The organism is Pseudomonas sp. NY15181, assembly GCF_048068055.1.
GTDB lineage: Bacteria > Pseudomonadota > Gammaproteobacteria > Pseudomonadales > Pseudomonadaceae > Pseudomonas.
In genome coordinates, this window is the sequence record NZ_JBLUPT010000005.1 from 53,945 (window position 1) to 108,341 (window position 54,397).

At 66.8% G+C, this 54,397-nt stretch carries 58 protein-coding genes and 3 riboswitches (2 of these 61 cut by a window edge); of the genes, 40 read left to right on the forward strand and 18 right to left on the reverse strand.

The genetic code is table 11. The features are described from left to right. Positions 1-557, forward strand: partial view of a 3-deoxy-7-phosphoheptulonate synthase gene (locus ACNFBT_RS13935; RefSeq protein WP_416750181.1) — the 3' portion only. 541 nt of this gene lie to the left of the window's left edge; the window shows 557 of its 1,098 coding nt (coding positions 542-1,098); the start codon falls outside the window, past its left edge; it ends in the stop codon at positions 555-557. 202 nt (positions 558-759) lie between these two features. On the opposite strand, the gene cobN is transcribed toward ACNFBT_RS13935, so the two are convergent. Next, the gene (gene cobN / locus ACNFBT_RS13940) at positions 760-4,491 is read right to left on the reverse strand and encodes a cobaltochelatase subunit CobN (RefSeq protein WP_416750184.1); all 3,732 of its coding nucleotides are present in this window, start codon (positions 4,489-4,491) and stop codon (positions 760-762) included. A 97-nt stretch (positions 4,492-4,588) separates the two neighbouring features. Next, positions 4,589-5,641 (reverse strand): cobalamin biosynthesis protein CobW, encoded by a 1,053-nt coding sequence (cobW, locus tag ACNFBT_RS13945; RefSeq protein WP_416750186.1) that lies wholly within the window; start codon positions 5,639-5,641, stop codon positions 4,589-4,591. Positions 5,642-5,750: 109 nt separating this feature from the next. Continuing rightward, a riboswitch (cobalamin riboswitch) is annotated at positions 5,751-5,946 on the reverse strand. Between the two features lie 71 nt (positions 5,947-6,017). After that, a riboswitch (cobalamin riboswitch) is annotated at positions 6,018-6,241 on the forward strand. Positions 6,242-6,345: 104 nt separating this feature from the next. Between cobW and ACNFBT_RS13950 the strand changes: the two genes are divergently transcribed. The 4 genes from ACNFBT_RS13950 (at position 6,346) to cobM (ending at position 8,683) form a co-directional block, all read left to right on the forward strand. After that, positions 6,346-6,534 (forward strand): CbtB domain-containing protein, encoded by a 189-nt coding sequence (locus tag ACNFBT_RS13950; RefSeq protein WP_275610010.1) that lies wholly within the window; start codon positions 6,346-6,348, stop codon positions 6,532-6,534. Positions 6,535-6,752: 218 nt separating this feature from the next. After that, positions 6,753-7,457: a CbtA family protein gene (locus ACNFBT_RS13955; protein WP_416750189.1), complete on the forward strand. Its 705-nt coding sequence runs from the start codon at positions 6,753-6,755 to the stop codon at positions 7,455-7,457. Positions 7,458-7,523: 66 nt separating this feature from the next. Further along, positions 7,524-7,940: a cobalamin biosynthesis protein gene (locus tag ACNFBT_RS13960; RefSeq protein ID WP_416750191.1), complete on the forward strand. Its 417-nt coding sequence runs from the start codon at positions 7,524-7,526 to the stop codon at positions 7,938-7,940. Further along, entirely contained in the window at positions 7,937-8,683 is a 747-nt protein-coding gene (gene cobM / locus ACNFBT_RS13965; protein WP_416750192.1) for a precorrin-4 C(11)-methyltransferase, read from the forward strand. The genes ACNFBT_RS13960 and cobM overlap by 4 nt, the downstream gene beginning before the upstream one ends. A gap of 344 nt (positions 8,684-9,027) precedes the next feature. Here cobM and mapR read toward each other — a convergent pair whose 3' ends face one another. Further along, positions 9,028-10,443 carry a GntR family transcriptional regulator MpaR gene (mapR, locus tag ACNFBT_RS13970; RefSeq protein WP_416750652.1) on the reverse strand — a complete coding sequence of 472 codons (1,416 nt, stop codon included), beginning with the start codon at positions 10,441-10,443 and terminating at the stop codon, positions 9,028-9,030. Between the two features lie 86 nt (positions 10,444-10,529). Further along, on the reverse strand, positions 10,530-11,939 hold the full coding sequence (ccoG, locus tag ACNFBT_RS13975) for a cytochrome c oxidase accessory protein CcoG (protein ID WP_416750194.1): 1,410 nt from the start codon (positions 11,937-11,939) through the stop codon (positions 10,530-10,532). A gap of 345 nt (positions 11,940-12,284) precedes the next feature. On the opposite strand from ccoG, the gene ACNFBT_RS13980 reads away from it, so the two are divergent. From ACNFBT_RS13980 to ACNFBT_RS13995, 4 genes are all read left to right on the forward strand, one after another. Next, positions 12,285-13,949, forward strand: a complete 1,665-nt coding sequence (locus tag ACNFBT_RS13980; RefSeq protein ID WP_416750196.1) for a nitrite/sulfite reductase — start codon at positions 12,285-12,287, stop codon at positions 13,947-13,949. Further along, positions 13,946-14,434 (forward strand): DUF934 domain-containing protein, encoded by a 489-nt coding sequence (locus ACNFBT_RS13985; RefSeq protein WP_416750198.1) that lies wholly within the window; start codon positions 13,946-13,948, stop codon positions 14,432-14,434. The genes ACNFBT_RS13980 and ACNFBT_RS13985 overlap by 4 nt, the downstream gene beginning before the upstream one ends. 142 nt (positions 14,435-14,576) lie before the next feature. Further along, positions 14,577-15,461, forward strand: a complete 885-nt coding sequence (locus ACNFBT_RS13990; protein ID WP_207884703.1) for a sugar nucleotide-binding protein — start codon at positions 14,577-14,579, stop codon at positions 15,459-15,461. Further along, positions 15,454-16,401: an NAD-dependent epimerase/dehydratase family protein gene (locus ACNFBT_RS13995; protein WP_416750200.1), complete on the forward strand. Its 948-nt coding sequence runs from the start codon at positions 15,454-15,456 to the stop codon at positions 16,399-16,401. Before ACNFBT_RS13990 ends, ACNFBT_RS13995 begins: the two co-directional genes overlap by 8 nt. On the opposite strand, the gene ACNFBT_RS14000 is transcribed toward ACNFBT_RS13995, so the two are convergent. The 6 genes from ACNFBT_RS14000 to ACNFBT_RS14025 form a co-directional block, all read right to left on the reverse strand. Next, positions 16,382-16,738: a SirB2 family protein gene (locus tag ACNFBT_RS14000; protein WP_416750201.1), complete on the reverse strand. Its 357-nt coding sequence runs from the start codon at positions 16,736-16,738 to the stop codon at positions 16,382-16,384. The two genes, ACNFBT_RS13995 and ACNFBT_RS14000, sit on opposite strands and share 20 nt — an antisense overlap. A 57-nt stretch (positions 16,739-16,795) precedes the next feature. After that, positions 16,796-17,515, reverse strand: coding sequence for an OmpW/AlkL family protein (locus tag ACNFBT_RS14005; protein WP_416750203.1), 720 nt, complete (start codon positions 17,513-17,515; stop codon positions 16,796-16,798). 133 nt (positions 17,516-17,648) lie between these two features. Next, complete coding sequence (locus ACNFBT_RS14010; protein WP_416750204.1) at positions 17,649-18,167, reverse strand: DUF3299 domain-containing protein; 519 nt, start codon at positions 18,165-18,167, stop codon at positions 17,649-17,651. Positions 18,168-18,206: 39 nt separating this feature from the next. Then, entirely contained in the window at positions 18,207-19,472 is a 1,266-nt protein-coding gene (locus ACNFBT_RS14015) for an ABC transporter permease (protein ID WP_416750206.1), read from the reverse strand. Positions 19,473-19,474: 2 nt separating this feature from the next. Then, on the reverse strand, positions 19,475-20,182 hold the full coding sequence (locus ACNFBT_RS14020; RefSeq protein WP_416750208.1) for an ABC transporter ATP-binding protein: 708 nt from the start codon (positions 20,180-20,182) through the stop codon (positions 19,475-19,477). A 10-nt stretch (positions 20,183-20,192) separates the two neighbouring features. Further along, positions 20,193-20,786, reverse strand: coding sequence for a DUF2796 domain-containing protein (locus ACNFBT_RS14025; protein WP_416750210.1), 594 nt, complete (start codon positions 20,784-20,786; stop codon positions 20,193-20,195). A 129-nt stretch (positions 20,787-20,915) separates the two neighbouring features. On the opposite strand from ACNFBT_RS14025, the gene ACNFBT_RS14030 reads away from it, so the two are divergent. After that, positions 20,916-21,269 carry a hypothetical protein gene (locus ACNFBT_RS14030; protein WP_416750212.1) on the forward strand — a complete coding sequence of 118 codons (354 nt, stop codon included), beginning with the start codon at positions 20,916-20,918 and terminating at the stop codon, positions 21,267-21,269. 123 nt (positions 21,270-21,392) lie between these two features. On the opposite strand, the gene trxA is transcribed toward ACNFBT_RS14030, so the two are convergent. The 3 genes from trxA to ACNFBT_RS14045 all read right to left on the reverse strand — a co-directional run bounded on the left by trxA (position 21,393) and on the right by ACNFBT_RS14045 (position 23,568). After that, positions 21,393-22,262, reverse strand: coding sequence for a thioredoxin (gene trxA, locus ACNFBT_RS14035; RefSeq protein ID WP_416750214.1), 870 nt, complete (start codon positions 22,260-22,262; stop codon positions 21,393-21,395). A 206-nt stretch (positions 22,263-22,468) separates the two neighbouring features. Further along, on the reverse strand, positions 22,469-23,125 hold the full coding sequence (locus ACNFBT_RS14040; protein ID WP_416750216.1) for a class I SAM-dependent methyltransferase: 657 nt from the start codon (positions 23,123-23,125) through the stop codon (positions 22,469-22,471). Next, positions 23,122-23,568, reverse strand: a complete 447-nt coding sequence (locus ACNFBT_RS14045) for a YbaY family lipoprotein (RefSeq protein ID WP_416750218.1) — start codon at positions 23,566-23,568, stop codon at positions 23,122-23,124. Before ACNFBT_RS14045 ends, ACNFBT_RS14040 begins: the two co-directional genes overlap by 4 nt. Positions 23,569-23,707: 139 nt before the next feature. Here ACNFBT_RS14045 and nrdR point away from each other — a divergent pair, with 139 nt between their 5' ends. The 13 genes from nrdR (at position 23,708) to ACNFBT_RS14110 (ending at position 33,656) form a co-directional block, all read left to right on the forward strand. Next, positions 23,708-24,172, forward strand: coding sequence for a transcriptional regulator NrdR (gene nrdR, locus ACNFBT_RS14050; protein WP_207884752.1), 465 nt, complete (start codon positions 23,708-23,710; stop codon positions 24,170-24,172). 14 nt (positions 24,173-24,186) lie between these two features. Beyond that, complete coding sequence (gene ribD / locus ACNFBT_RS14055) at positions 24,187-25,287, forward strand: bifunctional diaminohydroxyphosphoribosylaminopyrimidine deaminase/5-amino-6-(5-phosphoribosylamino)uracil reductase RibD (RefSeq protein ID WP_416750654.1); 1,101 nt, start codon at positions 24,187-24,189, stop codon at positions 25,285-25,287. A gap of 111 nt (positions 25,288-25,398) precedes the next feature. Further along, a riboswitch (FMN riboswitch) is annotated at positions 25,399-25,561 on the forward strand. A 157-nt stretch (positions 25,562-25,718) separates the two neighbouring features. After that, positions 25,719-26,387, forward strand: a complete 669-nt coding sequence (locus tag ACNFBT_RS14060) for a riboflavin synthase (protein WP_416750220.1) — start codon at positions 25,719-25,721, stop codon at positions 26,385-26,387. 16 nt (positions 26,388-26,403) lie between these two features. After that, on the forward strand, positions 26,404-27,501 hold the full coding sequence (ribBA, locus tag ACNFBT_RS14065) for a bifunctional 3,4-dihydroxy-2-butanone-4-phosphate synthase/GTP cyclohydrolase II (protein WP_416750222.1): 1,098 nt from the start codon (positions 26,404-26,406) through the stop codon (positions 27,499-27,501). A gap of 97 nt (positions 27,502-27,598) precedes the next feature. Next, positions 27,599-28,075 carry a 6,7-dimethyl-8-ribityllumazine synthase gene (ribE, locus tag ACNFBT_RS14070; RefSeq protein ID WP_081517125.1) on the forward strand — a complete coding sequence of 159 codons (477 nt, stop codon included), beginning with the start codon at positions 27,599-27,601 and terminating at the stop codon, positions 28,073-28,075. Positions 28,076-28,125: 50 nt separating this feature from the next. Continuing rightward, positions 28,126-28,548 (forward strand): transcription antitermination factor NusB, encoded by a 423-nt coding sequence (gene nusB, locus ACNFBT_RS14075; protein WP_416750656.1) that lies wholly within the window; start codon positions 28,126-28,128, stop codon positions 28,546-28,548. A 3-nt stretch (positions 28,549-28,551) separates the two neighbouring features. Then, the gene (gene thiL / locus ACNFBT_RS14080) at positions 28,552-29,511 is read left to right on the forward strand and encodes a thiamine-phosphate kinase (protein WP_416750224.1); all 960 of its coding nucleotides are present in this window, start codon (positions 28,552-28,554) and stop codon (positions 29,509-29,511) included. Between the two features lie 2 nt (positions 29,512-29,513). Further along, on the forward strand, positions 29,514-30,029 hold the full coding sequence (locus tag ACNFBT_RS14085; RefSeq protein ID WP_416750226.1) for a phosphatidylglycerophosphatase A: 516 nt from the start codon (positions 29,514-29,516) through the stop codon (positions 30,027-30,029). 9 nt (positions 30,030-30,038) lie between these two features. Then, on the forward strand, positions 30,039-30,782 hold the full coding sequence (locus ACNFBT_RS14090) for a substrate-binding periplasmic protein (RefSeq protein ID WP_416750227.1): 744 nt from the start codon (positions 30,039-30,041) through the stop codon (positions 30,780-30,782). A 5-nt stretch (positions 30,783-30,787) separates the two neighbouring features. Then, positions 30,788-31,435, forward strand: a complete 648-nt coding sequence (locus tag ACNFBT_RS14095) for a retropepsin-like aspartic protease family protein (protein WP_416750229.1) — start codon at positions 30,788-30,790, stop codon at positions 31,433-31,435. 377 nt (positions 31,436-31,812) lie between these two features. Further along, a complete protein-coding gene (gene ribA / locus ACNFBT_RS14100; RefSeq protein WP_416750231.1) occupies positions 31,813-32,442 on the forward strand; it encodes a GTP cyclohydrolase II in 630 nt (209 codons plus the stop codon). Then, positions 32,439-32,855: an MFS transporter gene (locus ACNFBT_RS14105; RefSeq protein WP_416750233.1), complete on the forward strand. Its 417-nt coding sequence runs from the start codon at positions 32,439-32,441 to the stop codon at positions 32,853-32,855. Before ribA ends, ACNFBT_RS14105 begins: the two co-directional genes overlap by 4 nt. Beyond that, entirely contained in the window at positions 32,856-33,656 is an 801-nt protein-coding gene (locus ACNFBT_RS14110; protein ID WP_416750235.1) for a cobalamin-binding protein, read from the forward strand. A gap of 180 nt (positions 33,657-33,836) precedes the next feature. Here the strand turns inward: ACNFBT_RS14110 and ACNFBT_RS14115 are convergent, their stop codons facing one another. Then, positions 33,837-34,850, reverse strand: coding sequence for a zinc-binding alcohol dehydrogenase family protein (locus ACNFBT_RS14115; protein ID WP_416750237.1), 1,014 nt, complete (start codon positions 34,848-34,850; stop codon positions 33,837-33,839). A gap of 11 nt (positions 34,851-34,861) precedes the next feature. Further along, positions 34,862-35,149 (reverse strand): putative quinol monooxygenase, encoded by a 288-nt coding sequence (locus ACNFBT_RS14120; RefSeq protein ID WP_416750239.1) that lies wholly within the window; start codon positions 35,147-35,149, stop codon positions 34,862-34,864. 102 nt (positions 35,150-35,251) lie between these two features. Here ACNFBT_RS14120 and ACNFBT_RS14125 point away from each other — a divergent pair, with 102 nt between their 5' ends. Further along, the gene (locus tag ACNFBT_RS14125; RefSeq protein WP_416750241.1) at positions 35,252-36,166 is read left to right on the forward strand and encodes a LysR family transcriptional regulator; all 915 of its coding nucleotides are present in this window, start codon (positions 35,252-35,254) and stop codon (positions 36,164-36,166) included. 3 nt (positions 36,167-36,169) lie between these two features. Here ACNFBT_RS14125 and ACNFBT_RS14130 read toward each other — a convergent pair whose 3' ends face one another. Together ACNFBT_RS14130 and ACNFBT_RS14135 are read right to left on the reverse strand one after the other, a co-directional pair. Beyond that, a complete protein-coding gene (locus tag ACNFBT_RS14130; protein WP_416750243.1) occupies positions 36,170-37,486 on the reverse strand; it encodes a bifunctional DedA family/phosphatase PAP2 family protein in 1,317 nt (438 codons plus the stop codon). Then, positions 37,483-38,202, reverse strand: coding sequence for a DNA-3-methyladenine glycosylase (locus tag ACNFBT_RS14135; protein WP_416750245.1), 720 nt, complete (start codon positions 38,200-38,202; stop codon positions 37,483-37,485). Before ACNFBT_RS14135 ends, ACNFBT_RS14130 begins: the two co-directional genes overlap by 4 nt. A 63-nt stretch (positions 38,203-38,265) precedes the next feature. Between ACNFBT_RS14135 and ACNFBT_RS14140 the strand changes: the two genes are divergently transcribed. Continuing rightward, positions 38,266-39,120 carry a class I SAM-dependent methyltransferase gene (locus tag ACNFBT_RS14140; protein ID WP_416750247.1) on the forward strand — a complete coding sequence of 285 codons (855 nt, stop codon included), beginning with the start codon at positions 38,266-38,268 and terminating at the stop codon, positions 39,118-39,120. A 227-nt stretch (positions 39,121-39,347) separates the two neighbouring features. Here the strand turns inward: ACNFBT_RS14140 and ACNFBT_RS14145 are convergent, their stop codons facing one another. Further along, positions 39,348-40,574 (reverse strand): alpha/beta fold hydrolase, encoded by a 1,227-nt coding sequence (locus ACNFBT_RS14145; protein WP_416750249.1) that lies wholly within the window; start codon positions 40,572-40,574, stop codon positions 39,348-39,350. 312 nt (positions 40,575-40,886) lie between these two features. On the opposite strand from ACNFBT_RS14145, the gene ACNFBT_RS14150 reads away from it, so the two are divergent. The 15 genes from ACNFBT_RS14150 to ACNFBT_RS14220 all read left to right on the forward strand — a co-directional run. Continuing rightward, the gene (locus tag ACNFBT_RS14150) at positions 40,887-42,152 is read left to right on the forward strand and encodes a glutamate-5-semialdehyde dehydrogenase (RefSeq protein WP_416750251.1); all 1,266 of its coding nucleotides are present in this window, start codon (positions 40,887-40,889) and stop codon (positions 42,150-42,152) included. Further along, positions 42,152-42,808, forward strand: coding sequence for a nicotinate-nucleotide adenylyltransferase (gene nadD, locus ACNFBT_RS14155; protein WP_416750253.1), 657 nt, complete (start codon positions 42,152-42,154; stop codon positions 42,806-42,808). Before ACNFBT_RS14150 ends, nadD begins: the two co-directional genes overlap by 1 nt. Before the next feature lie 20 nt (positions 42,809-42,828). After that, positions 42,829-43,182, forward strand: a complete 354-nt coding sequence (gene rsfS, locus ACNFBT_RS14160) for a ribosome silencing factor (protein ID WP_275610048.1) — start codon at positions 42,829-42,831, stop codon at positions 43,180-43,182. A gap of 7 nt (positions 43,183-43,189) precedes the next feature. After that, complete coding sequence (gene rlmH, locus ACNFBT_RS14165) at positions 43,190-43,657, forward strand: 23S rRNA (pseudouridine(1915)-N(3))-methyltransferase RlmH (RefSeq protein ID WP_371232996.1); 468 nt, start codon at positions 43,190-43,192, stop codon at positions 43,655-43,657. A gap of 15 nt (positions 43,658-43,672) precedes the next feature. Next, complete coding sequence (gene mrdA / locus ACNFBT_RS14170; RefSeq protein WP_416750255.1) at positions 43,673-45,562, forward strand: penicillin-binding protein 2; 1,890 nt, start codon at positions 43,673-43,675, stop codon at positions 45,560-45,562. 44 nt (positions 45,563-45,606) lie between these two features. Beyond that, positions 45,607-46,710, forward strand: a complete 1,104-nt coding sequence (gene rodA, locus ACNFBT_RS14175) for a rod shape-determining protein RodA (protein ID WP_416750658.1) — start codon at positions 45,607-45,609, stop codon at positions 46,708-46,710. An 8-nt stretch (positions 46,711-46,718) separates the two neighbouring features. After that, positions 46,719-47,741: a lytic murein transglycosylase B gene (gene mltB / locus ACNFBT_RS14180; RefSeq protein WP_416750660.1), complete on the forward strand. Its 1,023-nt coding sequence runs from the start codon at positions 46,719-46,721 to the stop codon at positions 47,739-47,741. Beyond that, the gene (locus ACNFBT_RS14185; RefSeq protein ID WP_416750257.1) at positions 47,738-48,763 is read left to right on the forward strand and encodes a septal ring lytic transglycosylase RlpA family protein; all 1,026 of its coding nucleotides are present in this window, start codon (positions 47,738-47,740) and stop codon (positions 48,761-48,763) included. Before mltB ends, ACNFBT_RS14185 begins: the two co-directional genes overlap by 4 nt. 96 nt (positions 48,764-48,859) lie before the next feature. Continuing rightward, entirely contained in the window at positions 48,860-50,017 is a 1,158-nt protein-coding gene (locus tag ACNFBT_RS14190; RefSeq protein ID WP_416750259.1) for a D-alanyl-D-alanine carboxypeptidase family protein, read from the forward strand. Between the two features lie 190 nt (positions 50,018-50,207). Then, complete coding sequence (locus tag ACNFBT_RS14195) at positions 50,208-50,498, forward strand: DUF493 domain-containing protein (protein WP_416750261.1); 291 nt, start codon at positions 50,208-50,210, stop codon at positions 50,496-50,498. Further along, complete coding sequence (lipB, locus tag ACNFBT_RS14200; RefSeq protein WP_416750262.1) at positions 50,498-51,151, forward strand: lipoyl(octanoyl) transferase LipB; 654 nt, start codon at positions 50,498-50,500, stop codon at positions 51,149-51,151. Before ACNFBT_RS14195 ends, lipB begins: the two co-directional genes overlap by 1 nt. Beyond that, a complete protein-coding gene (lipA, locus tag ACNFBT_RS14205; RefSeq protein ID WP_416750264.1) occupies positions 51,148-52,143 on the forward strand; it encodes a lipoyl synthase in 996 nt (331 codons plus the stop codon). The genes lipB and lipA overlap by 4 nt, the downstream gene beginning before the upstream one ends. Before the next feature lie 347 nt (positions 52,144-52,490). Next, positions 52,491-52,994 (forward strand): fimbrial protein, encoded by a 504-nt coding sequence (locus ACNFBT_RS14210; protein ID WP_416750266.1) that lies wholly within the window; start codon positions 52,491-52,493, stop codon positions 52,992-52,994. 101 nt (positions 52,995-53,095) lie between these two features. Further along, entirely contained in the window at positions 53,096-53,845 is a 750-nt protein-coding gene (locus tag ACNFBT_RS14215) for a molecular chaperone (RefSeq protein WP_416750269.1), read from the forward strand. 133 nt (positions 53,846-53,978) lie between these two features. Further along, positions 53,979-54,397: the 5' portion of a fimbria/pilus outer membrane usher protein gene (locus ACNFBT_RS14220; RefSeq protein ID WP_416750271.1), read on the forward strand. 2,281 nt of this gene lie beyond the right edge of the window; only the first 419 of its 2,700 coding nucleotides appear in the window; the start codon lies at positions 53,979-53,981; the stop codon falls past the right edge of the window.

Genomic DNA, 54,397 nt, shown 5'->3' on the forward strand with positions numbered 1-54,397 from the left:
GCGCGCGCACCAGCGAATCCCAGGTGCACCGCGAGATGGTCAGCGGCCTCGACCTGCCGGTGGGCTTCAAGAACGGCACCGACGGCAGCATCGGCATCGCCACCGATGCCATGCGTTCGGCCGCGCATCCGCACCAGCACTTCGGCATCGACGCACTGGGTCGTCCTTCGCTGGTGCAGACTCAGGGCAACCCGGACACTCATCTGGTCCTGCGCGGCGGTCACGCCGGGCCGAACTTCGATGCGGCCAGCGTGCAGCAGATTCGCCAGGGCCTGGAGAAGCTCGGCCTCGACGCGAGCATCATGGTGGATTGCAGCCATGCCAACAGCGGCAAGGACCCGCTGCGCCAGCCGGCGGTGCTGGACAGCGTGCTCGATCAGCGCCTGGCCGGCGACGGCTCGCTGCGCGGCGTGATGCTGGAGAGTCATCTGTTCGACGGCTGCCAGCCGCTGTCCGGCGAGCTGCGATACGGCGTGTCGATCACCGATGGCTGCCTGGGTTGGAGCGGGACCGAGGCGCTGCTGCTCAACGCCGCGGAGCGCCTGCGTCGGGGTTGAGCCGCTCCTAGAAGATCAATAGCCCCTCACCCTAACCCTCTCCCGCAAGCGGGAGAGGGGACTGATCGGTGCAGGATGAAACTATGGCGTCAGCCGGCACGATCTGCTCCCTCTCCCTCAGGAGCGGGGCGCGCAGCCAGGGCTGGGGTGAGGGGATGCATTCGCTCGGAAGCGCAGGTTTCTTCGATGGCGCGCCCCCTCCTCACTGCTCCTCGCTGTCCACCAACAGATTCTCCAGCATCTCCCGATACTCCCCCGGCTCTTCCCACAAGCCGCGCTGCTGCGCTTCCACCAGACGTTCGGCGATGTCGCGCAGGGCTTCGGGGTTGTGCTGGCGGATGAACTCGCGGGTGTCGTCGTCCAGCAGGTAGGCGTCCGCCAGCAGGCGGTATTGGTGGTCGTCCACCAGTTCGCTGGTGGCGTCGAAGGCGAACAGGTAGTCCACCGTCGCGGCCAGTTCGAAGGCGCCCTTGTAGCCGTGGCGCTTCATGCCGGCGATCCATTTCGGGTTCACCGCGCGGGCGCGCACCACGCGGCCGAGTTCTTCCTTGAGGGTGCGGATGCGTGGGTTGTCCGGCTGGCTGTGGTCGCCGTGATAGCTGGCCAACGGCTGGCCCTGAATCACTTCGGCGGCGGCGAGCATGCCGCCCTGGAACTGGTAGTAGTCGTTGGAATCGAGGATGTCGTGCTCGCGGTTGTCCTGGTTGTGCAGTACCGCCTGCAGGCCGGACAGGCGTTGGGCGAAGCGTTCGCGCGCCGGGGTGCCGTCGTCGCTGGCGCCATAGGCGTAACCGCCCCAGTTCAGGTAGGCCTCGGCGAGGTCGGCGCGACTGTCCCACTGGCGCGATTCGATCACGCCCTGCACGCCCGCACCGTAGGCGCCGGGCTGGGCGCCGAAGATGCGCCAGCCGGCCTGGCGGCGGGCTTCATCAAGCGCCATTCCCTCGGATTGCAGACGTGCCTGATCGGCGCGCACGCGAGCGGCCAGCGGGTTCAGATCGTCCGGCTCGTCCAGCGCGGCAACGGCCTGCACGGCGGCATCGAACAGGCGGATCAGGTTGGCGAAGGCGTCGCGGAAGAAGCCCGAAACCCGCAGCGTCACGTCGACCCGCGGACGGTCGAGCAGGCTGATCGGCAGGATCTCGAAGTCTTCCACGCGCTGGCTGCCGGTCTGCCACACCGGGCGCACGCCGAGTAGCGCCAACGCCTGGGCAATATCGTCGCCGCCGGTGCGCATGGTCGCCGTGCCCCACACCGACAGGCCGAGCTGGCGCAGGTGGTCGCCGTGGTCCTGCAGGTGGCGTTCGAGCAGGCGGCTGGCGGACTGGAAACCGAGACGGAAAGCGGTGGGCGTGGGCAGGTTGCGCACGTCCACGGTGAAGAAGTTGCGTCCGGTGGGCAGCACATCCACACGCCCGCGACTGGGCGCGCCGCTGGGGCCGGGCGGGACGAAGCGGCCTTCGAGACCGGCGAGCAGGTGACCGATTTCGCTGGCGCCGCAGGCGTCCAGGGTCGGTGCGATCTGCTGATGCAACTGCGCGAGCACCGCCGCGCTGGCGCTTCCGGGAGCGCTGGCGGAGCCGTCGATCAAGCGCAGGGCGAACAGCTCCAGGCGCTCGCGGGTGTCGCCGTTGCTGCGCCAGGGTTCGTCGCTCACGGCGAGCAGCATATCCGGGCGCGGGCCCTGCCACGACTCGGCAAAGGCTTCGTCCAGCGGGTCGCGACCCAGCTGCAAATCCTCGCTCAGTGCGCGCAGCAGGCTGGCATTTTCACCACGCCCATCACCACGCGGAATGCGCACCAGCGACAGCAGCGTGTCGCGGCGCAGATCGCCCACGGGCGACTCGCCGAACACATGCAGGCCATCGCGAATCTGCGATTCCTTGAGGTCGCAGAGGTAGGCGTCGAGCTGCGGCAGCCAGCTTTCCGGATCGTCGCTCAGTTGCAGGCCCAGCTCGCGGTCCAGCGCGGTTTCACGGACCAGCGCGAGGATGTCGCCGCGCAGTTCATTGGCCCGGCGCGGGTCGAGCAGGGAGGCGTCGTAGTACTCGTCGGCCAGGCGTTCCAGGTCGCGCAGCGGGCCGTAGTTTTCCGCGCGGGTCAGCGGTGGCATCAGGTGGTCGATGATCACCGCCTGGGCGCGGCGCTTGGCCTGGGCACCTTCGCCGGGATCGTTGACGATGAAGGGGTAGAGGTTCGGCAGCGGGCCGAGGATCGCGTCCGGCCAGCATTCCTCGGAAAGCCCGACGCCCTTGCCCGGCAGCCATTCGAGGTTGCCGTGCTTGCCGACGTGGACCACCGCGTCGGCGCCGAACACCTCGCGCAGCCAGAAGTAGAAGGCGAGGTAGCCGTGAGGCGGCACCAGCGACGGATCGTGGTAGATCGCCGCAGCGTCGAGCTGGTAGCCGCGCGCCGGTTGGATGCCGACGAAGCCGAGACCGAAGCGCAGGCCGGCGACCATCATCCGTCCGCCACGGAACATCGGGTCCTGCTGCGGCTCGCCCCAGCGCTCGCGCACGGCTTGCTGGTTGGCCTCGGGCAGACGCGCGAAGCAGGCGAGGTAGTCGTCCAGCGCGAGGCTCTGCGCGCAGGGGCGCAGGTCGAGGCTGTCGAGGTCGTTGCTGACGCCGCCGAGCAGTTGATGGATCAGCGCCGTGCCGGAATCGGGCAGGCCGGCGACTGGGTAGCCCTGGGTCTCCAGCGCGCGAAGAATGTTCAGCGCGGCGGCCGGTGTATCCAGGCCGACGCCGTTGCCGATGCGCCCGTCGCGGGTCGGGTAGTTGGCCAGGATCAGCGCCACCCGCTTGTCGGCATTGGCCTTGCGCGCCAGCAGCATCCAGCGCCGCGCCAGTTCGGCGACGAAGTCCATGCCCGGCAGGTGTGGCAGATAGCAGACCACGTCGCTCTGGCTGCGCTCGCTGCGCCACGCCAGGCCCTTGAAGCTGATCGGCCGGGTGATGATGCGGCCATCCAGCTCCGGCAGCGCAATGTGCATGGCCAGGTCGCGTGGCCCGAGACCCTGCGGGTTGGCGCGCCAGAGGTCGAGGTTGTCCAGCGAGCAGATGGCTTGCAGCACCGGCACGTCGCGCTTGAACGGGCGCTCCTGCGGCGCCTCCGGGTTCGATTGGGCGAAGCCGGTGGTGTTGATGATCAGCTCGGCGTCGGCGGCGTCCAGCAGGTTTTCCACTGCGTCGAGGCAGGCGGATTCCTTGAGGCTGGCCACGGCGACGGGCAACGGGTTGATGCCCTGGGCTTGCAGGCGTGAGCAGAAGGTATCGATGAAACCCGTGTTCGCCGCCTGCAGGTGCGTGCGGTAGAACAGCAATGCGGCGACCGGGCACTCGGGATTCCAGTCGGCCTGCCAGCGGGCGAGGTCGCAACTGCCGAGCTGCGGGTGATAGACCGCCACGCGGGGCAGTATCCGTGGCTCGCTCCAGGCGTAGTCGCGTTGCAGATGACGGTTGGCCAGGCAGGTGAAGAACTGCCGGGCGTTGTCCATGCCGCCCTGGCGCAGGTACTGCCAGAGGCGCTCGGCGTCCTGCGGCGGGACGCTGCAGAGGGCAGTGAGTTCGGGGTCGGGTTTGTCGTCGCCGGGCACCGCGATCAGCGTGGCGCCGCGCTCGGCCAGCGCCGCCAGTTGCTCCATGCCGTAGCGCCAGTAGCCGACGCCGCCGTGCACCGAGATCAGGATGACCTTGGCGTGCTGCAGTACCTCGTCGACGTAGAGGTCCACCGAGGCGTGGTTCTGCAGCTGCATGGGGTTGGCCAGGCGCAGGCTCGGGTAGTCCTCCGGCAGCTCGCGCGCGGCCTCGGCGAGCAGCGCCAGGTGCGAGTCGCCGCTGCAGAGGATCACCAGCTCGGCGGGCGTCTGGGCCAGGTGGGCGATGCCGTCGTCGGGGACGAAGCCGCCGGGTTGGGTGCGCAGCAGGTGCATGAGGCTTGCTCGGTGTAGGGCTTCATGTAGGAGCGAGCTTGCTCGCGAACCAAACCCCGCTGCGAGGCCGTTCGCGAGCAAGCTCGCTCCTACAAGATCAAGAGAGGGCGGTACGCAGCTCGTTGGCGATGACGGCCTGGTCCAGCTCCTGGCCGATTACGACCAGGCGGGTGCCACGGGTTTCATCGCTGCGCCAGGCGCGGTCGAAGTGCTTGTCGAAGCGCTTGCCGACACCCTGTACCAGCAGGCGCATGGGCTTGCCGGGGATGGCGACGAAGCCTTTGATGCGCAGGATGGCGTGGCGCTCGACCAGCGCGTTCAGCGCGTCGAGCAGGGCGCGCTCTTCCACTTCCGGCAGGTCGACGTGGAAGGAGTCGAACTCGTCGTGGTCGTGGTCTTCATGGCCTTCGTGGTCGTGGTGAGTGGGGCGGCTGTCGATGTGCAGCTCGGCCTCGGCGTTCAGCCCCAGCAGCACCGAGAGCGGCAGCTGGCCGGCGCTGGCTTCGACGATCTTCACCGCCGGCGGCAGCTCCTCGGCGACTTCGGCGCGTACGCGGGCGAGGGCGTCTGCGTCCAGCAGGTCGGCCTTGTTCAGTACCACCAGGTCGGCGCTGGCCAGCTGGTCTTCGAAGAGTTCGTGCAGCGGCGATTCGTGGTCCAGGTTCGGGTCCTGCTTGCGCTGCTCGTCGACCTGCTCGGGATGGGCGGCGAAGGTGCCGGCGGCCACGGCCGGACTGTCGACCACGGTGATCACCGCGTCAACGGTGCAGGCGTTGCGGATTTCCGGCCACTGGAAGGCCTGCACCAGCGGCTTGGGCAGGGCGAGGCCCGAGGTCTCGATGAGGATCTGGTCGAGGTCGCCACGGCGCGCCACCAGCTCGCGCATCACCGGGAAGAATTCTTCCTGCACGGTGCAGCACAGGCAGCCGTTGGCCAGTTCGAAGACGCGGCCGACCGCTTCCTCTTCGCTGCAACCGATGGAGCACTGCTTGAGGATTTCACCGTCGATGCCCAGCTCGCCGAACTCGTTGACGATTACCGCGATGCGACGGCCTTCGGCATTGTCGAGCATGTGGCGGAGCAGGGTGGTCTTACCGGCGCCAAGGAAGCCGGTGACGATGGTGACGGGGAGTTTGGCCAGGGTTTTCATGCGCGCCTCGCAAGCGAAAGTCGGTCTTTGCAATGAGCGAGCGCGGATGAAGGGCGCGCGCGCGGGTTCGCCGCGCAACGAAGGTCGCCACCGGATCACCCCGCCCGGTTGTCGTGATGCTGGTCGAGGCAGGTCTCCTGGCTCACAGCCCTGTCATGTCCTTTCGCCTTCCCGCCGCAGTCGGCAGTGGCGCGTGAAAGAACAGGCTGTTCACAGTTGCGGGGGCAGCCGTGGCGCATCCGAAGATTTCCACGTTCCCTCTTAGCTCCGGCCAGCGCCGGAGAACCTCGAAGGGAGGAAGGCTACGCAGCGATGGCGGGGCGGTCAATCGCCGGGGATCGGCTGTCGCGCGGTTGACGCTCGCGGGGCTTCGTGGTCAGCTAGCGCGGTTTCAGGTGTCTCGCGCCGACGCGCGCGAGGTGAAACGGGAAGCCGGTGCGTCCGCAAGGACCAGTCCGGCGCTGCCCCCGCAACGGTAAGCGCATCGAGGGTCGTCAGTAGCCACTGTGCAGGAAATGCATGGGAAGGCTGACCCGCCCAGCCGGAGTTTCTCCGCTGGCGTCGCAAGCCCGGAGACCGGCCTGGAACCCTTCGTTTTGGCAAACCCGCGGTGGGCGGGCGCAGGCCGTGGCGCGACCTTGTGGCGCGTTCGAATGCGTTCAACCTCTGCGTTCTCTTACTTTGATTGATCAGAGGGAACGTTCATGTCCAGCAGCATCCTCACGCAACAAGCGTCGAGCACTTCCATCCCCCTTTCCAAGCGCATCGCCCTGGCCGTCGGCGCCAGCCTGCTCGGTGCGCTGCTGGTGTATTTCGCCGGTTTCTCGCATCTGGAAGCGGTGCACAACGCCGCCCACGATACCCGCCATAGCGCCGGTTTCCCCTGCCACTGATGCGGTTCTGAGTCCAATCGGCTGCGCGTCGGCCATGCTGCGTTGGAGAATCGCCGTGGACTGCTCATTGACCGGAGTCAACTCCGCGTCCACGGCGCTCCTGACTCGCTGCCGCTCGCCCTTCGGGCCAGCCTACGGCTGTTACTCCCGGAGGTCGTTTCGGCCTTGCCTGGCTCTAGCTCGCTCGATTCGGGAGTCCGGAAAACAGGAAAGGAAAAATGATCAAACGAATTGCCCAGACCGCCGGTTTCGCCGGTCTGATCGCGGCGCTGGTGCTGACCCTGGTCCAGTTGCTGTGGGTATCCCCGCTGATTCTGAAGGCGGAGACCTATGAAAAATCCGAACCGGTAGCGATGGCAGAACACAGCCATGAGCACGCCGACGGTGCCGCCGCCGGCCACCACCATGACGCGGAAGCCTGGGAGCCGGAAGACGGCTGGCAGCGCATCCTGTCCACCACCGGCGGCAACCTGGTGGTCGCGGTGGGCTTCGCCCTGATGCTGGCTGGCCTGTTCACCCTGCGCGAGCCGGGCAAGACCTCCGAAGGCCTGCTCTGGGGCCTGGCCGGTTTCGCCGTGTTCACCCTGGCGCCGTCCCTCGGCCTGCCGCCGGAAGTCCCCGGCACCGCCGCCGCCGACCTGAACCTGCGCCAGACCTGGTGGATCGGCACCGCGGCGTCCACCGCCGCCGGCCTCGCGCTGCTGGTGTTCAGCCGCAACGGGTTGCTGCGTGGCGTGGGTGTCGCGCTGCTGGTGGTGCCGCACGTGATCGGCGCGCCGCAGCCGGAAGTCCATTCCAGCCTCGCGCCGGAAAGCCTCGCCCACGAGTTCATCGTCGCCTCGCTGGTCACCAATGCGGTGTTCTGGGCGGCGCTCGGCCTCGTCGCTGCCTGGTTGTTCCGCCGTTTCGCCCCTTCAGCCTGATTCACCGCTATGCTCGACCCCGCAGCCGGCCCAGCCGCCTGCGGGGTTTTTATTTAGAGGAGAGTGATGATGACGCTGGTTGCCGGCCTCGGTTGCCGCCGGGGCTGCCCACTCGATGAACTGCGTGCCTTGCTGCGGGATACGCTGGCCGAGGCCGGGCTCGACGAGTCGAACCTCACCGCGCTGGCCAGCGCCACGCTGAAGGCTGACGAGGAAGGGCTGGCCGCCCTGGCTGCCGCGCTCGACCTGCCGCTGGCGCTGTTCACACCGCAGGAGCTGGCAGCCTGCGAAAAACGACTCGATCATCCATCGGAGGCCGTGCGTGCAACCACCGGCAGCGCTAGCGTCGCCGAAGCGGCCGCGCTGCTGCAGGCCGAAGCCCAGGGCGGTGCGTCGGCACGGCTGCTGGTGGGCAAGCGCCGCAGCGATCAGGCCACCTGCGCGCTGGCCTTTGTCCCCGTTGAATCCCAGGAGTTGCCATGACGGTCTATTTCATCGGTGCCGGCCCCGGTGATCCCGAGCTCATCACGGTCAAGGGCCAGCGGCTGATCCGCAGCTGCCCGGTGATCCTTTACGCAGGCTCCTTGGTGCCGCCGGCCGTACTGGAGGGGCACAGTGCCGAGCGCGTGGTGAATACCGCCGAGCTGCACCTGGACGAGATCATCGCATTGCTGGCGCAAGCCCATGCCGAGGACAAGGACGTGGCGCGGGTGCACTCCGGCGACCCGTCGCTGTATGGCGCCATCGGTGAGCAGATTCGCCACCTGCGCGAGCGCGGCATTGCCTATGAGATCGTCCCCGGCGTCACCGCTACTTCAGCCTGCGCGGCGATCCTCGGCTGCGAGCTGACCCTGCCGGACATTTCCCAGACGCTTATCCTGACCCGCTATGCAAGCAAGACGCGCATGCCCGAAGGCGAATCCCTCGCCGAGCTGGCGCAGCACCGCGCGACCCTGGCGATTCATCTCGGCGTCGGGCAGTTGTCGAACATCGTCGCCGAACTGCTGCCGCACTACGGCGCGGACTGCCCCATCGCAGTGATTCACCGCGCCAGCTGGCCGGACCAGGACCAGGTCACCGGCACCCTCGGCGATATCCTGCCCAAGGCCGCCGCCAAGGGCTTCCGGCGCACGGCGCTGATTCTGGTGGGCAAGGTGCTGGGGGCGGAGGGTTTTGCCGATTCGTCGCTGTACAGCGCGGGGCATGCGCATCTGTATCGCCCGTAGAGCGCGGGCTTTGCTTCCTGTAGGAGCGAGCTTGCTCGCGAACAGCCCAGCTCTGGTGCCTCCAGGAAACTCTGTTCGCGAGCAAGGACTGGGCGTCCCCCTCGGTCCTACGAAGAGCCGCTCAGGCCTTCCACTGATCCCCGCGCGGCGGCATCCCCCGCCGCAGGTACCAGCGCACGCCCCAATGCACGCCAAGGGCGGCGCACACCGTCAGCAGGATCGTGAGATTTTCCGCATCCATGACCTCTTCCCTCGTCCGGGTTCCTGCCTGACAGGGTATTCCTGCGACAAACCGCCGCACAGGTACAGATCCTTTCCGAATGTGCGGAGCAGTCCTACAACGATCAGCCCTGTAGCGAGTGAATGATCCGTCCGAGGGTTTCCATGGCCTGTTCGCTACGGGCTGTCCATGGATGGCCGTAGTTCAGGCGCAGGCAGTGGCCGAAACGCCGCGTTGCCGAGAAGATCGGCCCGGGCGCGAGGCTGATGCCCTGGGCATGGGCGAGCTGGAACAGCTTGAGCGCGTCGATCTGTTCGGGCAGCTCCAGCCACAGGAAGTAGCCGCCGCTGGGCCGGGTGACGCGGGTGGCGGCGGGGAAGTGCCGGGCCACGGCGGCGAGCATCGCGTGCTGCTGGCTCTCCAGGGCGTGGCGCAGTTTGCGCAGATGACGATCGTAACCGCCGTGTTGCAGGTAGTCGGCGATGGCGGCCTGGGCCGGCACCGAAGCTGACAGGCTGGTCATCAGCTTGAGCCGCTCGATCTGCTCGGCGTAGCGCCCGCCGGCCACCCAACCGACCCGGTAACCTGGCGCCAGGCTCTTGGAGAAGGAGCTGCAGTGCATCACCAGCCCGTCGTTGTCGAAGGCCTTCACCGGCTTGGGCGCCTGGGCGGCGAAGTACAGTTCGGCGTAGACGTCGTCCTCGATCAGCGGCACCTGGTGTTGGGTCAGCAGGGCGGCGAGGGCGCGTTTCTTGTCCTCGGCCATGCTGGCGCCCAGCGGGTTCTGGAAGTTGCTCATGAACCAGCAGGCCTTGATCGGCAGGCGCGCCAGGCTGTCGGCGAGCACGTCGAGGTCGATGCCCTCGCGCGGGTGCACGGGGATTTCCACCGCTTTCAACTTCAGCCGCTCCAGCACCTGCAGGCTGGCGTAGAAAGCGGGGGCTTCGATGGCGACCAGGTCGCCCGGCTGGGTGACCACCTGCAGGCACAGGTTCAGTGCTTCCAGCGCGCCGTTGGTGACCACCAGTTCTTCCACCGGCAGCGGCATGCCGCCGACCATGTAGCGCAGGGCGATCTGCCGTCGCAGTGCGTGGCTGCCAGGGGCGAGGTCGGCCACTACCGAGCGCGGGTCCATGTCGCGCACGGCGTGGGCCATGGAGCGCGCCAGGCGCGGCAGCGGGAAGAGCTCCGGCGCGGGGAAGGCCGAGCCGAAGGGCACGGTGTCCGGGTCCTTGATGGAACTGAGCACCGAGAACACCAGTTCGCTGACGTCCACCTCGGTGGTCTGCGCGTCGTGGCGGGCGATCTCCGGCTCGGCCAGGGCGCGCTGCACGTGCTCGCGGACGAAGTAGCCGGAGCGCGCGCGGGCGACGATCAGCCCGCGATCCTCCAGCAGGTAGTAGGCCTGGAACACGGTGGACGCGCTGACCCCGTAGGTGCGGCTGGCGTGCCGCACCGAGGGGACTTTCTGGCCGGGGGCGAGCACGCCGCTGCGGATCAGGCCGGCGATCTCGTCGGCGAATTTCTCGTAGCGCTTCATCTTGTCCTGCACGGCGGCCTGTGGGGCGGAAGAGTCCGCCCACTCTAGGCGCTGCGCCGAGGTCACGCCAAGCTCCCGTGCCATGCTCAGCGCCTCGGCGAGACGAAGGTGCTGGCGGCGTCGATGGACTCATTGCCGTCGCTGACCCTGAAGTGCAGCGGCACCGAGCCACCGGCGCTGCTCTGCGCCAGGTTTGCCACCGAGACGGCGAAGTCGCGGATCTCGCCCGGTTGCAGCATCAGCTCCGGCACGCCCTGCAGGCGGTAGCCGGCGCCATCGGCGAGGCTCAGCTGATAGTGCTGCGGCTGCTGGGTCTTGTTGATCAGCTTGAGGTTGTAGATGTTCTCGATCTCCCCGGCGGCGTTCTCGCGGAACAGCCCACGATCGCGGGCGACGTCGAGGTTGATCAGCGGCCGCGCTTCCAGCGCCCAGACGAAGGCGCCGATCATCGCCAGCAGCACCGCTGCGTAGCCGATCAGGCGCGGGCGCAGCAGGTGGGTCCTGCCGCCTTCCAGCGCGCGCTCGGAGGTGTAGCGCACCAGGCCACGGTCGTAGCCCATCTTGTCCATCACCGAATCGCAGGCGTCGATGCACGCGGCGCAGCCGATGCAGGCGATCTGCAGGCCGTCGCGGATGTCGATGCCGGTGGGGCAGACCTGCACGCACTGGTGGCAGTCGATGCAGTCGCCCAGGCCGAGAGCCTTGGGATCGGCGTCCTTCTTGCGCGCGCCACGGGACTCGCCGCGCGCCGCGTCGTAGGAAATGATCAGGGTGTCCTTGTCGAACATCACGCTCTGGAAGCGCGAGTACGGGCACATGTGGATGCATACCTGCTCGCGCAGCCAGCCGGCGTTGGCGTAGGTCGCGGCGGCGAAGAAGGCAACCCAGAAGGTGCTTTCCAGATCGAGCTTGAGCGTGAACAGATCAGCCACCAGCGGCCGCACCGGCGTGAAGTAGCCGATGAAGGTGATCGCCGTGGCCAGGCTGATCAGCAACCATAGGCCGTGCTTGGCGCTTTTACGCAGGACTTTCTCGGCGCTGGCCGGGCCCTTGTCTAGTTTCATGCGCTGGTTGCGGTCGCCCTCGGTGACCTGCTCGGCCCACATGAAGATCCAGGTCCACACGCTCTGCGGGCAGGTGTAGCCGCACCAGACGCGGCCGGCGAACACCGTGATGAAGAACAGGCCGAAGGCGGCGATGATCAGGATCGCCGAGAGCAGGATGAAATCCTGCGGCCAGAAGGTCGCGCCGAAGATGTAGAACTTGCGCTCGGGCAGGTCCCAGAGCACCGCCTGGCGGCCGTTCCACTCAAGCCACAGGGTGCCGAAGAACAGCAGGAACAGCAGCGCGCCACCCAGGCGCCGCAGGTCGCGGAAGCGCCCGGCGAAGCGCTTGGTATAGACCGTCGGGGTGACCGCCGACAGCGGTTTGGGCGGCGGGGTGAAACGTTGCGGTGCGTCGATCTCGATGACCTTCGCGGGGATTCTTTCGCTCATTGTCGTGGCCCATCAGGCAGAAGAGGCGCCGCGACTGTACGAACCGCTCTGCACTCGAAACAGATTCAGGTTCGTCGGAAAAAACCATATCAGATGGCGAGATTCGCCCCGCGCCGCGTCGTTGCAGGGCTGGCGCCATGCGCGATGAAACGCCTGATCGGGCCTGTTGCGGCAACCGGTCGCAGGCCCGCCGGGGCAGGGGCAAGGCGTATCTGATCTGGTTTTTCCCGCGCGATCTGCCGCTGTTTTGCACAACAGCCGCCGGCCATAGTGCGGTCAACCGCAACGTGGCGCGCCCGACGACAGAAGCAGGCCGCCAAGCAACGATCCGAAGGTGGCCTGGCGATGTACCGATACGACGATTACGACCGCGCCCTGGTGCGCGAACGGGTGGCGCAGTTCCGCGACCAGGTGCAACGGCGCCTGAGCGATGAGCTGAGCGAAGAGGAATTCCTACCGCTGCGCCTGCAGAATGGTCTGTATCTGCAGAAGCATGCCTACATGCTGCGGGTGGCGATTCCCTACGGCACCCTGTCCAGCGAGCAGATGCGCACCCTGGCCTGGATCGCCCGCGAGCATGATCGCGGCTATGGCCACTTCACCACGCGGCAGAACATCCAGTTCAACTGGGTGGAGCTGGCGCGGGTGCCGGACATCCTCGAACGCCTCGCCGATGTGGAGATGCACGCCATCCAGACCTCCGGCAACTGCGTGCGCAACATCACCACCGAGGCCTTCGCCGGTGTCGCCGCCGACGAATTTCTCGACCCGCGCCCGCTGGCGGAAATCCTTCGCCAGTGGTCCACGGTGAACCCTGAATTCCTCTTCCTGCCGCGCAAGTTCAAGATCGCGATCTGCGCCGCCGAGGAAGACCGCGCGGCGGTGATGATGCACGACATCGGCCTCTACCTGCGCCGCGCCGAGGACGGCGAGCTGCGCCTGAAGGTGCTGGTGGGCGGCGGCCTGGGGCGCACGCCGATGCTGGGGCAGGTGATCCGTGACGAGCTGCCCTGGCAGCACCTGCTGTCCTACGTCGAGGCCATTCTGCGCGTGTACAACCGCCACGGCCGGCGCGACAACAAGTACAAGGCGCGGATCAAGATCCTGGTGAAGGCGCTGGGCATCGAGGCGTTTTCCCGCGAGGTGGAGGAGGAATGGCAGCACCTGCGCGATGGCGAGGCGCAGCTGACCCTCGATGAATACAAGCGCGTCGCCGCCGCCTTCTATCCACCGATCTACGCGCCCGCCGATGACCTGGCCTACGGCAGCGCACTGGCCGCCGACGCGGAGTTCGCCCGCTGGGTCGCGCGCAACGTTCGTCCGCACCGCGTGCCGGGCTACGCCAGCGTGGTGCTGTCCACCAAGCCGGGCGCCGAGGCGCCACCGGGGGACGTCACCGCCTCGCAGATGGAGCGCGTCGCCGACTGGGCCGAGCATTTCGGCTTCGGCGAGATCCGCGTCGCCCACGAGCAGAACCTGGTGCTGCCGGACGTGCGCAAGGCCGATCTTCACGCTCTCTGGCGCGAGGCGTGCGAGGCCGGGCTGGGTACGCCGAACCAGGGCCTGCTCACCGACATCATCGCCTGCCCCGGCGGCGACTTCTGCGCCCTGGCCAACGCCAAGTCGATCCCCATCGCCCAGGGCATCCAGCAGCGCTTCGAGGACCTGGACTACCTGCACGACCTGGGCGACCTCAGCCTGAACATCTCCGGCTGCATGAACGCCTGCGGTCACCACCACATCGGCAACATCGGCATCCTGGGTGTCGATAAGAACGGCAGCGAGTGGTACCAGATCACCCTGGGCGGCGCGCAGGGCGTGAAGAGCGCGCTGGGCAGAGTGATCGGCCCGTCATTCAGCGCCGCGGAGGTGCCGGATGTGATCGAAGCCCTGGTGCGCACTTACGTTGAACAGCGCGGCGCCGGCGAGCGCTTCGTCGAAACGGTGGAGCGCATCGGCCTGGAGCCGTTCAAGGCGCGGGTCTACCGCCAGGCGGAGGTGCCGGCATGAAGAATCTGATCCGCTTGCGTGATGGTGTTGCCGAGCTGGCGCCGGATGATGCCTGGGAACTGTTGCGCGACGTGACTGAAGCGCTGCCCGCTGGTGAGATTATCCTGCCGCTGAAGAATTGGCTGGCGCTGGAGTCCGGCGCCGGTCACGGTGTCTGGCTGTCGCCGGATGACGATCCGCAAAGACTGGACGGCCATCTGGACGAACTGCCGCTGATCGTCATCGACTTCCCCAGCTTCCGCGATGGCCGCGGCTACAGCCTGGCCTACCTGCTGCGCAGTCGTCTGGGCTGGCGCGGCGAGCTGAGGGCAGTGGGCGACGTGTTGCGCGACCAGTTGGCGCACATGCGCCAATGCGGTTTCGACGCCTTCGCGGTGCGCGAGGACAAGTCGGCGGAGGACGCGCTCAAGGGGCTCGCGGGCCTGAGCGTGCTCTACGGCCGCTCGGTGATCGAGCCGCGCCCGCTGTTCCGTCGCCGTTCCTGAGGGGCGCCGGCCACGGGTGGCCGAGCCTGCAGCGGGTCGGCCGCGCTTGACGCTGTGCCGGGGGGCAGGAAAAATGCGGACATCACCCTCCGGCGCCCGTGCGTGCCGGCGGTAACCCACGGATTCGAGTGACCCCCAGAATATGCGCATGCGCCTGATGCTGTTGGGTGGCGGTAATGCCCTTGGACAGGCGCTGATCCGCCTTGGCGCCGAGGAAGACATCGGCTTCCTCGCCCCCCGGCCGCCCGAAGGGGGCTGGGACGCGTCCAGCCTCACCGTCCTGCTGGATGAAACCCGCCCCGACGCGGTGATCAACCTCGCCTACTACTTCGACTGGTTCCAGGCCGAGAGCGTCAGCGACGCCCGCCTGGCCAGCCAGGAGCGCGCGGTTGAGCGGCTGGCCGAACTTTGCCAGCACCACGAAATCCTGCTGATCCAGCCCTCCAGCTACCGCGTGTTCGATGGCGCCCGCGCCACCGCCTACAGCGAGAAGGACGAGCCGCAGCCGCTGGGCCCCCGTGGCCAGGCGCTGTGGCGCATGGAGAAGTGGGTCCGGGCGACCTGCCCGCGCCATGTGCTGCTGCGCTTCGGCTGGCTGATCGACGATAGCCTCGAAGGCTCGCTCGGCCGCTTCCTCGAGCGTGCCGAGAAGGAGCAGGTGCTGTTCCTCGCCGACGACCGCCGTGGCAACCCGACGCCGGTGGACGACGCCGCGCGGGTCATCCTCTCGGTGCTCAAGCAGCTCGACTGCCAGGCACCGCTGTGGGGCACCTATCATTACGGCGGCCTGGAGGCTACCACCACCCTGTCCCTGGGCCAGGTGGTGCTGGGCGAGGCCCGCGCTTTCCATACCCTGGCCGTACAGGAACCGAGCCCGCAGGCCCATGCGGCGCGCCCGGACGCCAGCGACGAACCGCAGCACGCGGTGCTCGCCTGCAAGAAAATCCTCCATACCTTCGGCATCAAGCCGCGCGCCTGGCGCGCCGGCCTGCCGGCACTGCTGGACCGTTACTACCGCCATGTCTGAACGTCTTGTCCCCTCCGCGCAGCCGATCCTCATCACCGGAGGTGCGGGGTTCATCGGCTCCCACATGGCGGACGCGCTGCTGGCGCGGGGCTTCGCCGTGCGCGTGCTGGACGACCTGTCCACCGGCAAGCGCGAGAACCTGGATGCGCGCGTCGAGCTGGTGGTCGGCAACGTCGCCGACGAGGAGCAGCTTCGTCGCGCAGTGAGTGGTTGCCAGGCCGTGGCGCACCTGGCGGCCGTGGCGTCGGTGCAGGCATCGGTGGATGACCCGGTGGCGACCCACCGCAGCAATTTCATCGGCACCCTGAACCTCTGCGAGGCCATGCGCCTGGAAGGCATCCAGCGCGTGCTGTTCGCCTCCAGCGCTGCGGTCTACGGGCAGAACGGCGAAGGTGCCGCCATCGACGAGAACACGGCCAAGGCGCCACTGACGCCCTATGCCTCGGACAAGCTGGCCAGCGAGTACTACCTGGACTTCTATCGCCGCCAACATGCCCTGGAGCCGGCGATCTTCCGCTTCTTCAACGTCTACGGGCCGCGCCAGGACCCGTCGTCGCCCTACTCGGGGGTGATCAGCATCTTCGCCGAGCGCGCCAAGCAGGGCCTGCCGATCACCGTGTTTGGCGATGGCGAACAGACCCGCGATTTCATCTACGTCGGCGACCTGGTCAAGCTGCTGGTGCAGGCGCTGCTGGCCGAAGACGTGGCCGAGTCGGCGATCAACGTCGGACTGGATCAATCCACCAGCCTGAACCAGCTGCTGGCCGAGATCGGCAAGCTCACCGGTGGGCTACCGGCGGTCACTTATCAGTCGCCGCGCCCCGGTGATATCCGCCATTCCCGCGCCGATAACCATCGCCTGCTGGAGCGTTTCCGCCTGGACGAACCCACGCCGCTGGCGGAAGGCCTCGCCCAACTGATCACCACCAGGGTTTGTTGATCGCCAGCACGAAAATGCCGGCCAGCGAGCCCAGCGCCAGTGCGCTGAACACGGCCTTGCGCGGCCTCGAAGCGCTGCGCAGGGCGAACGCAGCTAGCACGATGTAGAGCACCAGCAGGCCGAGCTTGGCCTGTAGCCACACCGGCAGCGGCCAGGGCATCGCCAGGTGCACCAGGCCCAGGGCACTGAGCAGCAGCAGGGTATCGACCAGATGTGGCAGGCCGCGTTGCCAGCCCGAGGGGCGCCTGCCCCACCAGCTCAAGCCCAGGCGCAGGACAAAGAGCACGCTGCTGATGATCGCGAGGCTGACGTGCAGTGCTTTGAGTTCGAGGTACATGGTGATTCCCTGAAGACGAAAAAGGCGCCCTTGGGCGCCTTTTTCACGATTGCTCCGTCAGAAACGGTAGCCGAAACCAACCATGTAGACCCAGGGGTCGACGTCGACATCGACCTTGGTCTTGTGAACGCCCAGGGCGGTCGGACCGTCGACGCTGGCCTTGGTGTCGATGTCCATGTACCAGACCGCGGCGTTGACGAAGGCGTGCTCGTTGAGCATGTAGTCCATGCCCAGTTCGGCGGCCAGGCCCCAGGAGTCCTGCAGCTTCAGGTTGCTGAAGCCCTGGTCCTTGCGGTTGCTGGCCAGGTCTTCCTCGAAGAAGGTGGTGTAGTTCACGCCCAGGCCGCCGTAGGGCTGGAAGGCGGAGTTGGTGCCGCCCATGGGGTAGTACTGCAGCAGTACGGTCGGCGGCAGCTGCTTGACGTCGGCCAGCTTGCCGTCCAGGCCGGACAGGCCGGTGGCCTTGTTCAGACCCTTGACGTCGATCTGGTGCTTGAACGGAGTGGCGGCGACCAGCTCGATACCGATCTTGTCGGTGAGCAGGTAGGCGAAGGTCAGGCCCAGCTGGGTGTCGCTGTCGACGGTAGCCTTGGTGCCGCTGACCTTGGCGCCGTCGAGCTTGATGTCGGAACTGCTGTCGTCCGGGGCCACGGTGGCGATGCCGCCGCGAACGAGGAAGTCGCCCGCCTTGTGGCCACGGATGGTGTCAGCCTGGGCCACGACGGGGGCTGCGACGGCGAGTGCAAGAAGCGAGGTGGTGAGCCAGGACTTGCGCATGATGAGCTCCATATCTCTTTGGTATAAGTGTTGGTGCCCAGAATAGTAGAGAGTGCTAAAAGCGCACTTTTGATTTGGCTCAATAAAGACCCCAAGCTTCGTAGTATCTCGGGGTGCGGCGAAGCGTCGCGCCTTATTCGCCGGTGTACTCGTAGGGCTCGATGCTGCTCGCCTGCATCTGGTAGCCGGCCTCGGCCAGATCGCTTTCCACGGGCTTCACGCTGAGCTTGCCGATGATCCAGAACGGCTGGTACAGCTCGTCCACCTTGATCCCCTTGCCGCCCCGGACATAGACGATCTGGTTCGACGGTGGCGGCGGCACGTGGATGCAGGCGCCGTAGTAGGGCACCAGCAGGAAGTCGCGCACCGTCTGGCCGTCCTCTTCCACTTCCAGCGGCACGATGTAGCCCGGCATCTTCACTTCCTGGCCGTCCAGCGCCTGCACCACCGGGGCGTTCGGCGTCTGCTGCTTCACCGCCGGGCCGCTCTCCGAATTGAGTACATCGGAGAGCTTCGACAAGTCATGCAGCGGCACCGGCGGCGGGGGCGGCGGTGCGCCCTCGGGGATCAGCTCGGGCCAGGTCAGCTCGCGCGGCGCCGCCCACACGGCGGCGCTGGTCAGCATCAGCAGCAGGAACAACAGGCGGCGCATGGGATTTCCTTGCACGGGGATGGCTCGCATGGTGCTGGCTCAGAGGCGGATCGACAGGCCATCGGCCAGCGATTGCCGATAGGCGCGCCAGGCCGGCACACAACCGATCAGCAGCGCGGCCAGGAGTATGCCGCCCAGCAGCGACCATTCATAGGCACTGGGGAGAGCCAATGGCAGGAAGATGCCGTAGTTCGCTTGCACATAGCCCTGGCTACCAGCAATACCGGCGTAGAGCAGGCCGACGCCCAGCGCCACACCCGCCAGTGCCAGGGCGAAGGCCTCGGCCACCAGCAGGCTGAAGATGTGCCAGGGCCGTGCGCCCACCGAGCGCAGGATGGCCATCTCTCGGCGGCGCTCGTTGAGGCTGGTGAGGATGGCCGTGAGCATGCCGATCAGGCCGGTCAGCACCACGAACAGCGAGACCACGAACAGTGCCTTCTCCGCCGTGCCCATCAGGCCCCAGAGCTCTTGCAGCGCCACGCCGGGGAGGATCGCCATCAGCGGCTCGCCGTCGTATTCGTTGATCTGCCGTTGCAGGGTGAAAGTGGCGACCTTGCTTTTAAGGCCGAGCAGGAAGGCAGTGATCGCCTTGGGCTGCAGGTCCATGCTGCGCGCCTGGTCCTCGCTGATGCGCGCCGCGCCGCGTGCCGGAACGCCGTTCTTCCAGTCGACGTGCAGTGCTTCCATGCCCTGCAGTGAGATGTGCAGGGTGCGGTCCACCGGCGTGCCGGTGCGCTTGAGGATGCCGACCACGGTGAAGGGCTTGTCGTCATGCTGCACCAGGGCGATGGTGCTGACGCCATGGGCGAGAACGATCTTGTCACCCAGCTTGTAGTGCAGTGCCTCGGCCACTTCCGCGCCGAGCACTACGTCGAACAGGTCCTGGCCGAAGGGCCGGCCCTCGGCGAGTTCCAGCGTCTGCCCGCGGCCGAAGCGGTAATGCTCGAAGTAGCCGGTGTCGGTACCCATCACCCGGTAGCCGCGGTGGGAGTCGCCCAGGGAAATCGGGATCGCCCACTTTACCAGCGGACTGTGGGTGACCGTCTCGTAGCTTTCCCAGCGAATGTTGTTGGTGGCGTTGCCGATGCGGAACACCGAGTAGAGCAGCAGGTTCACCGAGCCGGAGCGCGCGCCGACGATCAGGTCGGTGCCGGAAATGGTGCTGGCGAAGCTGGCCTTGGCCTCGGTGCGCACGCGCTCCACCGCCAGCAGCAGACAGGCGGAGAGGGCGATGGCGAAGATGGTCAGCAGCGCGGTGAAGCGGCGGTTGGACAGGCTGGCGAGTGCCAGGCGCAACAGGTACATGCTCAGATTCCCGGAGCGCGGGCGGCGCGGTTGAGGTCGGCAAGGGAGACGCTGCGGTCGAACAGCGGCGCCAGGCTCTGGTCATGGCTGACGAACAGCAGGCTGGCGCCGGCCTCGCGGCATTCGGCGAACAGCAGCTGGAGGAATGCCTCGCGGGCGTCGGCGTCCAGCGCCGAGGTCGGCTCGTCGGCGATCACCAGTTCCGGCTGGCCGATCAGCGCGCGGGCGGCGGCGACGCGCTGCTGCTGGCCGATGGACAGGCTGTCGGCGCGGCGCCCGATCAGCGCGGCATCGCCCAGCCCCAGGTGCCCCAGCAGCGCCTCGGCGGCCTTGGCGACGCTGCCGTGACGCAGCGTCGCCCGCTCGGCGCGGCTGTGGGAGAAATGACAGGGCAGCTCGACGTTCTCCCGCACCGAGAGGAACGGCAGCAGGTTGAACTGCTGGAAGATGTAGCCGGTGTGGTCGACGCGAAAATGATCGCGGCGCGCCGACTTCATCTGCGCGATGTCCTCGCCGAGCAGCTTCACGCTGCCGCGCTGGGGGCGCTGTACGCCGCCGAGCAGGCCGAGCAGGGTGGTCTTGCCGCTGCCGGAGGGGCCCTTGAGGAACAGGGTTTCGCCACGGGCCAGCGCGAAGGTGGGGATGTCCAGCAGCTCCGCCTGGCCGGGCCAGGCGAAGCCGAGATTGTCGAGTTCGAGCAGTGCGGTCATTTCAGGAGGTTCAGAAGGTCAGGGTCGGGTTGCCGGCGGTCAATTCTGCACCCTGCTGGCCGCTCGGGCCGATCAGTTGTACCTGAATCTTCTGGGTTGCCGGGAAGCGTTTGAACAGCGGCGCGAAATCCAGGCCGGCGAGATCCTGCGGCTGGGCGCAGGTCAGCTGGTAGTGGGCGTGGATATCGGCGTGCTGATGACCTTCGTGCTCGTCGTGGTCGCCGTCGTCATGGTCGTGTTCTTCGACCTTGGGCGCATCGCCGAACAGCGGGCTCGACAGCTCCACCGACTGCACGCTGCACTGGGCCGAAGCGGTAAGGCTGAGCAGTTGCAGCGGCTGCTTGAGCTGGGCCTGGACCGCAGAAACCGTGGCCTTGTCGGCATCGCTGGTGGCGGCGTGCTCGAAGCCGACGAAGTTCATCGCCGGGCTGTCCAGTTCCAGCTCCAGGGTCTTGCCGTCGAGGGCAGCGTTGAGCTGGGCGACGCCATGCTCGTGCTTGCCGAGGCTGCCGTGTTCATGTTCGTCGTGGGCTTGGGCTTGGGCTTGGGCTTGGGCTTGGGCGGCCAGCGGCAGCAGGGCGACAGCGAGGAGCAGGGGGCGCATGGGAAACTCCGGTCCGTTGAATGATTTTGTTACGTTATAACAGATGAAAAATTAAGGCCAGCTTAGCGTGCGTTTGGCGTGGCGCCGATGCCGTGGGAGCATGCGCGAAACAGCGCGAGGAGAAGGGCGATGCTGAGAATCAAGGGCACCATTGGCGATTGGCCGGTGGACCTGACCGTGGAAATGGATGACGCCGACTGGGCGCGTCTGGCTCAGAACCTGCCGGTCAATGTCGCGGCGCCTACGGCCGCCGCTGGGGCGACTCCCGTTGCGAGCGCGCCGGTGGATCAACTGTGGCTGGCCGCGCAGGACCTGTTGCGGCGCAGTGGCGGCACCGAGGGCCCTCAATTGATGAGTGAGCTGGAAGCGCTGGCTGGCAGTGCGGGTGCGGCGAAGGGCTTGCTGGTGCGCCTGCGGCACAGCCCGAAGGTGAAGATCGAGGTGCGCGAGGGCGTGCAGGTCTTCAACTGGGTGGAGGAATAGCAGGTAACTGTAGGAGCGAGCTTGCTCGCGAACAGCCCTGCAGCGGGGTTCGGTTCGCGAGCAAGAACTGGGCGTCCCCCTCGCTCCTAAAAAAGAGAAGGGCGCCTCGCGGCGCCCTTTTCGTCAGTACAGCACGTTCGCCAGCTTGCGGCGGTAGGCGATCACCAGCGGGTGGTCGTTGCCCAGCAGGTCGAATACCTGGACCAGCGTCTTGCGCGGCAGGTCTTCGCCGTAGCTGCGGTTGCGCACGAACAGCTTGAGCAGAGCGTCCATCGCCGCCTCGTACTGCTGGCGGGCCAGTTGCTGGATGGCCAACTGGTAGGTGGCTTCGTCGTCGTTGGCGTCGGCGGCCAGGCGGGTCTTCAGCGCGGCGGCGTCGGGGAGGCCTTCGGCCTGGCGCAGGAAGGTCAGCTGGGCCTTGGCGGCGGCCAGCGCCTGCTTGTGGTCATCGCTCTTCACGGCGTCGAGCACGGTCTCGGCTTCACCCAGCTCGCCGCGCTCGGCGAGGCAGCGGGCGTAGAGGATCAGCGCGGCGGCGTTGGTGTTGTCTTCGCCCAGCAGGGCTTTGAGCTGGGCCTCGGCCTCGGCGAAGCGGCCTTCGTTGAAGGCGGCCTGCGCGGCTTCCATCGGGTCGGCGGCGGCCGGAGCCGGGGGCTGTACATGCTGTTCGAGCATTTGGCGGATTGCCGATTCCGGCTGCGCGCCGGCAAAACCGTCGACCGGCTGGCCGTCCTTGAACAGCACCACGGTGGGCAGGCTGCGGATGCCGAAGCGCATCACGATGTCCTGCTCGATGTCGCAGTTGACCTTGGCCAGCAGCAGCTCGCCCTGGTAGGACTCGGTGATCTGCGCCAGCAGCGGCATCAGGGCCTTGCACGGGGCGCACCAGTCGGCCCAGAAGTCCACCAGGACCGGCTTGATGAAGGAGTTCTCGATGACGACCTGATCGAAGTTGGCGATGCTGGCGTCGAAGATGTAGGGCGTATCGCTCATGGGAAATCTCGGGCGAGTGGGGCGATGAGGGTGATTGCCACTATAAGTGGGGGCGGTGGGGAACGGAAACAAGCTCCCGGTGGGCGCCCGGAATGAATCAGCGCACTAACGTAGGATGGGTGGAGCCTAGGCGATACCCATACTGTCGGAGCGGCAATCGATGGGTATCGCTTCGCTCCTCGCCATCCTGCAGAAGCGTTCCTGGCTCAGCCGCGCCGCGCGTGATACAGGCTGACGTGGCGAAACTCAGCCGGCTCCGCCAGGTCCGGCCAGGTACAGCCGTCGAGGATCGCCAGGCGCTGGTAGAGCGGATGGCTGAAGTCGCGCACCCGCGAGTCGGCCACCAGGGCTTCGCGGCCGCGGCTGAGGAATTCGTCCAGCAGCGGCAGGTTGGCGCGGTCGTAGAGCACGTCGGCAACGATGATCAGGTCGTAGCGGTCGGCTTCCTGGAAGAAGTCTTCCGAGTAGCTCAGCTCCACGTTGTTCAGCTCGGCATTGGCGCGGCAGGCGTCCAGCGCCAGCGGGTCGAGGTCGCAGGCCACCACTTCGGCGGCGCCGGCCTTGGCAGCGGCGATGGCGGCGATGCCGGAGCCCGCGCCGAAGTCCAGCACGCGCTTGCCGCGCACCCATTCGGGCTGTTGGGCCAGCCAGTGGGCCAGCACCAGGCCGCTGGCCCAGCAGAAGCACCAGTAGGGTGGCTCTTCGAGGATGCGCCGGGTTTCGTCCGGGCTGAACTCGCGGTCCATGTTCTGTGCGTCGATCAACCAGAGGTCGATGTCGGTGCCGGGCAGGCGCTCGGCGGACAGTCGCGCGTCACCCAGCAGTTCGCCCAGGGCCTGCTGCAGGGAGGCTGGTGGCGTCATGGCACGCGCTCCAGGCGCAGCTCGCCGAGGGCCTGGGTCTCCGGCTGGGCGATGCGTACCGGCGGCAGGCGCCAGGCGAGTTGGCCGGACTGCGAGACGCGGGCGTGCAGTTCGACGCGGACACCCGTCGGGAAGGATTGCGGGTTGAACACCAGGCGGAAGGGCAGGGCCTGGCCGGTGGCGATCAGGTTCTCGCTGGACAGCAGTTGCTGTGGGCGGTCGCGTTCATCGATCACCAACAGCGCAAGTTCTACTTCGCCGCCGGCGGGCAGGTAGCCCTGGCGGCTGCTGAGCTGACCGGTCAGCGCGCGCATGTTGGCCGGCAGGGGGGATTCGGCCGCTGCGGCGCGGGCGGGCGCAGATTGCGGGGCGGGCGCCGGCTTGTCGCTGGAGCAGGCAGCGAGCAGGGCAATGAGGGACAGGCAAAGCAGACGGGCGGACATGGGCGGACTCCATCGCGGCACATTTCCAGGCGGGCGCCTGTATAGCCTAAAGCGTCCGGCTTGTCTCGGGGAGGCCAGGGTTTCATTGGCAGGGCGATGCGCTACCATGAGCCTTTCCCTTATTCGTACAAGACCCGCCATGCATTGTCCCTTCTGCGGCGCCCACGACACCAAAGTCATCGATTCGCGCCTGGTCGCCGAAGGCGATCAGGTCCGCCGGCGCCGCGAGTGCCTGAACTGCGGCGAACGCTTCACCACCTTCGAGACCGCCGAACTGGTCATGCCGCGCCTGATCAAGCAGGACGGCAGCCGCCAGCCGTTCGACGAGGACAAGCTGCGCGCCGGCATGCAGCGCGCGCTGGAGAAGCGCCCGGTGAGCATCGAGCGGCTGGAGGAAGCGCTGGCGCATATCAAGCACAAGCTGCGTGCCACCGGCGAGCGCGAGGTCAAGTCGCGGGTACTGGGGGAGCTGGTGATGGCCGAGTTGCAGAAGCTCGACGAAGTCGCCTACATCCGATTCGCCTCGGTCTACCGCCGCTTCCAGGACCTCAACGAGTTCCGCGAGGAGATCGAGCGCCTGGCCCGCGAGCCGTCGAAAGAATGAGCGCCCCCGATCCGATGAACCACCTCGATGAGGCCTGGATGGCCCGCGCCATCGAACTGGCGCGCAAGGGGTGGTACTCCACCCATCCCAATCCCCGGGTCGGTTGCGTCATCGTGCGCGATGGCCAGGTGGTTGGCGAGGGCTGGCACGTGCGCGCCGGCGAGCCGCACGCCGAAGTCCACGCGCTGCGCCAGGCCGGCGACAAGGCCTGTGGCGCCGCCGCCTACGTCACCCTGGAACCGTGCAGCCATTTCGGCCGCACGCCGCCGTGCGCGGATGCGCTGGTGAAAGCCGGCGTGGCGCGGGTGGTGGCGGCCATGCAGGACCCCAATCCGCAGGTCGCCGGCAACGGCATGCGGCGCATTGCCGACGCGGGCATCGAGGTGCGCTCCGGCGTGCTGGAGAGCGAAGCCCGTGCGCTGAACCCTGGCTTCCTCAAACGCATGGAGACCGGCCTGCCTTTCGTGCGGGTGAAGCTGGCGATGAGCCTGGACGGTCGCACCGCAATGGCCAGCGGCGAGAGCCAATGGATCACCGGTCCGGCGGCGCGCCGGGCGGTGCAGCGGCTGCGTGCGCAGTCGAGTGTGGTGCTGTCCGGCGCCGATACCGTGCTGATGGACGATGCGCGCCTGACCGTCCGCCCCGGCGAACTCGGGCTGGATGCCGAGCAGACCGAACTGGCGACGCGTCGCCCGCCGCTGCGGGTGCTGATCGACGGGCGCCTGCGCGTGCCGCTGAGCGCTGCCTTCTTCCAGGCGGGGCCGGCACTGGTGGTCAGTACGCGTGGCGCTCCGGACTACGCCGGGGCGGGGCACGAATTGCTGGCGCTGGCCGGTGACGACGGTCAGGTCGATCTGCCTGCCCTGATGGCCGAACTGGGCCGCCGTGGCGTCAACGAAGTGCTGGTGGAAGCCGGCCCGCGCCTGGCCGGTGCCTTTGCCCGTCAGGGGCTGGTCGACGAGTACTGCATCTTCATGGCGCCCAAGCTGCTCGGTTCCTCCGCGCGCCCGTTGCTGGAGTTGCCGTTGGAACGCATGGCCGATTCCCGCGAGCTGAAGATCAGCGACATCCGCGCAGTGGGCGACGACTGGCTGGTCACCGCGCGGCCGCGCTGACGGCCGCGTTCGTCGCCCGGCGAATCCCGGGGCTGGATAAACAGAACCTTCCGAGTTGTGCCGGCCTGTGGTAAAACGCCACACGCGGTTGACGTTGTAAACGACCGCGATTGACGTTCTCAGGGCGGGGTGCAAGTCCCCACCGGCGGTAATGGCGTGCAATACGTCTAGCCCGCGAGCGCTTGCCCGGACCGGTTCGCCGGAGGGGCAAGGTCAGCAGACCCGGTGCGATTCCGGGGCCGACGGTAACAGTCCGGATGAAGAGAGAACGGGATGAGCCAACGGGGCGTGCCTGCGCACGTCCGCGAAATCCCTTCGATCCGATACGCCCTGTTTTCTAACCAAAAACAGGAGTTCGCCACTATGCAATATCTTTCCCAGTTGGCTTCGCGGGCCTGCCGGCCAGCCGCCTTCGTCGTGTGGGAGGCAACATGTTCACCGGCATAATCGAATCCATCGGCAGCATCGCCTCCATTACCCCCAAGGGCGGTGACGTCCGGCTGTACGTGAAGACCGGCAAGCTCGACCTCGCCGACGTCAAGCTCGGCGACAGCATCGCAGTCAACGGCATCTGCCTGACCGCGGTGGACCTGCCCGGCGACGGCTTCTGGGCCGACGTCAGCCGCGAGACCCTGGCGCGCACCGCCTTCGCGCAGCTCAAGGTCGGTAGCCGGGTGAACCTGGAAAAGGCCCTGACCCCGACCACCCGCCTGGGCGGCCACCTGGTCAGCGGTCACGTCGACGGCGTCGGCGAGATCGTCAAGCGCGAGGAAAACGCCCGCGCCATCCAGTTCACCGTGCGCGCGCCGCGCGAGCTGGCCAAGTACATCGCTCTCAAGGGTTCGATCACCGTGGACGGCACCAGCCTGACGGTGAACGCGGTCAATGGCGCCGAGTTCGAGCTGACCATCGTTCCGCACACCGTGCAGGAGACCATCATGGCCGACTACCGCGGTGGTCGCCTGGTCAACCTTGAAGTCGACCTGCTGGCGCGCTACCTGGAGCGTCTGTTGCTGGGCGACAAGGCGGCGGAACCCGCAGCCGGCGCTGGCGGCATCACCGAAGCATTCCTGGCCGAAAACGGCTTCCTGAAACACTGATAAGGCTCGTCCCCGTATGGCACTCAACAGCATTGAAGAACTGCTCGACGACATGCGTCAGGGCAAGATGGTCATCCTCATGGATGACGAGGACCGCGAGAACGAAGGCGACCTGATTATCGCCTCCGAGTGCGTCCGTACCGAAGACATCAATTTCATGGCCCGCTTCGCCCGCGGCCTGATCTGCATGCCGATGACCCGCGAGCGCTGCGAGCGACTCGGCCTGCCGCTGATGGTGCAGCGCAACGGTTCCGGCTTCGGCACCAAGTTCACCGTCTCCATCGAGGCCGCCGAAGGCGTCACCACCGGCATCTCCGCCGCTGACCGCGCCCGCACCGTACAGGCCGCCGCGGCGAAGCACGCCGTGGCCGCCGACATCGTCAGCCCCGGCCACATCTTCCCGCTGATGGCCCAGCCCGGCGGTGTGCTGGCTCGCGCCGGCCATACCGAGGCGGCCTGCGACCTGGCACGCATGGCGGGCTTCGAGCCCTCCGGCGTGATCTGCGAGATCATGAACGACGACGGCACCATGGCCCGTCGCCCGGAACTGGAAGAGTTCGCCAAGCAGCACAACATCAAGATCGGCACCATCGCCGACCTGATCCACTACCGCCTGATTCACGAGCGCACCGTCGAGCGCCTCGCCGAGCAGCCGCTGGATACCGAACTGGGCCAGTTCAAGCTGATCACCTACCGCGACTCCGTGGAAGGCGACGTGCACCTGGCGCTGACCCTGGGCAAGGTCTGCCCGGAAGAGCCGACCCTGGTGCGCGTGCACAACCCCGACCCGCTGCGCGACCTGCTGCTGGTCAACCAGGCGGGCCGCTGGAGCCTGCGCGCGGCGATGGCCAAGGTGGCCGAGGCCGGCTCCGGGGTGGTCCTGCTGCTGGGCCACCAGGTCGGCGGCGAAGACCTGCTGGCGCACGTCCGTGAGATCAGCAATGCCGCGGCGCCCGTGCAGAAACCGACCACCACCTACAGCACCGTGGGTGCCGGTTCGCAGATCCTGCGCGACCTGGGGGTACGCAAGATGCGCCTGATGTCGGCACCGATGCGCTTCAACGCGATATCCGGTTTCGACCTCGAAGTAGTAGAATACCTGCCCGCTGAATGAACCTCACCGCCGTGCCCTGGCACGGCGGTGCCGTTCTTCTACCCTATTTGCGGAGCGTTGCTGAACGCTCCGGCTCTTTAACAGACGAGACCTGCCCATGACCCTGAAGACCATCGAAGGTACCTTCATCGCCCCCAAAGGCCGCTTTGCCCTGGTGGTTGGCCGCTTCAACAGCTTCGTGGTGGAAAGCCTGGTGGAAGGCGCCATCGACGCGCTGGTGCGCCACGGCGTCGCCCAGAGCGAAATCACCGTGATCCGCGCCCCGGGCGCCTTCGAAATCCCGCTGGTGGCGCAGAAAGTCGCCCAGCGCGGTGAATTCGACGCCATCATCGCCCTCGGCGCTGTAATCCGTGGCGGCACCCCGCACTTCGAATACGTAGCCGGCGAGTGCACCAAGGGCCTGGCGCAGGTTTCCCTGCAGTTCGGCGTGCCGGTCGCCTTCGGCGTGCTGACCGTCGACTCCATCGAACAAGCCATCGAGCGCTCCGGCACCAAGGCCGGCAACAAGGGCGCCGAAGCTGCCCTGTCCGCCCTGGAAATGGTGAGCCTGCTGTCGCAGCTGGAGGCCAAGTGAGCCAGGACAGCGGTACTCCGGCAAAGCCCGCCAAGCCCAACAAGATCGCCATGCGTCGCAAGGCCCGCAGCCTTGCGGTGCAGGCCCTGTACTCCTGGCAGATGGCGGGCCAGCCGCTCAACGAGATCGAGGCGACCTTCCGCACCGATAACGATTTCAGCGATGTCGACGGCGCCTATTTCCACGAGATCCTGCACGGCGTACCGCGCCTGAAGGGCGAGCTGGACAAGGAGTTCACCCCTTGCCTGGACCGCGCGCTGGAAGAAATCGACCCGGTCGAGCTGGCGATCCTGCGCCTCTCCACCTACGAGCTGCGCAACCGCCTGGACGTGCCGTACAAGGTGGTGATCAACGAAGGCATCGAGCTGGCCAAGACCTTCGGCGCCACCGACGGACACAAGTTCGTCAACGGCGTGCTGGACAAGCTCGCACCGCGCCTGCGCGCCGCCGAATTGCGTGGCGCCAAGCGCTGAGGCATGGGTGAGTTCGAGCTGATCCGTCGCTACTTCGCCTCGGCCGCCTGTGCGGCCGGCGGCGAGGCAGTGGCCCTGGGGATTGGTGACGACTGCGCGCTCCTCGCTCCCAAAGCCGGTGAACAGCTGGCGATTTCCACCGATACCCTGGTCGCCGGCGTGCATTTTCCCGCCGTCTGCGATGCCTTCCTGCTCGGCCAGCGCGCCCTGGCGGTGTCCGCCAGCGACCTGGCCGCGATGGGCGCCGCGCCCATCGGCTTCACCCTTGCCCTGACTCTGCCCGAGGCCGACCCGGCCTGGCTGGAAGGTTTCGCCCGTGGCCTGAACCTGAAGGCCCAGGAATGCGCCATGGCGCTGATCGGCGGCGATACCACCCGTGGCCCGCTGTCCATGACGATCACCGTGTTCGGCGCCGTGCCCGCCGGGCAGGCGATTACCCGCGCCGGCGCTCGGCCGGGCGATCTGCTCTGCGTCGGCGGCCCGCTGGGCGAGGCAGGCGGCGCGCTGCCGCTGGTGCTGGGCGAGCTGACCGCCGAGCCGGCCATCGCCGAACCGCTGCTGGCGCGCTACTGGTCGCCGCAGCCGCAGTTGGCCTTTGGCCTGGCATTGCGCGGCAAGGCCAGTGCGGCGCTGGATATTTCCGACGGGCTGCTGGCCGACTGCGGGCATATCGCCCGGGCCTCCGGCGTGGCGCTGGTCATCGAGGCCGAACGTCTGCCGCCGAGTGCGCCATTGGAGGCACTGCTGGGCGCCGAGCGCGCACGGCAACTGAAACTCGGCGCCGGGGATGATTACGTACTGGCCTTCACGCTGCCGCCCGAGTACCTGCCCGTCCTTTCCGCGAACTGGCCGCAACTCTGCGTGGTCGGTAGGGTGGAGGCCGGCTCCGGCGTCCGCGTGCTGGACGGACAGGGCGCCGATATCACGCCGCGCCAGGGCGGCTACCTGCATTTCATGGAGTGACCGTGACAGAACAACCCAACCAGGCCCCCGCGCAACCCGTGCCCCATTCGGTATGGCGCAATCCCTGGCATTTCCTGGCCTTCGGCTTCGGTTCCGGCACCCTGCCCAAGGCGCCCGGCACCTGGGGCTCGCTGGTTGCGCTACCCTTCATACCACTGTGGCAGATGCTCCCGGACTGGGGGTATTGGCTGATGCTGGGCGTGACCATGCTGTTCGGCTTCTGGCTGTGCGGCAAGGTCGCGGATGACCTGCGGGTGCACGACCACGAAGGCATCGTCTGGGATGAGATGGTCGGCATGTGGATCACCCTCTGGCTGGTGCCGGAAGGCTGGTGGTGGCTGCTGGTCGGTTTCGTGGTGTTCCGCATCGTCGATATTTCCAAGCCCTGGCCGATCAGTTGGGTCGACCGCAATGTCCATGGCGGCGTGGGCATCATGCTCGATGACGTACTGGCCGGCGTGTTCGCCTGGCTGGTGATGCAGGGGCTGACCTGGGGTTGGGCCCGCTGGCTGATCTGAGGACGATCGATGCGCCGACTGCTGTGCCTGCTCTGCGTACTGTGGTGGCTGCCGGCATGGGCGGATGCCCCGCCTACTGAGATCCGTGTCGCCAGCGAGGCGTGGGTCAACTACACCCAGGCCGATGGCCGCGGGCTCGCCTGGGACCTGCTGCGTGCGCTGTACGAGCCTGAGGGCGTGCGCCTGATCCCCCGCAGCGAGCCCTATGTGCGCTCGGTCGGCCTGGTGCAGCGTGGCGAGGCGGACGCCTGGATCGGCTCCTATCGCGACGAAATCAGCAACATCATCTATCCCCGCTGGCCCTACGACGTCGACCCCATCGGCGCGCTGGGGCGCAGGGATTCCCCGCCGCCCAAGCTGGCCGACCTGGACCGTTACCGCCTGGCCTGGATGCGCGGCTACTCCTTCGACCGCTACCTGGATCACCTGGGGCAGCGTAACGAACTGCAGCGCCGCAGCTCGGCATTGCCGATGCTCGACAGCCGGCGGATCGACTATTTCATCGATGCCCGCCCCGAGCTTGAAGAGATGCTCCAGGGCAAGGGCGTCGATGCCAGCGTCTACCGGATCACCGATATCGCCACGATTCCGCTGTATCTTGGCTTCGCCAACAACGAACGCGGCCGGGCGCTGGCGCAGTTGTTCGATGCGCGCATGCAGGCGCTCTATCACAGCGGTGAGCTGGAGCGCCTGTTCGACCGCTGGCATTGGCCCTACGCCCCCCTGAAGCCGCTGCTGCCACCCAAGGAGTGATCGTGATGCCGCGTCTGTTCCTGTTGTCCTGCCTGTCCCTCTGCACCGCGCTGGCGCTGGCTGCGCCCCAGGTGCGCGTGGTGGGCCTGTTCCCCGGGGCGGCGGTGCTCAGCATCGACGGCCAGCGCAAGCTGCTCAAGGTCGGCCAGAGCGGCCCGGGCGGGGTTCAGCTGGTCAGCGCCGACGCCCACAAGGCGGTGCTGCGCGTCGGTGGCGTGGAGCAGGCCTACGAGCTGGAGCGCGAGTACAACGGCAGCGGCTATTCGGCGCCGGCGGCGCGTACCGAGATGAGCATTGCCCGCGGCAATGGCGGCCATTACTGGGTCTCCGGGACCATCAACAACCAGAGCGCGCAGTTCCTGGTGGACACCGGCGCCACGTCGGTGGCGATGAACGAGGGCCAGGCGCGCCGCCTGGGCATCGACTATCGCGCCGTCGGTACGCCGATGATGGCGTCCACCGCCAGCGGCACGGCCAGGGGCTGGAAGGTTTCGCTCAACAGCGTGAAGCTCGGCGGCGTCGAGGTGCTGGGTGTGGAGGCGGTGGTGCTGGAGGGCGAATTCCCCACCGAAATCCTGCTCGGCATGAGCTACCTCAACCGCGTGGGTTGGCGTGAGGATCAGGGCATGATGTATATCCAGGCCAAGCACTGAGAGCCTGTCCAGAATCTGCTGCGCGTCGGCATAACTACGTTAAAAACAGGCTCGGAAGCCGCTTGCGGCTAACGCACTTCAGTGCGGTCCCGGAGGGGCGAGCGAAGCGAGTCATGCTCATTTACAGCTTGTAAACTCCGCTTCCTCGCCCGTTTGATTCGCTGGCGCTCACCCTTCGGGCCAGCCTGCGGCTGTTACTCCCGTTGGTCGTTGAGCCTTGTTCTGCTCTAGCTCGCGAGATTCTGAACAGACTCTGGCGCGCCGCTTCCATCGATGGCGTCGATGCTTATCTTGCAGAATTCGCAATGACGGTGCGGCCGGCGCTGCTGCTACAATGCCGGTCCTCCTTCCTTAGATAAATCTTTCAGGAGTTTCCGGTGTCTGTCGTTTTCGTCGCCGCCTCCAAGCTGCCCACCCCCTTCGGCGAATTCACCATGCATGGCTTCCTCGATGAGGAAACCGGCAAGGAACACGTCGCCCTGACCATGGGCAAGCTCGACGACGGCCAGCCGGTGCTGGGGCGTCTGCATTCCGAGTGCCTGACCGGCGATGCGCTGTTCAGCCTGCGCTGCGACTGTGGCTTCCAGCTCGAAGGCGCACTCTCGGCCATCGCCAAAGAAGGCCGCGGCGTGCTGCTGTACCTGCGTCAGGAAGGCCGTGGCATTGGCCTGCTCAACAAGATTCGCGCCTACGCCCTGCAGGACGAGGGTGCGGACACCGTGGAAGCCAACCTGGCCCTGGGCTTTGGCGCCGACCAGCGCGACTACGCCATGTGCCTGTCGATGCTCAGGCACCTGGGCGTCTGCTCGCTGAAGCTGATGACCAACAACCCGCGCAAGGTGAAGGCGCTGGAAGGCTATGGCCTGACCGTCGCCGAGCGCGTGCCGCTGCAGAAGGGCCTGAACCCGCACAACAAGCGCTACCTGGCGACCAAGGCCGGCAAGCTCGGCCACATGCTGGGCAACATGCATCAGGGCGAAGCCGAGGCCGAGGTCGAGGCTTCGTGAATCGCGCCGTCGCGCGGCGCCGGCTGAATCTGATCTGGTGGCTGCTGCTGGCCCTCGCGCTGGCGCCGCAGCATCTGCTGCTGGCGCTGGTCGGTGAAACGGGCTGGTCCGAACAGCTGGCCACGCCGGTTTTCGTGGCCGGCCTGATCTCGATGTTCCTCACCCTGCCGCTGTTCCGTGGTTACAAGCGCGCGCTGGTCGCTGCACAGAATGCCCGCGACATGGCCGGCGAGCCTGCTGCCTGGCAGGCGCTGGGTGCCGCGCAACGCCGTGGCGTGCTGGTCGGCAGCCTGCCGGCATGGATCGGTGCCCTGGCGGTGCTGGTCGACCTGAGCGGCGTGGCCGTCCTGCTGCTGGGGCTGGCCAGCCTGGTCATCCTCTGGCTGTACCGCATTCCCCGCCAGCTCCTCTGAATGCGCCGGCTCCTCTGCCTGTTCACCCTGTTGCTGGCGCTGCCGCTGGCAGCGGCGGAGCGGGTGGTCAGCCTGGCGCCGTCCCTCACCGACATGGTGCTCGAACTGGGCGCGACCGACCGGCTGGTCGGTGTGCTCGACGGGGGACCGCGCCCGCCGGAACTGGAGGGCCTGGCCTCGGTGGGGCGCTATGGGCAGGTGAACCTGGAGCAGGTGCTCAGCCTGCGTCCCGACCTGCTGCTGGTCTGGCCCGGTGCGGTGCCGGACGCGCAACTGGTGCAGTTGAAGTCCTTCGGTATTCCCCTCTACATCGCTGATCCCCACCGCCTGGAAGACGTCGCGCGGCAATTGCGCGAGCTGGGCGAACGCCTGGGCCGGCAGGAACAGGGCCGGACCCTGGCGCGGCAATTCGAGGAGCGCCTGCAGGCGCTGCGCAGCCAGTATCACCGCGAGCGGCCGCTGAAAGTCTTCTATCAGGTCTGGAATCGCCCGCTCTACACGCTCGGTGGCAATCAGATCATCAGCGACGCGCTGGGCGTCTGCGGTGGCCGCAACCTGTTCGCCGACCTCAGCCTGCCTGCGCCGCAGGTCAGCCAGGAGGCCGTGCTGGCGCGCGATCCGGAAGTGATCCTGGGGGGCAGCCATGCCGAGCTGCAATCCTGGACGCAGATGCCGCAGCTGACCGCCACTCGCCTGGGCCAGCTCTGGCCGATCCCCGACAAGAACCTGGAGCGGCCGAGCTACGCGATGCTCGAGGCGACCGAGAAACTCTGCCGGTTGCTGGCGGGTGCGAAACCGTAGGGCGTACAACCGTTCGCGGTTGTACGCCGTTACACCTGACGCATGTCCATCCGCGGGGGGCAGGTCGGACGCCCGTTTGAATGGCGCCCTGGCCAACTCTGGAGCGGGCTTCAATCAAGGCCAATCGGCGTATAACGCGGAGCGTTATACGCCCTACGCCAGGCTTGAGCCGGTGCTGGCTTAGAACCCCTCCAGCACGATCTTGCCCTTGGCCGTGTTGCTCTCCAGCAGCGCATGGGCGCGGCGCAGGTTAGCCGCGTCGATCCGGCCGAAGTGCTCGCCCAGGGTGGTCTTCAGCACGCCGCTGTCGATCAGCCCGGCCACGCGCTCCAGCAGCTTGTGCTGCTCGATCATGTCGGCAGTCTGGAACATCGAGCGGGTGTACATGAACTCCCAGTGCAGCGACAGGCTCTTCTGCTTGAGCTGGCGCACGTCCAGGTTCTCCGGGTCGTCGATCAGCGCCAGGCGGCCCTGCGGGCGCAGGCTGGCGACGATCTCGGGCAGGTGCGCCTCGGTCTGGTTCAGGCTCGCCACGTGGGTGACTTCGCCGATGCCGATGCGTTTCAGCTCCTGGCTCAGCGGTTTGCGATGGTCGATCACGTGGTGCGCGCCGAGGTTGCGCACCCATTCCTGGGTTTCCGGGCGCGAGGCGGTACCGATCACGGTCATGCCGGTGAGCTGGCGCGCCAACTGGGTGAGGATCGAGCCGACCCCGCCGGCCGCGCCGACGATCAGCAGGCTCTGGCCCTTGCTGGCGCTGCCCTCGGCCACCTGCAGGCGGTCGAACAGCAGTTCCCAGGCGGTGATGGTGGTCAGCGGCAGGGCCGCCGCATGGGCGAAGTCCAGGCTCTGCGGCATGTGGCCGACGATGCGCTCGTCCACCAATTGCAGTTCGGCGTTGCTGCCGGGTCGGGTCAGGTCGCCGGCGTACCAGACCTTGTCGCCCGGCTTGAACAGGCTGACTTCGCTGCCCACCGCGCGGACCACGCCGGAAGCATCCCAGCCGAGCACCTTGTACTGGCCTTCGGCGGGCTGGGCGCGCAGGCGCACCTTGGTATCCACCGGGTTGACGGAGATGGCGCGCACTTCCACCAGCAGGTCGCGCGGGCCGAGTGTGGGCTCCGGCAGCTGGATGTCGAGCAGGGCGTTCGGGTCGCTGCTGGGCAGGCTTTGGGTGTAGCCGATGGCTTTCATGGGGCAGTCCTTCAATCGATACGGTTCATCAGGCGGATATCGAGTTCCGCCAGGTCAGGTTCGGAGGCCTTCAGCAGGGCCTGGAAGTGCGGGCTGGCCTCGTGTTCGGCCAGCGCCTCCTCATCGCGCCACTGTTCGATCATGTAGATCAGGTCGGCGTCCTTGATGTCGCGGTGCAGGTCGTACTGCAGGCAACCGGCTTCGGCGCGGGACGGCGCGAGCATGTTGTGCAGGTGCTGCTCCAGGCTGTCGGCGCGGCCGGGCTTGGCGCGAATGATGGCGATCAGGGTCAGGCTCATCCGGAAGTCTCCAGGTGCGAGAAAAGTGACAGGCATGCTGCTCTCTTTCGTCGGGAAGAAAAACCGCGTAAGTAGAGAGTCTCTTTCAAAGGATTTTTGAAAATGCTGCGTTTCGACGACCTGCAGATATTCGTCCGCACCGCCGAGCGCGGCAGCCTCTCCGCCGCGGCCCGCGAGCTGGAGTTGTCGCCGGCGGTGGCCAGCGCCGCGCTCAAGCGCCTGGAAAGCGAGCTGGACGTGCGCCTGTTCGCCCGCTCCACCCGCAGCCTGCGCCTGACTGCCGAGGGTGAGCTGTACCTGGCCCACGCCCGCGCCGCCTTGCAGAGCCTGGACGATGGTCGCCAGCTATTGGCCGGCGGCAAGAGCGAGATTGCCGGCAACTTCCAGGTCTCGGCGCCGTCGGATTTCGGCCGCAACGTGCTGCTGCCCTGGCTCGATGAATTCCAGACGCTGCACCCGCGGATGAACCTGCGCCTGCTGATCAGCGATCGTCTGGCCGATCTCTACCGCCAGCCGGTGGACGTGGCCTTCCGCCTCGGCCAGCCTGGCGATTCGAACCTGGTGGCGCTGCCGCTGGCCCCGGACAACCGCCGGGTGCTCTGCGCCGCGCCGCAGTACTTTGCCCGCCACGGCAAGCCGAAGCACCCGGACGAGCTGCAACGGCACAACTGCCTGCTCTACATGCTGGGAGGGCGGGCCCACGAGCGCTGGCGCTTCAGCGATAGCCGCAGGCAGCACGAGGTGACGGTGCGCGGTGACCGCCTCTGCGACGACGCCGAGGTGGTGCGGCGCTGGGCCGTGGCAGGGCAGGGGTTGGTCTACAAGTCCTGGCTGGACGTGGCGGCCGACGTGCGCGCCGGCCGCCTGGAGGTCGCGCTGGCGGAATACCTGGGCGAGGCCACGCCGATGAACCTGTTCTGCACCCACCGCGCCCAGCTCAGCCGGGCGGTGACCCAGTTGCGTGAGTTCGTCCAGCTGCGCTGCGCCGAGCTGATGCGCGACCGCCCCTGGGCGTGAGCCTTACAGGGGCTGGTAGCGGTGAAGGGCGCCGCCCAGGCCCCAGATGCTGGCGAAGGCCAGCAACATCAGCGCGGTCGGCAGCAGGCGCCACCAGATGCGCGGGGCCAGTGCCGGCAGCTCGATGCGCCGCTGGCTTATCCACAGGCTGGCGGCGCACACCGAGGCGCCGAGCAGGGCGCCGGCGATGATGTCGCTGGGCCAGTGGGCGCCCAGGTAGACCCGTGAGATCGCGATGCAGGCTGCCGGAATGACCGCCAGCAGCATCCAGGTCAGGCGCACGCGCGGGCTTTTCTCGCGGCTGGCCAGCACGCCGAGCACCAGGAAGAAGGCGAAGGATGCCGAGGCGTGGCCGCTGGGCATGCTGAAGGCGGACAGCGGGTCGGCGATCACCTCGGGGCGTGCGCGGCTGAAGAGATGCTTGAGCGTGCCGTTCAGCAGCGCCGTGCCCACCAGGGTGCCGGCGGCGAAGAAGGCATGGCGCCACAGGCGCAGCACGGCGAGGAGGAGTGCGAGCAGGGCGCCGGCGATGAACTGGGTGCGGAAGTCGCCGACCCGGGTGACGGCTACCATCACCTCGTCCAGCCAGCCCTGGCGATGCTCCTGCACCAGCGCCATCAGCCCCTTGTCGAGGGCGTCCAGGTGCGGCCAGCCGATCAGCATGGCGACCAGCAGCGCGAAGCAACCGATGGCGCCGATCAGCGGTGCATTGCGTTCCTTGCGCAGTTCGGCGTGGATGATCAGCGCGAGCACGACTGTGATGCACGCGGCAACCACGCCGGCTTCTGCCCAGAAGCCTTCCGGCAAGGGCAGGCGCATGGCCGCGCCGGTCGCCCAGCCGGGCACCAGGTAGGCGATGGACCAGCCGGCGGCGGCGACGATCGAGACCGCGAGGAAACGCCCGAAGGGCATGTCGAGCATGCCGGCGATCATCGGCAGGAACGGCCGCAGCGCGCCGATGAAGCGCCCGACCAGCAGGCTGGCGACGCCGTAGCGGGCGAAGAAGCCTTCGGCGCCGGCCAGCCATTCCGGGTGATGGCGCAGCACCGGCAGGCGGCGGATGTCCTGGTGGAAGTGGCGGCCGATCCAGTAGGACGACAGATCGCCCAGCAGGCCGCCGAAGAAGGCCAGCGCCAGGGTTTCGCCCAGGCCCAGGATGCCGCTGCCGGCCAGCACGGCGATGGCGAAGAGCATCACCACGCCGGGCAGGATGATGCCGATGATGGCGGCGCATTCGAGGAAGGCGGTCAGGAACAGGACCCCGGCGAGCCATTGCGGGTGGGTGGCCATCCAGGTGTTGAAGGCGGCGAGGTCGATCATCGCAGAGGGGTGTCCTGAGTTTCGAGCAGGTGGTAGTCGCGTCCTTCGACCTGGCCGCGGCGCAGTGGGTTGCGCGTGCAGAAGGGGGCGAAGGCGGCGTCGACGAAGCGGTATTGCAGGTGCTCGTCGCGGCCATGGGGAATCCCCAGGCGCGCGGCCTGGATGACTTGCGCGGGGTGCTCGTCGAGGTCGTCGACGAACAGTCGCAGCGGGTCGAAGCGTTGGGCGTCCCAGTCCGGCACCTTCAGGCCCATGGCGCGGCAGAGCAGGGTCTGGCCGGCGCAGAGCTTGCCGATGGGGCGCTCGCTGCCGTCGGCGGCCGGGTTGAGCTGGCGCATGCGGGCCAGGGCGGCGTCGCCGGAGACGCGGTCCATCCAGGGATGCCCGGATTTGATCAGCACCGCGTTGCCGGCGCCGCCGGCACTGAAGTTGAGCGAATCGCCGCCGCGCGCGTAGTACATATAGATGTGCCCGCCATCGAGGAACAGCGCCTTGCGCTTCTCGGTGTAGCCCAGGGAGGCATGGCTGCCTTTCTCGGCCAGGTAATAGGCTTCGGTCTCGATGATCCGCGTCGACAGCCAGAGCTCGCCGACCCGGTGGCGGATCACCTTGCCCAGCAGTTCGCGGGCGACGGTGAGCGCATCGCGGTTGAAGAAGGTATCCGGCAGGGGATTGGCGTCGGGCCAGGGCAAACTTAGGTTGGGTTCGTCGGGCATCGGATTGTCGGGCCAGGAGAGCCGGTCTTAGGCTGGCGAATCATAACAACAAGAATCTTAACCATGCCTGAACGCGTCCGGGCCGACAGCGCCCACATCACTCCCAGTGCGCACTACACCGGCTACGTGTGGTACCGCCATCAACTGGCCGAGCCGGCGTTCGCCACGACCTTCGGCCGCTGGGTGCATGGCTGCGTGGCGCCGATCAACTGGGGCGCGCGCATCGGCTTTGGCCTGGATATCGAAGATTTCCTGCTGCAACGTCATCTGCTGATAGACGCCCGGCTCACCCAGGCCATCGAGCAACGCGAGGTCACCCAGGTGGTGGAGATCGCCTGCGGGCTGTCGCCCCGCGGCCGACGTTTCCGCCAGCGTTATCCACAGCTCACCTATCTCGAGGCCGATCTGCCGCCCATGGCTGCGCGCAAGTCGGAACTGTTGCAGGAACAGGGCTGGCTCGACGGCAAGCACCGCGTGCGGCCTGTGGATATCCTCGCTGAGCAGGGCGAACAGAGCCTCGGCGCCTTGCTGGCCGGGCTCGACCCGAGCCGCCCGGTGGTGGTGATCACCGAGGGCCTGGTGAATTACTTCCAGCGCCCGCTGATCGAGGGCTTCTGGCGGCGGCTGGCGGAGGCCCTGCGGGTGTTTCCGGAGGCGACCTACCTGACCGAGCTCTACCCCGACCTGCGCGAGCACCCGCGCTACCGGCAGATTCGCTGGGGCGTGGGGCTGATCGGGCGGCTGACGCGGGGTGGGTATCCGTTGCATTACCGGAGCGCGGCGGAAATCGAGCAGGCGTTCATTGGTTGCGGCTTCGGTCGCGTCGGAGTGCTCGATCCGCAGGTGGAGGGGGCGGGATTGGGCTTGCCCCAGGGGCGGATGCCGAGTCTGGTGCGGGTGGTCGAAGCGCGGGTTTGACCGATTGTTCGCGATCATGGACTGGGCGCCCTCTCCGGTCCTAGAGGGGACGCTTGGTGCTGGGATTTCCCTCACCCTAACCCTCTCCCGGAGGGAGAGGGGACCGATCGGCGCAAGTTGAAACCGCAGTCTCAGCCGGCACAAGCGGCTCCCTCTCCCTCTGGGAGAGGGCTGGGGTGAGGGGAGGGCCCGAGCGCCGGAGTATCCGTCTTAAGAGTCGCGCGTCATCAAGCCGCGCACGCCCCCTGCTGCATCGGCACCACCATCGCCGCCAGCGCCGCGCTGGCCTGCGGATCGCCGTGGGCGAAGATGAAAGCCAGACCGTCCGCACTGTAGCGCAGCGGCAGAATATCCAGCTCCGGCAGGCCGGCGGCGGTCAGCTTCCAGCCCCGCACAGGGCGGTCAGCCGGCAGCTCGACGCGGATCAACCCGCCGAAGTACCCCAGCTCCGCCAATTCGCAGCGCCATTCGCCGCTTTCACTGTTGCGCAGCACGGCCCGCGTATCGGCCGGCGCCAGGCGCGGCTCGAAGCGGCGCTCCAGGTGCAGCAGCTGCTGGCGCTGGAAACGTGTGCTGCCGGCAGCGCTGCGGGGGAGGGCCTCGCCCAGCAGGAAGGGGTTGTACAGCCGGGCGCAGGCGTCGCGGCGCTCGAACTGGGCCAGGTGGTCGGCGTTGTGGATCAGGGCGAATTGCGCGTCCGCACAGGCATGGGCGAACTCGGCGTGCTCCCATGGCTGGGTGAAGTGGTCGTACTCGCCGGCCAGCACCAGCGTCGGGCACTGCGGATGGCGATCGAAGCCGCCGAAGGCCAGCAGGCGCTGGCTGTTCTGCCGGTAGCGCTCGATTTCTGCCGGGGTCAGGCGTTGCAGCTGGCGCAGCAGGGCCTTGCGGAATACCGGGGAGACGCCGGTGTCGGCCAGGCGCAGCGGGTTGATCAGGCCGGTCAGCACGCCGTGGGCGAAGGGCGCCTGCTCGCCCAGTTCCAGGCGCGCCAGGGCTTCCTCCAGCAGGGCGCGGGCGCCGGGACGGCCGAAGGCGGTGATGCCGGCCAGCAGCAGGCGCGCGCAACGCCGGGGATGGCGGGCGGCGAACAGCGCCGCCAGGGCCGAGCCATAGGACAGGCCGATGGGCATCAGCGGCGGCAGCTGCAGGGTTTCTGCAAAGGCGGCGATCAGGTCGGCCAGGTCTTCCAGGCTCAACTGCGGCGCCAGTTGCAGGTTGCCGCCCTGGCTGGGCAGGTCGAGCAGGATCACCGGATGCCCGGCGAGCAGCTCGGACACCTCGCTGGCGAAGGAACGGAAGCTCTGGAAGGCGCCGCCCAGCAGCAGCACCGGCGGGCGTGGATCGTCTTCCCGCGAGGAGAAGGCCTGGTAGTGCAGTTGCCAACCGTCCAGATCGAGCACCGTCGGAGCGGCGGTCAGCGTCTGGGCGCTGTAGTCGGTGCGATAGCGCATGGCAGTTCTCCGGCGGTGGGCCGCCTCTTGTTGTTCTTCCCTGGCGCCGTGTGATGGAGGCACGGGGGCATTTCGCCATGCTCGAAAAGTAAACAGTGGATACGAATTTGTTTACCCAACCTTCGGGGGGCGTTGCGGGGGGAGAGCTGCCTGGGTGTCACCGTTTCGCCGCCAGGCGCCTGACGGCGCGCAGGGACTGCGTTACCCGGACGGGCGTGAAACGGCCTGTCTACCGGCCGGCTGCTGTGGCTGGCCGGTAAGGGCGCGCTCCCGCTATAATCGCGCATTTCCCTCACGCAGACGCGTTAGATCATGACCGAGTCCGTTCTCGACTATATGAGCCGCCTGGGCCGCGCCGCCCGTGAAGCGTCGCGCGTTGTCGCGCGCGCCACGACCGCGCAGAAGAACCAAGCCCTGCTGGCCGCTGCCGATGCCCTGGACGCCGCCCGCGCCCAGTTGACCGACGCCAACGAAAAGGACCTGGCCAACGGCCGCGCCAATGGCCTGGAGCCAGCCATGCTGGACCGCCTGGCCCTGACTCCGGCGCGCATCGACGACATGATCGAGGGCCTGCGCCAGGTCGCATCGCTGCCGGACCCCATCGGTGAGATCCGCGACATGCGCTACGTGCCGTCCGGCATCCAGATCGGCAAGATGCGCGTGCCGCTGGGCGTGGTGGGGATCATCTACGAATCCCGTCCGAACGTGACCATCGACGCCGCCAGCCTGTGCCTGAAGTCGGGCAACGCGACCATCCTGCGCGGGGGCTCCGAGGCGATCCATTCCAACCAGGCGATCGCCGCCTGCATCCAGACCGGTCTAGCCGCTGCCGGCCTGCCGGCGAGTGCAGTGCAGGTGGTGGAAACCACCGACCGCGCTGCCGTCGGCGCGCTCATCACCATGCCCGAGTTCGTCGACGTCATCGTCCCGCGCGGCGGCAAGAGCCTGATCGAGCGCATCAGCCGTGACGCCAAGGTGCCGGTGATCAAGCACCTGGACGGCATCTGCCACGTCTACATCGACGTCGCCGCCGACCTGGACAAGGCCATCCGCGTCGCCGACAACGCCAAGACCCAGCGCTATGCGCCGTGCAACACCATGGAGACGCTGCTGGTGCACGCCGGCATCGCCGACCGCGTGCTGCCGCCGCTGGCCGCCATCTACCGCGACAAGGGCGTGGAGCTGCGCGGCGACGCCGCCACCCGCGCGCTGCTGGGCGCCGACGTGGTGGAAGCCACCGAGGAAGACTGGCGCACCGAATACAACGCGCCGATCCTGTCGATCCGTATCGTCGACAGCCTGGCCGCGGCCATCGAGCACATCAACACCTACGGCTCGCAGCACACCGACGCGATCATCACCGAGAACTTCACCGATGCCCGCCGCTTCCTCACCGAAGTGGATTCGGCCTCGGTCATGGTGAACGCCTCGACCCGCTTCGCCGATGGCTTCGAGTACGGCCTGGGCGCGGAGATCGGCATTTCCACCGACAAGCTCCACGCTCGCGGCCCGGTCGGCCTTGAAGGCCTGACCAGCGAGAAGTACGTGGTGTTCGGCGACGGACACGTGCGTACCTGATGAAGAAGGCGCGTCCCCGGCGGATCGGCCTGTTCGGCGGCACCTTCGATCCGGTGCACATCGGCCACCTGCGCAGCGCGGTGGAGATGGTCGAGCAGTTCGCATTCGACGAACTGCGCCTGATGCCCAACGCCCGCCCGCCGCACCGTGGCACCCCACAGGTGTCCGCTGCGCAGCGGCTGGCGATGGTCGAGCTGGCGGTGGCCGGCGTGGACCCACTGCTGGTCGACGACCGCGAGCTCAAACGTGACAAACCCTCCTACACCATCGACACCCTGGAGTCGCTGCGTGGGGAGCTGGATGAGCAGGACCAGTTGTTCCTGCTGGTCGGCTGGGACGCTTTCTGCGGCCTGCCGACCTGGCATCGCTGGGAAGAGTTGCTGGAGCACTGCCATGTCGTCGTGCTGCAGCGCCCGGATGCCGACAGCGAGCCGCCGGAAGACCTGCGCGACCTGCTGGCGGCGCGCAGTGTTGCCGACCCGAAGGCGATGACCGGCCCGGCCGGGCAGATCACCTTCGGCTGGCAGACGCCGCTGGCGGTTTCCGCCACCCAGATTCGCCAACTCCTGTCGCAGGGGCGCTCGGTGCGCTTCCTGGTGCCGGACGCGGTGTTGAACTATATCGAGGCACACGGCCTGTACCAGGCGCCTCACTGATCAAGTTAGAGAGTCATTCAATGCAAACCGAACAACTGGTCGAGCTGGCCATTGCCGCTCTGGAAGATCTCAAGGCGCAGGACATCACCGTCATCGACGTGCGCGAGAAAACCAGCATCACCGACGTCATGGTCATCGCCACCGGCAGCTCCGGCCGCCAGGTCAAGTCGCTGGCCGACAACGTGCTGGAGAAGGTCAAGGAACAGGGCGTGAAGCCCATCGGCAGCGAAGGCCAGGAAGGCGGCGAGTGGGTCCTGATCGACCTCGCCAACGTCGTGGTCCACGTCATGCAGCCGGCCACCCGCCAGTTCTACGACCTGGAACGCCTGTGGCAGGGCGCCGAGCAGAGCCGCGCACACCACAGCGCCGAGTAAGTCCGCCGTGCGTCTGCGTCTGATCGCGGTTGGCTCGCGCATGCCGCGCTGGGTGGAAGAGGGCTGGGCCGAGTACGTCAAGCGCCTGCCCTCTGAGCTGTCCCTGGAACTGGTGGAAATCCCGCTCAACACGCGCGGCAAGAATGCCGACGTGGCGCGGCTGATCCGCCAGGAGGGCGAGGCCATGCTGAGCAAGGTCCAGCCCGGGGAACGCATCGTCACCCTCGAAGTCGAAGGCAAGCCCTGGAGCACCCATCAGCTCGCGCAGGAGCTTGACCGCTGGCGCCTGGACGCGCGCACCGTCAACCTCATGGTCGGCGGGCCGGAAGGCCTGGCGCCGGAGGTCTGCGCGCGCAGCGAGCAGCGCTGGTCGCTGTCGCCGCTGACCCTGCCGCATCCGCTGGTGCGCATCCTGGTCGGCGAACAGATCTACCGCGCCTGGACGGTTCTGTCCGGGCACCCCTACCACAAGTAGTCGTAGCCGTTTTCGATGCCGCAGCCGATACAGCTCAAGGACCACGAGAAGGACGCCCGCCTGGTCCGCGCCCGCGTCATCGTCGGCGCGGTGGCGATCTTCCTGCTGGCGCTGGTGCTGGTCGCGCGCATGTATCACCTGCAGGTGACGCAGTACGACTACCACTCGACGCTGTCGGAGAACAACCGCGTTCACGTTCAGCCGATTCCGCCCAATCGCGGGCTGATCTTCGACCGCAATGGCGTGATCATCGCCGACAACCGTCCCAGCTTCAGCCTGACCATCACCCGCGAGCGCACCGAGAACCTGCAGGACACGCTCAAGGCGCTGGTGGATATCCTCGGCCTCACCGAGGAAGACCAGGCCATCTTCGAGAAACGCATGAAGCAGGGTCGGCGGCCGTTCGAGCCGGTGCCGATCATGTTCGAGCTGTCCGAAGAGCAGATCGCCCGCATCGCGGTGAACCAGTACCGCCTGCCCGGCGTCGACGTGACCGCGCAGTTCGTCCGCCATTACCCCTTGGGCGAGCACTTCGCCCACTCGGTCGGCTACGTCGGGCGGATCAACGAGGCGGAACTCAAGAAGCTCGACCCGGTGGCCTATTCCGGCACCCACCACATCGGCAAGACCGGCGTGGAGAAGTTCTACGAGAATGAGCTGCACGGCACCGTGGGCTACGAGGAAGTCGAGACCAACGCCCGTGGCCGCGTGCTGCGCGTGCTCAAGCGCACCGAGCCGGTGTCAGGCCGCGACATCGTGCTGAGCATCGACAGCAAGCTGCAGGCCAAGGCCGAGGAAGCCCTGGCCGGCCGCCGTGGCGCCATCGTGGCGATCCAGCCGTCCACCGGCGACGTGCTGGCGATGGTCAGCCAGCCGAGCTACGACCCCAACCTGTTCGTCACCGGCATCAGCTTCAAGGACTATTCCGCCCTGCGCGATTCCGAGGACCGCCCGCTGTACAACCGCGTACTGCGCGGCCTGTATCCGCCGGGCTCGACGGTGAAGCCGGCGGTGGCCATCGCCGGCCTCGACGCCGGCGTGGTGACGCCCGCCACCCGTGTGTTCGACCCCGGCTACTACCAGCTGCCGAACTACGACCACAAGTACCGCAACTGGAACCGAACGGGCGACGGCTGGGTGAACCTGGAAACCGCGATCATGCGTTCCAACGACACCTACTTCTACGACCTGGCCCACAAGCTGGGGATCGATCGCCTGCACGACTACATGAGCGAATTCGGCTTCGGCCAGCGCGTGGCCCTGGACATGTTCGGCGAGGCCGAGGGCCTGATGCCCTCGCGCCAGTGGAAGCGCGCACTGCGCCGCCAGGCCTGGTTCCCCGGCGAAACGTTGATCCTCGGTATCGGTCAGGGCTACATGCAGGCCACACCGCTGCAACTGGCGCAGATGACCACGCTGATCGCCAACAAGGGCAAGTGGATCCGTCCGCACCTGGCCAAGACCATCGACGGCCAGCCGCCGGTGGACCCCGAACCGATGCCGAACATCCTGCTCAAGGACCCGAACAACTGGAACCTGGTCGACAACGGCATGCAGCAGGTGGTCCACGGTGCCCGCGGTACCGCGCACAAGGTGGGCGCCACCGCCGTCTACCGCATCGCCGGCAAGTCCGGTACGGCGCAGGTGGTGGCGATCAAGCAGGGCGAGAAGTACGACCGCTCCAAGCTCCTCGAACGGCACCGCGACCACGCCCTGTTCGTCGGCTTTGCCCCGGCGGACAACCCGCAGATCGCCGTGGCGGTGATGGTGGAGAACGGCGAGTCCGGCTCCGGCGTCGCCGCGCCCGTGCTCAAGCAGGTGATGGATGCCTGGCTGCTCGACGAAAACGGCAAGCTCAAGCCTGAATACGCGCCCCAGGCCACGGCGGAGGCATCCAAGCCATGACCAAGAACGGCAATTTCGACCGCACCCTCTCCAACGAAGACGTGATGAAGCGGCGCTCCAGCCTGTTGCAGCGCCTGCACATCGACGGCCTGCTGCTCCTGTTGCTGGTGACCCTGGTCTCCGTAGGCCTGTTCGTCCTCTATTCGGCCAGCGGCAAGAGCTGGGATCTGCTGATCAAGCAAGCGTCTTCCTTCGGCCTGGGCCTGGGCGCCATGTTCGTCCTGGCGCAGATCGAGCCGCGCTTCCTCGCCCGCTGGGTGCCGCTGGGCTACCTGATCGGCGTGGCGCTGCTGGTGGTGGTGGACGTGATGGGCCACAACGCCATGGGCGCGACCCGCTGGATCAACATTCCCGGGGTAATCCGCTTCCAGCCGGCGGAATTCATGAAGCTGCTGATGCCCATGACCATCGCCTGGTACCTGTCCAAGCGCTCGTTGCCGCCGGGCTTCAAGCACAGCGTGATTGGCCTTGCGCTGATCGTGGTGCCCTTCGTGCTGATCCTCAAGCAGCCGGACCTGGGCACGGCGATGCTGGTGCTGGCCTCCGGCGCCTTCGTGCTGTTCGTCGGCGGCCTGCGCTGGCGCTGGATCATCACGGCGGTGTCGGCGGCGGTGCCGGTGGCGGTGGCCATGTGGTACTTCGTCATGCACGACTACCAGAAGCAGCGCGTGCTGACCTTCCTCGACCCGGAAAGCGATCCGCTGGGCACCGGCTGGAACATCATCCAGTCGAAAGCGGCCATCGGCTCGGGCGGCGTCTTCGGCAAGGGCTGGCTGCTGGGTACGCAGTCCCATCTGGATTTTTTGCCCGAAAGCCACACGGACTTTATCATTGCCGTGCTCGGCGAAGAGTTCGGCCTGGTCGGGGTGTGCCTCCTGCTGGTGCTGTACCTGCTGGTGATCTACCGGGGGCTTTGGATCACCGCTCAGGCGCAGACGCTGTTCGGCAAGTTGCTCGCCGGCAGTATCACCATGACCTTCTTCGTGTATGTGTTCGTCAACATTGGTATGGTCAGCGGATTGTTGCCAGTGGTGGGGGTACCGCTGCCTTTCATTAGTTATGGCGGAACTTCGCTGGTGACCCTGATGTCAGGTTTCGGGGTTTTGATGTCGATCCATACCCATCGCAAGTGGATCGCCCAGGTTTGATGACAAGAGTGAAAAAAGGGATGCAAGTATTGCGCGCCTGGGCTGCCAGGGGAGTGCATTGGGTCGGACTCGCGGGGGCGATCGGCATGTCCGGTGCCGCTGCCGCGGGCGACTACGATGGCTCGCCCCAGGTGGCCGAGTTCGTCAGCGAAATGACCCGTGAGTACGGCTTCGCCGGTGAACAGCTCATGGCGTTGTTCCATGACGTGGAGCGCAAGCAATCGATCCTCGACGCCATTTCCCGCCCCGCCGAACGGGTCAAGACCTGGAAGGAATACCGCCCGATCTTCGTCACCGACGCGCGCATCAACCGTGGCGTGGACTTCTGGAAGCAGAACGCCGAGGCCCTGGCCCGCGCCGAGCAGGAATACGGCGTGCCGGCCCAGTACATCGTCGCCATCATCGGCGTCGAGACCTTCTTTGGCCGCAATACCGGCAACTTCAAGGTGATGGACGCACTGTCCACCCTGGGCTTCGACTACCCGCCGCGCGCCGACTTTTTCCGCAAGGAGCTCAAGCAGTTCCTCCTGCTGGCCCGTGAGCAGCAGGTCGACCCGCTCAGCCTGACCGGCTCCTACGCCGGCGCCATGGGCCTGCCGCAGTTCATGCCGAGCAGCTTCCGCGCCTACGCCGTGGACTTCGACGGCGACGGCCACATCAATATCTGGAGCGACCCCACCGATGCCATCGGCAGCGTCGCCAACTACTTCAAGCAGCACGGCTGGCACACGGGCGAGCCGGTGGTGTCGCAGGCCGAGCTGGGCACGTCCACCGCCGAGGACGCCATCACCCAGGGCCTGGAACCGCAGCTGAACCTCGGTCAGCTACGCTCTCAGGGCTGGCGCACCCATGACGTACTGCGCGACGACCTGATGGTCACCGCCATGCGCCTGGAGGGCGACCAGGGCTCCGAATACTGGGTTGGGCTGCCGAACTTCTATGTGATCACCCGTTACAACCGCAGCGCCATGTACGCAATGGCGGTCCATCAGCTGGCCGGCGAGATCGCCCGGGCGCGAGGTGTCCATTGAGCAAGCGAATCGCAAGTCCCGGCCTCTGGTCGCTGGCCGCCTGCATTGGCCTGAGCACCGTGTTCCTCGCCAGCTGTACGGGTAATCGCGCGCCGCAGCAGCCGGTCGCCAGCAGCGGCATTTCCGGCCCCTACGACTACAACCGCCCGCACCGCGACGGCGCGCCCTGGTGGGACGTGGACGTCTCGCGCATCCCCGATGCCGTGCCGATGCGCCATAACGGCCCGGTGAAGAACAACCCCTACACCGTGCTGGGCAAGACCTACTATCCGATGAACGACGCGCGCACCTACAACGTGGTGGGCACCGCGTCCTGGTACGGCACCAAGTTCCACGGCCAGGCCACCGCCAACGGCGAGCAGTACGACCTGTACGGCATGACCGCCGCGCACAAGACCCTGCCGCTGCCCAGCTACGTTCGCGTCACCAACCTGGACAACGGCAAGAGCGTGATCGTCCGGGTCAACGACCGTGGACCGTTCTATTCCGACCGGGTGATCGACCTGTCCTTCGCCGCGGCGAAGAAGCTCGGTTACGCCGAAACCGGCACCGCGCGGGTCAAGGTCGAGGGCATCGACCCCGATCGCTGGTGGGCCTCCCAGGGCAAGTCGCAGCCGATGATCATGGCGCTGCCGAAGATGGCCCCGCAGCAGCCTGCTGCCGCGCAGCCTCAGGCCGTGGCCATGGCGCAACCGATCGAAACCTATACCCCGCCGCCCGCGCAGCACGCAGCGCCCGTGGCGCCGGTTCAGATTGACTCAAAAAAAAACGCTTCATTACCAGCCGATGGCCTGTATCTCCAGGTGGGTGCCTTCGCCAACCCGGACGCTGCGGAGCTTCTCAAGGAGAAGGTCGGCAGCCTGACGGGGGCGAAATCCTTTATCAGCTCGGTCGTGGTCAACCAGCAGACCTTGTACCGAGTGCGCCTGGGACCGATCAACACGCAGGATGAAGCAAGCCGGATGCAGGACAGCATCCGCGTGGCCAACCTTGGCCAGCCCAAGCTCGTGCACCTGGACTGAGATTCCACCGCACGCGCCGCAGCGGCACGCAGAGGCCGCGGCAACGAGTTCCCCCCAAGGGGATTGTTTGACCATTAGTGAACCCCAGAGAAACGGATGAACATCTTCAACATCGCCAAACGTCTGTCATTGCTTGTGCTGCTCAGCGCCCCCGTGGCCAGCTGGGCCGCTGAAGTCGTTCCCGCCGCGCCGCAACTGGCGGCCAAGGCCTGGGTCCTGATGGACGGCGCCAGCGGCCAGATCCTCGTCGAGAACGCCGGCGACGAGCGCCTGCCTCCGGCCAGCCTGACCAAGCTGATGACCGCCTACATCGCCACCAAGGAAATTGAAGGCGGCCGCATCGGTGAAAACGACCAGGTGACCGTCAGCGAACACGCCTGGCGCACCGGTGGTTCGCGCATGTTCATCAAGGTCGGCTCCCAGGTATCGGTGAGCGACCTGCTGCACGGCATCATCATCCAGTCTGGCAACGACGCTTCCGTCGCCCTGGCCGAGCACATCGCCGGCAGCGAAGACGCCTTCGCCGATATGATGAACACCACCGCACAGAAGCTGGGCATGGCCAACTCCCACTTCATGGACGCCACCGGCCTGCCCAACCCGGAGCACTACTCCTCCGCCAAGGACATGGCCCTGCTGGCCCGCGCCATCATCTACGGTGAGCCGACCCACTACGCCATCTACGCGCAGAAAGAGTTCCTCTGGAACAACATCAAGCAGCCCAACCGCAACCTGCTGCTGTGGCGCGACAAGACCGTCGACGGCCTGAAGACCGGCCACACCGACGAAGCCGGCTACTGCCTGGTGGCCTCCGCCGTGCGCGACGGCCAGCGCATGATCGCCGTGGTGTTCGGCACCAACAGCGAACAGGCCCGCGCCGCCGAGACCCAGAAGCTGCTGACCTACGGCTTCCGCTTCTTCGAATCGCAGACCTTCTACAAGAAGGGCGCCGAGCTGACCAAGGCCATGGTCTGGAAGGGCTCCGAGCACGAAGTCAAAGCCGGCCTCTCCGAGGACCTGACCATGACCGTACCGCGCGGCCAGCTCAAGCAGCTGCAGGCCAACATGGTCGTCGAGCCGAGCCTGATGGCCCCGATCCAGCAGGGTCAGGTGATCGGCAAGGTCGAGGTCAAGCTGGGTGACAAGGTCGTCCGTACCTCCGACCTGGTAGCCCTGAACGCCGTTGAAGAGGGTGGCTTCTTCCGCCGCATCTGGGACAGCCTGCGCCTGTTCTTCTACGGCCTGTTCAACTGACCGCCCGTCCCGGCCTTGTACTTTTGTATACAAAGCCGGGATTGATCCTCACGCGCCGTCGCAAACTCGGGTAAAATGCCCGCCTGCGACTGCGCGGTCCCCCCGTGGCCCGGCAGCCGTCGTCCGATCCACCCGGAGCGCCCCCACCCTGGGCGCTCATGCGGAGGCGGGCCACCCGCCCGCGACAGCCATGACTGAAACCACCGATACCGCAAACCAGCCCGCGCCGAAGATCGAGTTCCCCTGCGAACGCTATCCGATCAAGGTCATCGGCGATGCCGGCGAAGGCTTCTCCGACCTGGTCATCGAAGTCATCCAGCGCCACGCGCCGGACCTCGACGCCACCACCCTGGTCACCCGTGACAGCCGCAACGGCCGTTTCCTGTCCGTGCAGGTACTGATCACCGCCACCGGCGTCGAGCAACTGCAGAACATCCATAAAGACCTGCGCGCCACCGGCCGCGTCCACATGGTGCTCTGATGGGCGATACGCTGGGCTTCCGCGAGCTGGGCGTATTGCCTTACGAGCCGACCTGGCACGCCATGCAGCGCTTCACCGCCGAGCGGGGGCCTGAGACACCGGACGAGGTCTGGTTGCTGGAACACGAGCGCGTGTTCACCCAGGGCCAGGCCGGCAAGGCCGAGCATGTCCTGCTCCCAGGCGACATCCCGGTGGTCCAGGTCGATCGTGGCGGCCAGGTCACCTACCACGGTCCAGGCCAACTGGTGGCGTACCTGTTGCTCGACGTGCGCCGCTCCGGCATCGGCGTGCGCGACCTGGTTTCGCGCATCGAACAGAGCCTCATCGGCCTGCTGGGCAGTTATGGCGTAACCGCCGTGTCCAAACCCGACGCTCCGGGCGTCTATGTCGACGGCGCGAAGATCGCTTCCCTCGGCCTGCGCATCCGCAACGGCCGTTCCTTCCATGGCCTGGCACTGAACGTGGACATGGACCTGGAACCCTTTCGACGCATCAATCCCTGCGGTTACGCAGGCATGGCCATGACCCAGCTGCGAGAGCTGGCGGGCCCCATCGCATTGGCCGATGTGCGCGAGCGCCTGCGTGGCGAACTCGTCCAGCGCCTTGGCTACGCAGCACAGAAGACCCTAACGGGCGGGATCGAACCTAGATGAGCACAGTTGTGGACAACCCAGGTCAGGCTGCCCCGGCCGCCAAGCCGGGCAAGGTGGAAGTCGGCGTCAAGCTGCGCGGCGCGGAAAAGGTCGCGCGCATTCCGGTGAAGATCATCCCCACCGAGGAGCTGCCGAAGAAGCCCGACTGGATTCGCGTGCGCATCCCGGTTTCCCCCGAAGTCGACCGCATCAAGCAGCTGCTGCGCAAGCACAAGCTGCACAGCGTCTGCGAGGAAGCCTCCTGCCCGAACCTGGGCGAATGCTTCTCCGGCGGCACTGCCACCTTCATGATCATGGGCGACATCTGCACCCGCCGCTGCCCCTTCTGCGACGTCGGCCACGGCCGGCCGAAGCCGCTGGACGTCGACGAGCCGAAGAACCTCGCCATCGCCATCGCCGACCTGCGCCTGAAATACGTGGTGATCACCTCGGTGGACCGCGACGACCTGCGTGACGGCGGCGCCCAGCACTTCGCCGACTGCCTGCGCGAGATCCGCCAGCTGTCCCCCGGCATCCAGCTGGAAACCCTGGTTCCGGACTACCGCGGGCGCATGGACATCGCCCTGGAAATCACCGCCCAGGAGCCGCCGGACGTGTTCAACCACAACCTGGAAACCGTCCCGCGCCTGTACAAGTCCTCGCGTCCGGGCTCGGACTTCGAGTGGTCGCTGGACCTGCTGCAGAAGTTCAAGCAAATTGTCCCGCACGTACCGACCAAGTCCGGCCTGATGCTCGGCCTGGGCGAGACCGACGAGGAAGTCATCGAGGTCATGCAGCGCATGCGCGAGCACGACATCGACATGCTGACCCTCGGTCAGTACCTGCAGCCCTCGCGCAACCACCTGCCGGTGCAGCGCTTCGTCCACCCTGACACCTTCGCCTGGTTCGCCGAGGAAGGCGCGAAGATGGGCTTTAAGAACGTCGCTTCCGGCCCGCTGGTGCGCTCCTCATACCACGCCGACCAGCAGGCGCATGGGACCAAAATCGGCTGATCCTGCCCGGTCGTAAAGGCCAGGCAACTGCTCGACACAAGTGGCCGCACCTCGTTAGAGGTGCGGCCTTTTTGCTGGCATCGAATACATCTGCATCCCGGGTCGAGGCGTCACGGTATTCGTTGCGCTGAAGGTCCTGGTATGTAGGACGTTCCTTCTATAAATCGGAGTATTCCCCAGGGCATTGACGCCTTGACCGACAGCTTTGGCGTTTTTGTATCAGCAGAATTCGCAGGGGCGCTCGCCATCTTCCTGGGCAGCGCTCGATGCCATGGGGAACATTGATGTGGCTTGAACCGGTTAGGAGCAAGTCCCCGGCACCCTAATCACACTGCTGAGTGATCAACATGAAAAAGCTGCTCGTAGCTGCAATCCTCTCCTCCGCATCCGTGGGCGCCTTCGCCTATGACGCCCAGGTCAACTTCAGTGGCGAAGTGCTGGACCAGACCTGCGAAGTCAATGGCAAGCAAGGCGCCGCCGTTGTCGACGTAACCCTGCCGAAGGTCAACAAGAGCGCGCTGGCTGGCGCCGAGAGCTGGGCTGGCAACACTCCCTTCACCTTCAACCTGACCAACTGCCCGGTCAGCGCCACCAAGGCCAAGTGGGAAGTCACCGGCCAGGTCGACAGCGCCGGCACCCTGATCAACACCGTGGCGGGCACCAATGCCACCGTTCGCCTGATCGACCCAGCCAGCAACTACATCAACATCAACACCGACGCCGGTTATAGCTTCACCCCGGCCGCTGATGGCAGCGCCACCCTGCAGTACATGGCCCAGTACTACTCCAAAGCCGGCTCCGCCACCGCGGGTCAACTGAAGACCGTTGGCTACTGGACCCTGACCTACTGATAGGGCGCGCGCTGCTTTCAGCGCGTGTGGTTTGTTGCTGTACCCGGAAGGGGGGGCTGCCACCTCGCCCTTCCTTTCCGGCCTTCAAAGGTGATCGTGCAATGGCAAGTCTGAGTTCAAAATTTCTCTGGTTCGCTGGCTGCCTGAGCGCGGCCATCCTCTGGTCCGGGCTGGCTCAGGCCGGCATCGTGATCCAGGGTTCCCGTGTGGTGTATCCCGCTAAAGAGCGGGAAGTGACAGTGAAGATGACCAATATCGGCGAACAGCCTTCCCTGGTGCAGGCCTGGGTCGACAAGGGCAATGAGAAGCTGACTGCTGACAAGGCCGATGGTCCCTTCCTGATCACTCCGCCCATCACTCGCGTCGAAGCCAAGAAGGGTCAGACCCTGCGCCTGGTCTACACCGGCGATGAGGCTGCTTCGAAGAAACAGGAAACCGTATTCTGGCTGAACGTTCTCGACGTTCCGCCCATGCCCAAGGACCAGGACGCCAACTTCCTCCAGGTGGCCGTGCGTTCACGCCTGAAGATCTTCTACCGTCCCGAGGGGCTGCCGGGCAATCCAAACCAGGCGGCGGAGGGGTTGAGCTGGTCGGTTGTGCAGGTGGGCAGTGGTTATGCCCTCCGTGCCCGGAACAACGCTGCCTTCCATGTCTCCCTGGCCACAGTCCAGTTGGTTACCGGCAACAAGACCTTCAGCGTCGGCAAGGATGACGTGAAGATGGTTGCGCCTGGCGCCAGCGTGGATCTTCCCGTGCCTGGGCTTGCTGGCCAGCCGGGCGCCGGCGCCAAGATCGACTACCAGTGGGTGACGGACTACGGCGCACTGAACCAGCACGAGATCGCCCTCTAACGCCATCGCCTGAACCAGGCCGGAGTTGATCCGGCTTGGTTGCATTCAACCCGACTGTTTCCTGTCTGCGTGGCTCCCTGCGCGGCCTGGATCTGTTCGTCCGGAGAAAAGACGGACCACTGGAGAAAAGATCATGGACATCAAGCAAGGCACTCTTTCCCTACAGTTCAAGCGCTCGCCGCTGGCTGTCGCCGTGGCATCCCGTGGGACCCTGCTGATGGTCATGGGCTGTGGTCTGATGGTTGGCGTCTCGCTGATGACGGACGGTGGCGTCGCCCTGGCAGCCGATCCGGCTGGCAACGATACGGCCGCAGGCGCGCAAGCTTTTGCGGCATTCAACCCAAGCTTCTTCGATAACGGCGGTACCAGCCCCAGCGTCGACGTCTCCCGGTTCGAGAATGGCGCACCGGTGGAGCCGGGCGAGTATCGCCTGGACGTCTATGTCAATGACGCCTGGATCGGTCGCATGTCGATCCGCGCCGTCGCCAGCGGCAATGGCAAGGACGCGACTTCGCGCTACTGCGTCAAGGCTTCGCAGTTCGGTGAACTGGG

Excerpts from the sequence above, each read along its gene's own strand:
- cobN (WP_416750184.1), bottom strand. The coding sequence starts at position 4,491 with ATGCACCTGCTGCGCACCCAACCCGGCGGCTTCGTCCCCGACGACGGC.
- cobW (WP_416750186.1), bottom strand. The coding sequence starts at position 5,641 with ATGAAAACCCTGGCCAAACTCCCCGTCACCATCGTCACCGGCTTCCTT.
- ACNFBT_RS13950 (WP_275610010.1), top strand. The coding sequence starts at position 6,346 with ATGTCCAGCAGCATCCTCACGCAACAAGCGTCGAGCACTTCCATCCCC.
- ACNFBT_RS13955 (WP_416750189.1), top strand. The coding sequence starts at position 6,753 with ATGATCAAACGAATTGCCCAGACCGCCGGTTTCGCCGGTCTGATCGCG.
- ACNFBT_RS13960 (WP_416750191.1), top strand. The coding sequence starts at position 7,524 with ATGATGACGCTGGTTGCCGGCCTCGGTTGCCGCCGGGGCTGCCCACTC.
- cobM (WP_416750192.1), top strand. The coding sequence starts at position 7,937 with ATGACGGTCTATTTCATCGGTGCCGGCCCCGGTGATCCCGAGCTCATC.
- mapR (WP_416750652.1), bottom strand. The coding sequence starts at position 10,443 with ATGAAGCGCTACGAGAAATTCGCCGACGAGATCGCCGGCCTGATCCGC.
- ccoG (WP_416750194.1), bottom strand. The coding sequence starts at position 11,939 with ATGAGCGAAAGAATCCCCGCGAAGGTCATCGAGATCGACGCACCGCAA.
- ACNFBT_RS13980 (WP_416750196.1), top strand. The coding sequence starts at position 12,285 with ATGTACCGATACGACGATTACGACCGCGCCCTGGTGCGCGAACGGGTG.
- ACNFBT_RS13985 (WP_416750198.1), top strand. The coding sequence starts at position 13,946 with ATGAAGAATCTGATCCGCTTGCGTGATGGTGTTGCCGAGCTGGCGCCG.
- ACNFBT_RS13990 (WP_207884703.1), top strand. The coding sequence starts at position 14,577 with ATGCGCATGCGCCTGATGCTGTTGGGTGGCGGTAATGCCCTTGGACAG.
- ACNFBT_RS13995 (WP_416750200.1), top strand. The coding sequence starts at position 15,454 with ATGTCTGAACGTCTTGTCCCCTCCGCGCAGCCGATCCTCATCACCGGA.
- ACNFBT_RS14000 (WP_416750201.1), bottom strand. The coding sequence starts at position 16,738 with ATGTACCTCGAACTCAAAGCACTGCACGTCAGCCTCGCGATCATCAGC.
- ACNFBT_RS14005 (WP_416750203.1), bottom strand. The coding sequence starts at position 17,515 with ATGCGCAAGTCCTGGCTCACCACCTCGCTTCTTGCACTCGCCGTCGCA.
- ACNFBT_RS14010 (WP_416750204.1), bottom strand. The coding sequence starts at position 18,167 with ATGCGCCGCCTGTTGTTCCTGCTGCTGATGCTGACCAGCGCCGCCGTG.
- ACNFBT_RS14015 (WP_416750206.1), bottom strand. The coding sequence starts at position 19,472 with ATGTACCTGTTGCGCCTGGCACTCGCCAGCCTGTCCAACCGCCGCTTC.
- ACNFBT_RS14020 (WP_416750208.1), bottom strand. The coding sequence starts at position 20,182 with ATGACCGCACTGCTCGAACTCGACAATCTCGGCTTCGCCTGGCCCGGC.
- ACNFBT_RS14025 (WP_416750210.1), bottom strand. The coding sequence starts at position 20,786 with ATGCGCCCCCTGCTCCTCGCTGTCGCCCTGCTGCCGCTGGCCGCCCAA.
- ACNFBT_RS14030 (WP_416750212.1), top strand. The coding sequence starts at position 20,916 with ATGCTGAGAATCAAGGGCACCATTGGCGATTGGCCGGTGGACCTGACC.
- trxA (WP_416750214.1), bottom strand. The coding sequence starts at position 22,262 with ATGAGCGATACGCCCTACATCTTCGACGCCAGCATCGCCAACTTCGAT.
- ACNFBT_RS14040 (WP_416750216.1), bottom strand. The coding sequence starts at position 23,125 with ATGACGCCACCAGCCTCCCTGCAGCAGGCCCTGGGCGAACTGCTGGGT.
- ACNFBT_RS14045 (WP_416750218.1), bottom strand. The coding sequence starts at position 23,568 with ATGTCCGCCCGTCTGCTTTGCCTGTCCCTCATTGCCCTGCTCGCTGCC.
- nrdR (WP_207884752.1), top strand. The coding sequence starts at position 23,708 with ATGCATTGTCCCTTCTGCGGCGCCCACGACACCAAAGTCATCGATTCG.
- ribD (WP_416750654.1), top strand. The coding sequence starts at position 24,187 with ATGAACCACCTCGATGAGGCCTGGATGGCCCGCGCCATCGAACTGGCG.
- ACNFBT_RS14060 (WP_416750220.1), top strand. The coding sequence starts at position 25,719 with ATGTTCACCGGCATAATCGAATCCATCGGCAGCATCGCCTCCATTACC.
- ribBA (WP_416750222.1), top strand. The coding sequence starts at position 26,404 with ATGGCACTCAACAGCATTGAAGAACTGCTCGACGACATGCGTCAGGGC.
- ribE (WP_081517125.1), top strand. The coding sequence starts at position 27,599 with ATGACCCTGAAGACCATCGAAGGTACCTTCATCGCCCCCAAAGGCCGC.
- nusB (WP_416750656.1), top strand. The coding sequence starts at position 28,126 with ATGCGTCGCAAGGCCCGCAGCCTTGCGGTGCAGGCCCTGTACTCCTGG.
- thiL (WP_416750224.1), top strand. The coding sequence starts at position 28,552 with ATGGGTGAGTTCGAGCTGATCCGTCGCTACTTCGCCTCGGCCGCCTGT.
- ACNFBT_RS14090 (WP_416750227.1), top strand. The coding sequence starts at position 30,039 with ATGCGCCGACTGCTGTGCCTGCTCTGCGTACTGTGGTGGCTGCCGGCA.
- ACNFBT_RS14095 (WP_416750229.1), top strand. The coding sequence starts at position 30,788 with ATGCCGCGTCTGTTCCTGTTGTCCTGCCTGTCCCTCTGCACCGCGCTG.
- ACNFBT_RS14110 (WP_416750235.1), top strand. The coding sequence starts at position 32,856 with ATGCGCCGGCTCCTCTGCCTGTTCACCCTGTTGCTGGCGCTGCCGCTG.
- ACNFBT_RS14115 (WP_416750237.1), bottom strand. The coding sequence starts at position 34,850 with ATGAAAGCCATCGGCTACACCCAAAGCCTGCCCAGCAGCGACCCGAAC.
- ACNFBT_RS14120 (WP_416750239.1), bottom strand. The coding sequence starts at position 35,149 with ATGAGCCTGACCCTGATCGCCATCATTCGCGCCAAGCCCGGCCGCGCC.
- ACNFBT_RS14125 (WP_416750241.1), top strand. The coding sequence starts at position 35,252 with ATGCTGCGTTTCGACGACCTGCAGATATTCGTCCGCACCGCCGAGCGC.
- ACNFBT_RS14130 (WP_416750243.1), bottom strand. The coding sequence starts at position 37,486 with ATGATCGACCTCGCCGCCTTCAACACCTGGATGGCCACCCACCCGCAA.
- ACNFBT_RS14135 (WP_416750245.1), bottom strand. The coding sequence starts at position 38,202 with ATGCCCGACGAACCCAACCTAAGTTTGCCCTGGCCCGACGCCAATCCC.
- ACNFBT_RS14140 (WP_416750247.1), top strand. The coding sequence starts at position 38,266 with ATGCCTGAACGCGTCCGGGCCGACAGCGCCCACATCACTCCCAGTGCG.
- ACNFBT_RS14145 (WP_416750249.1), bottom strand. The coding sequence starts at position 40,574 with ATGCGCTATCGCACCGACTACAGCGCCCAGACGCTGACCGCCGCTCCG.
- ACNFBT_RS14150 (WP_416750251.1), top strand. The coding sequence starts at position 40,887 with ATGACCGAGTCCGTTCTCGACTATATGAGCCGCCTGGGCCGCGCCGCC.
- nadD (WP_416750253.1), top strand. The coding sequence starts at position 42,152 with ATGAAGAAGGCGCGTCCCCGGCGGATCGGCCTGTTCGGCGGCACCTTC.
- rsfS (WP_275610048.1), top strand. The coding sequence starts at position 42,829 with ATGCAAACCGAACAACTGGTCGAGCTGGCCATTGCCGCTCTGGAAGAT.
- mrdA (WP_416750255.1), top strand. The coding sequence starts at position 43,673 with ATGCCGCAGCCGATACAGCTCAAGGACCACGAGAAGGACGCCCGCCTG.
- rodA (WP_416750658.1), top strand. The coding sequence starts at position 45,607 with ATGAAGCGGCGCTCCAGCCTGTTGCAGCGCCTGCACATCGACGGCCTG.
- ACNFBT_RS14190 (WP_416750259.1), top strand. The coding sequence starts at position 48,860 with ATGAACATCTTCAACATCGCCAAACGTCTGTCATTGCTTGTGCTGCTC.
- ACNFBT_RS14195 (WP_416750261.1), top strand. The coding sequence starts at position 50,208 with ATGACTGAAACCACCGATACCGCAAACCAGCCCGCGCCGAAGATCGAG.
- lipB (WP_416750262.1), top strand. The coding sequence starts at position 50,498 with ATGGGCGATACGCTGGGCTTCCGCGAGCTGGGCGTATTGCCTTACGAG.
- lipA (WP_416750264.1), top strand. The coding sequence starts at position 51,148 with ATGAGCACAGTTGTGGACAACCCAGGTCAGGCTGCCCCGGCCGCCAAG.
- ACNFBT_RS14210 (WP_416750266.1), top strand. The coding sequence starts at position 52,491 with ATGAAAAAGCTGCTCGTAGCTGCAATCCTCTCCTCCGCATCCGTGGGC.
- ACNFBT_RS14215 (WP_416750269.1), top strand. The coding sequence starts at position 53,096 with ATGGCAAGTCTGAGTTCAAAATTTCTCTGGTTCGCTGGCTGCCTGAGC.